Source organism: Lujinxingia vulgaris, assembly GCF_007997005.1.
GTDB lineage: Bacteria > Myxococcota_A > Bradymonadia > Bradymonadales > Bradymonadaceae > Lujinxingia.
The window spans coordinates 1-57,671 of the sequence record NZ_VOSL01000013.1; the positions used below are offsets into that span (position 1 = coordinate 1).

Consider the following 57,671-nt stretch of genomic DNA (forward strand, 5'->3'; position numbering starts at 1 on the left):
GCTCAGCCGCCGCGGTGGCCGCGGGCTGGCTGCCCGCCGCCCTCGGCAGCGACACCGGCGGGAGCCTGCGCCAGCCCGCCAGCACCTGCGGCGTGGTGGGATTTAAGCCCACCTACGGTCGGGTGAGCCGCCACGGGCTGATCGCCTTTGCCTCAAGCCTCGACCACGTCGGCTGGCTCACCCGCAGCGTCGCCGACGCCGCGCTTCTTTTTGATGTGCTGGCCGGCCCCGACCCCCGCGACCCGCGCGCGTTGACCGACGCGCCCCCCCGAGCAAGCACGCCCCCCTTCCCCCGCATCCCCGCGCTCCGACTGGGCCTCCTCCCTGCTCTGATCGAAAATACTTCGATACACCCCGCCATCGCCCGGGCCTTCAGCGCGCTCACCGAGCGCCTGCAATCGGCCGGCGCCACCCTCCTCGATCTCTTCCCCCAGCACCTCGAGCTCGCCGGCCCCACCTACACCGCCATCAGCTCGGCCGAAGCCGCCTCCAACCTTGCCAGATACGAGGGCCTGCGTTTTGGCCAGCGCGCCCCCCTATCTCTCGACGAGGCGCCCACCAGCGTCGAAGCCCTCGCCAGGCACACCCGCAGCGCGCTTCTGGGCCCCGAGGTGCAGCGCCGCCTGCTTCTGGGCCACAGCTTGCTCAGCGGCCAGACCACCCTGGCCAACGCGCAACACGCCCGCGCCCACATCCAGAAAAACCTCGATGAGGCGCTCACCCACGTCGACGCCCTGCTCACCCCCACCACCCCCGACACCGCCCCGCCTCTTCAGGACGCCGACGATCCGGAGCACCACCGCGATCGATTCACCCTGCTGGCCAACCTGGCCGGGCTGCCCGCCATCTCCCTGCCCCTGGGCCACGACGCCGCCGGCCTGCCCTTCGGCCTGCAGCTCATCGGCCGCCGCGGCCACGACGCTCGCCACCTCGCCATCGCCCGCGCCCTGGAAGCCTTCATCACCGCCCCCTGATCCCGCCGGCTCACCATGACGACCACCACCTACGACACCACCCGCTGGCAGGCCGACATCGGCCTGGAGATCCACTGCCAGCTGCGCACCCGCACCCGGCTTTTTAGCCCGGGGCCGCTGCCGGCCACCACCGACGCCGCCCCCAACAGCCTGCTCACCCCTTTTGACCTGGGGCTGCCCGGCACCCTCCCGCGACTCAACACCCGCGCCGTCGATCTGGCCCTCGTCGCCGGCATCGCGCTGGAGTGCGACATCGCCCTCCTCAGCCATTTTGACCGCAAGCATTACCTCTACCCCGACCTCCCAAAGGGCTATCAGCTCACCCAGCAGGAGCGCCCCATCTGCCAGAAGGGGCGCATCCGTTTTGAGCATGAGGGCCAGCCCCACACCCTGCCCTTGCAACGCATCCACCTGGAGGAAGACGCCGGCCGCTCCCTCCACGACGCGCTCCCGGGCCACACGCTCGTGGACCTCAACCGCGCCGGCACCCCGCTTATCGAGATCGTCACCGCCCCGGCCCTGCACTGCCCCCTGGCCACCGAGTCGGCCCTTCGCGCCCTGCACCGCCTGATGGTCTGGCTAAACGTCTGCGACGGAAACCTCCAGGAGGGCTCGATGCGTTTTGACGCCAACATCTCCGTGCGTCCGGCCGGCTCCGAGGAGCCCGGGGTGCGCTGCGAGCTCAAAAACCTCAACTCCTTTCGTTTTGTGCGCGAGGCGTTGACCTTCGAGATCGACCGCCACATCACGCTCCTTCAAAAGGGTCAGACGATCCGCTCCCAGACCCGCGCCTACGACGATCGCGCGCGCCAGACCCTGCTCCTTCGCGAGCGCGACGCCTTGCCCGACTACCGATTTTTGCGCGATCCCGATCTTCCGCCTCTTGTTCTCGACGAGGCCCGCATCGCACGCCTGCGCGCCACCCACCCCGAACACCCCGACGCCCTTGAGCGCCGCCTGGCCACGACCTTCAATCTTCCCCCCACCATCGCCCGCACCCTCGCGGAGTCACTCGCCCGCGCCACCTTCTTCGAAGACGCCACCGCAGAGTTTCCGCCCGACCTTTCCGACGAGGCCCGAAACGCCCGCGCCCAGGCCTGCGCCAATCTCCTCATCAACACGCTCTTAGCCCTGCTCGACGCCGACCACCCCGAGCTCAGCGCGCTCGCCATCACCCCCGCCCAACTCGCCAGCATCGCCACCTTGCTGGCCACCGGCGAGCTCAGCGCCACGGTCGCAAGCACCCTCTGCGAAGAGGTCGCGCGCACGGGTGACGATCCCTTACGCATTGTCGAAGCGCGCGCTTTGCGGCAATGTCGCGACCCCGAGCTCCTCGGCGGCCTGGTCGACGCGGTCATCGCCGACCACCCCGACCAGCGCGACGCCTACCGCCGGGGCAAAACCCAACTCCTGGGCTTTTTCATTGGCCAGGCCATGCGCCGCGCTAAGGTTGAGCCCGACCCTCGACTGCTAACCTCGATCTTTCGCGAGCGACTCTCATGACTGACGCCATCGCCTCCAACGTCGTCCCCTTAAGCTGGGAGGGCGACCGCGCCACCGGCCGCCTCCTGATGCTCGACCAGCGCCTGCTCCCCACCGAGGAGGTCTGGCTGAAGATGCACAGCGCCGAAGACGTCGCCCGCGGCATCCGCGAGATGGTCATCCGCGGCGCCCCGGCCATCGGCATCGCCGCGGCCTTCGGCATGGCCCTGGGCATGCGCGCCTTTGAAGGCCCCCTGCACGAGCGCCCCGCCGAGTTCAGCCGACTGCACACCCTGCTCGCCAGCACTCGCCCCACCGCCGTCAACCTCTTCTGGGCCCTGGAGCGCTGCGCTCGCGTCGCTGAACGCCTGCGCGACGCCGACAACGCCTCGCTCACCGACGCCCTCTTCAACGAGGCCGACCAGATCTTCCAGGACGACCGCGACAACAACCTGCGCCTTGGCAACTACGGCGCCGCCCTCTTTGAGGGCCCCACCCGCATTCTCACCCACTGCAACACCGGCGCGCTGGCCACCGGCGGCTACGGCACCGCCCTGGGCGTCATCCGCGCCCTGCACGCCTCAGACAAGCTCGACCACGTCTGGATCGACGAGACCCGCCCCTACCTCCAGGGCGCCCGCCTCACCGCCTGGGAGTGCGTCAAAGAGGGCATCGACGCCACGCTGATCACCGACTCCATGGCCGCCCACTTCATGAAACTCGGCCAGGTCGACGCCGTCATCCTGGGCACCGACCGCATCGCTCGCAACGGCGACGTCGCCAACAAGATCGGCACCTACGGCCTGGCCGTGCTCTGCAAGCACCACAACATCCCCTTCTACGTCGCCACCCCCCTCTCCACCATCGATCTCAACACCGCCAGCGGCGACGACATCGAGATCGAACAACGCGACCCCACCGAGGTCACCCACATCGGCGGCCGCCAGATGGCCCCCGAAGGCGTCGGCGTCGCCCACCCCGCCTTCGACGTCACCCCCGCCGAGCTCGTCACCGCCATCATCACCGAAGCCGGCGTTGTCTACCCCCCCTACACCGACACCCTCCCCACGTTATTCTAATCAGGGAGAGCGGTGATTTTTTAGTCAGGGAGAACGGCAATGATGGTGGAAATAACGCAACGGCGATAAGGGCTTAGCAAGGCACCCCGTCCCGGACTTTATGGAGCGCGCGATGCACGAGACGCCCAACGCCGAGAACGCCAAATCACCCGACAACGCCGCGAAGGCCGAGAACCCCGACGATCTCATCCTCGGGTTGATCCCCCCGCAGCGTTTCTTGCAGGGCGCAGCCATGCTGCCGGCCATCACCATCGCCGCCTCGCTGGGCGCACCCACCCTGGGCATCGGCTTTGCCTCGGGGGGGCTGGCGATCTTCTTCTTCATCATCCTGCGCGCCCTGCTCGACCGCCGCGCGCTGCCCTCCAAAGTCTGGGCGCTGGCCGCCGCGCAGGCGCTGGCTGCGGGTTATGTCTTCTACGTCCACGGCTTCAACCTGGAGGCGATGCTCGGGGTCTAAAACCACCTCTCCGACCCGCTCAAAGCTCGGCCCCCCACCCTCTCAAAGCTCCTCGCCAGGTGAACGTCGTGTGCCGCCCGGGCTGCTTCTAACTTCAACCTCGAATCTACCCCCTGGTTCGGGTTAGAGTGCGCATCACGAAGCCTGCTGGCGACACGACAGGGATGTCGCCCCATAGAAACGAGCCTGAGGAGCGCAGATGCTCTTTATCGGAGGTGCAGGAGGACTGGCCGACGCGGCGAGGGCGATTCGGCAGCGTCAGCGCGACCTGAATCGACGCATTGAGCTCTCGAACCAGCGCCGAAGGCTGCGAAAGCTCAATCGCGAACCCGTGGGTGACTACGAGCCGGAGCGCGCTGAATTTCACTGTGCCTTTCTCTGCGGAGCCTGCGACTTCTTTCTCCCTCCGCGCGATGACGACAACACGATGCCCGCGTGCGCATGCCCCTCCTGCGGCGAAAGCGAGTGGATCGACCTTGGTCTGGAGCCTGCCGCCGGCCGCATCCGCGATATGGAGGCGGAGGCGCGGATGCAGGCGCCTCCGCATATCAAACGCGCGGTGCTCTTCACCTCGCTGAGCTTCTTCATCCTCGTATTTAGCGTATGCGTTCTCGGCGAATTCTTCGCTCCGGACTACTTCTCACCCTCCCTCGTCGAAGGCGGCATCTTCTTTTCCCTGGTCGGCGGGGTCTTGCTGGTGCCGCTCCTCTATTATGTGGCACCCAGGCCTCTCTCCGTCCTGTGGCTCAAGCGTCAAACGCGCCTCCCTCACAGGTGGCATGTTCCCCTTCCTTTACCTGCGCCCCATGCCGCGCCGGAGAAGACACTTGGCGAGATGTCCGCGCAGCCCCTGGGTGAGACCATCACCGCGCCTGTCAGCGGCCGCGAGTGCATCGCCTACGAGGTCTGCGTGCTCTTCGACACCCCCGGAGATGCCCGGCCCGCAGAGTGGGTGCTCCAGGAGCAGGGCGGCGTCGCCCTGACGCTCAATGGCGAGCTCGAGCTCCAGCCCGGGTCGTATTATCTGGAATCCCCCGTCGAGCCCATCGACACCCCCGGCCTCTCGCTCAACGGCTCGATAAGTGCAGCACCGAGCGCGCGTTATAAGGCGTTTAAACGCTTCCTCCGCCAACGCGCCCTCTTCATCACCGATGGCGATTTCCACGTTTACGAGGCCTGCATCTTGCCGGGCGACTCCGTTGATGTGGAGGCGTTTGAAGGCCCGATGTACGTGCTGCGACACACGAACGCCCCCGAGCGCGGCGACCTGCCGAGACTCCCCCGCCCCCTCTTTCCAGGCCATTGATTCTGCCCCTTCCTTCGACCACGCCGTGAAGCAGTCATGGATGATGATGACTGAGACATTGAACGTGCTTCGGACAAGGCGCCGTACGCAGACGATGCGTTAGCATCGTCGAGGCTTTGCAACGCAGCCCGAGGTGCTCTCCATGTGCGAAAAAATGTTCGGGGTCTAAAACCACCTCTCCGACCCGCTCAAAGCTCGACACACCTGAACAGGCTTTCAAGATTAATGACGAAAAAGTGCTCCCGAGCACTTCCATCGCGATCCGATGAAGCGTTTGAAGGCTCGCGAGCACCTTTCGCCTTCATCGATGAACGATTTTTGGGCTCGCGAGCACCTGCCCCGATCATCAAATCCCGAAAAAAACGCTCGCGATCACCCGACGCCTTCATCGATGAACGATTTTTGGGCTCGCGAGCACCTGCCCCGCTCTTCGAATCCCCAAAAAAAAGCTCGCGAGCACTTTCCTCGCTCATCGAATCCCCAAAAAAAGGCTTTTGAGCCCTCGCTCCTCGCATCGACGAGAAAGACGAACGCCCAAAAGCCTTAAGCACCGTCATGCACTGCGGGGGCAAACCCTCCCGAACGGTGACGAGCCTGTTTCAATGCAACACGATCTCCCGCCTGGCCCGAAACGCCGCCAGCCCCAGCGCGCCGAGCAGGAAAGGAAGGCTCGGGCCGCCGGTCACAGGCGCCTGAGCGCAGCCGCCCTCCTCCGCATCACCGCCTTCGCTATCCTCGTCGACGCGCTCCCCATCGGTGGTGTCACCGCCGTCGGGCGTGCCCGGGTCGGGCGCTTCGCAGTCGAGGACCACGTCTTCGTCGCCGGCGACCTGCTGAAAGTCCTCGCCAGGCAAGAAGGCGGCGACCATCACGTTGACCTCCCCGGCCTCCACGCCGCCAAAGTTTCCGCGGCGTTCGGAGTCGCATTTGGTGTAAACGCGATCAAAGCCGTGCCCCACCCAGCTTGAGCCCGGCACAAGCTCCTCGCCAACGGCGCTCAGCGGCGACCAGCGCTCCCCATCGACGCGGGTCTCGAAGAAAAGCGCGTCGGCCCAGGGCTCGGCCTCGTCGCTAAGCTCGACCTCGACCTCCACCCAGCTCGCGCCGATCTCGGCGCTGCATTCATCATCCACCGAAACCTGCAAATCGCCGGCCTGGGGCTCGGAGAGGCGCAGGGTGCCCAGCGTGGTGGGAAGCGGCGCCTCCTCCACCACATCAAAGACGAACTCGGGGAGCTGCGAGGGACCACACTCCGGGCCGGGCTCCAGGCGGTAGCTCTGCCCGGGCTCCAGCTCCCCGTTAAAGTACACATAGAACCAGCGCTCCGCTCGCCCCGGCAGCTCCACCGACTGCACGGCGATGGGCACCTCTTCGCCGCTGTTGGCGTTAAAGAGCTGCATATTCGTGGGCGCCGTCCCATCGTAACTCGCTGCGTAGATGCCGGCGGTGATGTTGGCGGGCACGGTCGCGCCGGCCAGCGAGAAGCCCTGCTCCCCTCCGAGACAGTCCACATCACAAGCCCAGGCCGCCCCGCCCACAAGCATCATCCCCGTGCCGATCATCGAGGCACACATCACCACGCGTTTGCGCATCGTCATTCTCCTGCTTAAGCCATCTGTCTCGGGTGAGATTTCATCGGCGCCGACGCTACCCGATCTGCCCCCCGGACTTCAACGCAGATGCTTTACGCAGCGCGCGCGCTCCTCAGTTCAGGCCGACGAGGGCCTCGCCATCGAAGCAGCAGAAGTCGCAGTGGGCCGAGAAGGCCTCCCCGCAGCGGGTGCAGATCTTGCGACGCGGCCCAAACCCGGTCGGCGGCAGCGCGGTGAGGCGCACGTTGAGCTCGGGCATCATCAGGGTGCCGTCGACCGGGCAGCGCACCTGCCCCACCGCCCCGTAGCGCCCGCAGCGCCGACAGCGCAGCAGCGGCACGGTGGGCACCACCCCGGCCTTCTCGGCGCTCTCCAGCGGTACCAGCGCCTCGCCATCATGCGGGCACAGCGTCTCGGTGGGCGCCCCCTCATGACCACAGGTGCGGCAGACCCGAAAGCTGGCGCGGGCGGCTTTGCCCACGAGCTCATCGCTGAGCGCCAGCCCATCGTGGGGGCAAAAACGCGCACCGGCCTCATAGCGTCGTCCGCAGCGCGCGCAGCCGCGCTGCGCGCCAGGTGTTGGCGCGCTCTGCGCCGCGCTCACAAGCGCGCTGCCATCGTAGGGGCAGCGCTCCAGCATCTCTGGAAACGTCCGCCCGCAACCGGGGCAGTGGTGCGCCGGCGAGGCCGGCGCCCCGGTGGCCAGGAGCTCCTGAAGGCTCTCTTGAAGCGCGGCGCGGGTGGCCTCGCCAGAGGTCGCCGCGCCCCCGCCCTCCAGCCGCGCCGGCTGCGCCGGCTGCGCCGCCGACGCACCCTCCAGCTGGAGGGTGCGGGCCACCTCCAGCGCCGCAGCCGAAGGCGCCGGGGCGGCCAGCCCGCTGCCCTGGCGGGCGCGCCGACGAAGCCAGACGCCCACCATCACCAGCAGCACCGCCGCGCCGACCAGAAGCCACGCCGACGCCGAGCTCGTGCCAAAACCCGCTGCCGGGAGCGTCGCGACCACCGCGCATTGCCTGGTACGCCCTGCGTTCATCGCTGCATCCGATTGAAAGAAGACCACCCGAGAGAGAGCCTCCCCTCGAATATAACAACGTCGGCAGCGCAGGGAAAAAGCCGCGGTGTAGAGGACCGCCCCGATCAAACAACCGCCGGCGCTCCGATCGGAGCGCCGGCGTTGGGCTTTCTCATTCTGCCCGACCGACTTTCAGCGTCGACCGGGCAACACGCACCACCTCAAAGCTCCGAGAGCACCGACCCGCCCGGCCCCGCAGACTCCAAGCAGCTCTCAAGCGCCTCGGTCTGCTCCCAACCGCACTTGCCGTCGAAGCAGCCGCAGCTGGTGTACTCCTGATCATAGCAGGCGTACTCCGGCAGGTACTCACAGGTGCTGATCAGGTCGTCGTTGATCGAGCCACAGAGCTGACCGGAGCAGCCGCCCACTTTGCAGTCGCGGTCGGTGCGGCACTCCGGCCTCTCATCACGACACTCCCCCTCATAGGCCACCGCAACGCCCGCGCAACGCGCCTCACAGGCGTTACCGTAAGTCTCGCCATCCTCGCCACACACGGGATCCCAGACGCGCGGGCAGGCGCAACCTTCGCGGCACTCACCCTCATACGCCACCTCAACATCCGCGCAGCCCGCTTCGCAGGCGTTACCGTAGGTGTTGCCATCCGCGCCGCAGACCGGGTCATAGACCTGTGGGCAATAGCACCCCTCGGGCTCGCATTCCCCGTCATAAGCGACCGGAACACCGGCGCAGCCGGCCTCACAGCTGTTCCCGTACGTCTGGCCGTCTTTCCCGCAGACCGGGTCATGGACCGCCGGGCAGATGCAGCGCCCCCCGAGATCCATGCCTTCCTTCAACGACTCGCCGGCCAACGCCCCCTGGGAGGCGGCGGGCTCTTCGGTTTCGGTGCTTCCACACCCCATCGCCATCATCGCCAGCAACGCACACATCGCCAGCGGGCCACACCATGACTTCCACATCGATCGCATCGTCTCTCCTTTATCCATTTCATTTCACATGAAAAGACGCCTCCGGGGCAGACGTCTCTCTGCCGAAAGCGAGCTTTCCCCTGCAGCGCACGCCATCGCCAGAGAGGCGCGCCCGAAGACGCGTGCCAACCACGGGCGTGGGGGTGCCCGGGCTGACGTCGGTCGTTGCGCCCTCACTCGCTGCGCCGACGTCGTGATGCCCGGGCCCCGCACGTCCCTGGCGATGGGGTGCCCTGCAAGGGCCCCTGGTCGCTCAAAGTGGGTAGACTATAGCGCCGCCTCGCACCGTTGTGAGGTTTCGCCTTGTTAAACAAGGTGATTAGTTGTTGCGCGCTCGCCAGCATCGCTAATAAGCGCCCTACACCAGGCGCAAAAAAAACGGCGCCCCTCTCGGAGCGCCGCTTTTCGTCATACACGTCGTTCGCAACTTCATGTCGGGCGAAGCGCCCTCAGCGCGACTTACAGGCCGCCGCACGCCCCCTCATGCGCCACCGGCACATCGACGCAGGCCGCCTGGCAGGAGTTACCGTAGGTGTTGCCATCTTCACCGCACACCGGCGCGTGAATCATCGGGCAGATGCAGTCCGCCGGAGGCGTACGCCGGCACTCTCCTTCATAGACCACCTCCACACCGGCGCAGCCAGCGTTACAACGGTTGGAGTAGGTCTGGCCGTCGGCGCCACAGACCGGCGCGTACTCTTCGGTGCAGACACAGTCGCCCGGGCCATCATCGCGACATTCGCCCTCATAGACCACGTCCACATCGACGCAGGCCGCCTGGCAGGAGTTCCCGTAGGTGTTGCCATCGTCGCCGCAGACCGGCGCGTGAACCATCGGGCAGATGCAATCCGCAGGGGGCGGCTCCTCGGCCCCGCATTCCCCCTCGTAGGCGACGTCCATGTTCTCACAATCGGCTTCGCAGGCGTTGTAATAGGTCTGACCATCTTCGCCGCAGACCGGCACGTAACCCTCAGGGCAATAGCAGATCCCGGGGTCGTCTTCGACGCACTCGCCCTCATAGGCCACCGGCACATCGACGCAGGCCGCCTGGCAGGAGTTGCCATAGGTGTTGCCATCGTCGCCGCATACCGGCGCGTGAATCATCGGGCAGATGCAATCCGCCGGAGGCGGCGTCTCCCCGGGCGGCGGTTCCGCCGGATACGCATCCTCATCGATATCTTCGTTCTCGAAATAATCGTCGGGCTGCTCCCCGGGCGGCGGCTCGTCGGCCGGCGACTCCTCGTCCGAGGCGGGGTTGTTGATGTGATCGTTCTCCACCGCCCCCTGGGCGCTGGCCGAATCGTCCGGGACGACCTCGCCACCGCAGCCCATAAGAGCCACCATCAAGAGCGCGCAGAACGCGCCACGCAGTCCATATCCATTCATCATTTTAATCATCATGTTGACCTCCCTGGTCCGTTTTCGGTCAAAGTTGCGAACGTCCCCATTCAAGAGCAAAGCCCGTGCCAGACACACAACACCTGCCGGAGCGCCCGTAAAATCGCCGCCTGAGGCCCATTACACCGATCGCACGCCCCACACCCCCTCAAATTTTCGACATCGGAACACAGCGCGCGCCCAAAGATCTGTGAAACGAAACGAAACGCCGCTCCCGGGGTGTTTGGTCCGAGTCGCGTGCGGCCGCAGCGTTCGCCGCACGACCCCGTTGACCGCACCTAAAACACGCATAAAAAAGGCCCCCCGCTTCGCGGGGGGCCTCCTGATACCATGACGCCGGACTCAGCCCTCCTGGCCCGGCTGCGCTTCGCCACACCCACCTTGATGGGCCACACCTACCTCAGCGCACTCCGCCAGGCAGACGTTGGCATAGGTCTCACCGTCCTCGCCACAGACCGGCCTGTAGATGCGCGGACACGCGCAGACCTTCTCGCTCGGCGCCTCACTCGATTCGTCATCGCCTGGCGCCGCGCATTCGCCTTCATGGGCCACACCTACCTCGGCGCACTCCGCCAGGCAGGCGTTGGCGTAGGTTGCGCCGTCCTCGCCACAGACCGGCGCGAGGATGCGCGGGCACGCGCAGATCTTCTCGCTCGGCTCCTCCGGGGTCGTGTCTTCGCCCGCCGTCTCGCATTCGCCCTCATGAGACACCGCCACATCCACGCAGGCGGCCTGGCAGGCGTTGCCGTAGGTGGTGCCATCCTCGCCACAGACCGGCATATAATGCATCGGGCAGATGCAGTCCGCCGGCGGCGTCTTCGGTGCGGATGCATCGGGCTCCGGCGAGCTGGCCTGCTCGGAGGTGGCGGTGGGCTCGGGCTCGTTTTGATGGGCACATCCCGCCAGCAGCGCGACCAACAGCGCGCACATCGCGAGGTACACTCCGGCGTGGTGCTTGAACGTCTTCATAAGGTCTTCCTGCGTAAAAAAGGTTGGGGCAGGGGAATCACTCCCGAACACGCCAAAGGGAGCAGCATCTCCCGAGAACTACGACGTTGCGCGCAGAAAAAAAGTCATCGCGGATGGACACAAAACGCCAGCACCCACCGCGGCGCGCGCTCCCCGATCGGTGAAACGCAACGTCGCGACCCTGTCTCAGCCGCGAGCTCAGAAGCGGGCCATCACGCCGAAGGTCGGCAGAATCGGCAGGCCCGTCAGCGGCTCAGAGTCGGTGTAGTCGTAGTTGTAGCGCGTCCCCTCCTGGTTCTTCGCGTTGTAGACGTTGGTGATGTCCAGATAGACCGCCAGCGTCCAGGTATCGAAGATAAAGCGACGGTCCAGGCGCAGATCGAGCTGGTGGAAGGTCTTGGAGCGCACCGAGTTCGGCTCCCCGTAGCGGGGTCGATAGCTGTCGCTGTCCGCATCAAACGACGCACCGACCACCGGGGTCTCCGGGTTGCCGGTGACCACCCGGAAGCGCGCCGAAAGATCGAGGTTCCACGGCAGGTTATACCCGGCCACCATCGTCAGAATATGCGTCTGATCATAGCTGTATGGGTCCCACTCCCCGGTGCGCAGGTTGAGCCGCTCGGACTTGGAGAGGGTGTAGCTCAACCACCCGAAGAACTTGTCTTTGGGGTAATGTCGCAGCAAGAGCTCCAGCCCGTAGGAGCGCCCCTGGCCCTCGTTTTCGTAGATCAGCGGCTCCGGCTCCCCGGTCTGCTCGTTGATCGTCTGCGCCGAGGTGTCGTTCACCAGATCGAAGGCGTCGCGGTAGTAGAGCGTCGCGTCCACCTCCAGGTGGGCGCGGGGCTGCCACTCGGCACCCACCGCATAATGCATTGCCTTCTCAAAGGTCAGATCGGGGTTGCCAAAGTCCTCCTCGGTCTGCCCGGGGATCGGCGGCTGCGTAAAGAGCCCGACCCCACCCTTGAGCACGACCGCCTCGTTGATCTCAAATCGCGACGAGAAGCGCGGCGAGATCGAGACCTCGTTGACGGGCCCGAAATAGTCGGCGCGCACGCCGGGGGTCAGCGTCCAGCGATCAAAGGCCTTGTACTGCGCCTCGGCATAGAGCGCCGGCAAAATCTCGGGGGTCGAGCGCGAGCCCACCAGCCCGTCACTTCCAATATTCGGCGCGCCGCCCTGCCCGTCTGGCGAGACGCCGTCGTCGGGTGAGCTCTCAAAGGCCGGCACCGCGTAGGAGTACACGACGTTGGAGAGCTGCGCGTCGACACCGGTGCGCAACCGAAAGTTCTCGGAGAGCTTCCAGCGAAGATCGTTGCGAATCATCGACTGGTAATAATCCAGGTCAAAGAAGATGTCCTCGCCGGCCTCCAGCGCCACGGTGTTCAGACCAAAGGAGGTCATCAGCGTGTTCTCAATCGCGCCGCCCTCGGGCTTCCACTCCCAGCGGACCTGCCCGCGATGAAAGGAGTTTCCAAAGCCCGCGTCGCGAATCTGAACGTTCTGATCCCCCTGAGGCTCGCCATCAGGCAGGATCACGTCGATCTGATCGTCGGAGCCATACACGAAGAACTCGACCTTATGGGCGCCGCTCTCGCTGCGATAGGTCACCCAGCTCTGGTAGTCGAAGTAGCGCGGCGCCACGACCGTATCGATCTCCAGAGTCCGCAACACCGTGGGTAAGAACAGGTCGTAGTAGCTGCGACGCCCCGCCAGCGCGAAGCTCCACCGATCGTTGATCGGCCCCTCCACGATCGCGGAGCTGTCGAGCAGATCGACCTCCACCATCCCGTGAAAACGATCGTTGCGCGGCGAACGCGTGCGCAGGTCGATCACCCCGGCGGTCGCCCGGCCGTAGTAGGTGGAGAAGTTGCCCGGATAGAAGTCGATCGCCTCGACCATCTCGGTGTTGATGACCGCCGGCCCGCCAAAGAAGTGGTACACAATCGGGATGGAGTCACCCTCCAGAAAGATCTTGGTGTCGTTTGGCGAGGAGCCGCGCACGATGATCTGCCCGCTGATGAACTGCGCGCGCGCCACCCCGGGGAGGTTCTGCACCACGCGCACCACATCGCCGCCGGTGCCCGGGATGCGGCGGACCTCATCGAGCTCAATGGTCTGTCGGTTAACCTCCTGGCGCTGCCGTCGCGTCACGGTGCGCCCGCGGAAGGTCCCCTCATCGTCGGCCGGCACGTAGTAGTTGCCCTGGGTCACCTCTCCGGCGGCCACCTCCACGTCGAAGGTCGAGGTGACGTACCCCGAGGAGGCCGCGCGCAGGATGTACTGACCCGGCTCCACGCCCGCAAAACCAAAGCGTCCACCGCCTTCGCTAAAGCCCTGGCGAACCTCCTGCTGGGTCTGCGCATCGAGCAGGCGCAGCTCCACGCCGGCCAGCGGCGCGCGCGAGCCCGCCTCGCGGATCTCTCCAATCACGTTGTCCTGAGCGCGGGGCACCCGGTACTCCACCTCGACGAGCTGACCGGCCAGAAGCTCAATATCCGTCTCAAAGTCGAGGTAGGCGTCGACCTGCAAAAAGACCTGGTACGGGCCCGGGGGGACGTTTCCAAAGTAGAAGCTGCCGTCGGCCTCGCTGATCGCGCTGGCCTCCGGTTTGGGCTCGTACGCATCGCCGGTGTAGACGATGCGCACCTCGGCCCCCTCAATCCCCTCACCCGAGTCCGGGTCGAGCACCACGCCGGTGAACTCCGCCGGCAAGATCGGCAGGCTAAAGCGCACCGTGAAGTTCAAGGAGACCGGGATCGGCTCTCCGTTGAGGCGCGCCGGCTCAAACTTAAACTGGCGCGCCGCCTCGGCGGCCGACTCATCCAGGCCGTAGCCCAACCCCTCGACCACCTCGACCTTCGAGACGTCACCGGCGGTGTTGATCGTCAGCTCCAGAATCACCGCGCCTTCGACCCGCGCGTCCACCGCCTCATCGGTGTAGTCGGCCTCCACGTCGCGCAGGAGCTGCGGAGGCTGAAGCTCACCGCGGGCGGAGCGCTGGGTGGGCGGCGCCTGAGCCGGCGCCTCTTCGGGCGCCTCGCCAGGCTCGCTCTCATCCTCTTGAGGCGCCTCAGCCGGCGCCTCCTCGGCAGGGGGTTGTTGTGCCAGAAGGGTCGCCGGCGTCGTCGCCACCATCGAGAGCGCCAGCACCCACATCATCCATCGCGTCTTCATCAGCATCATCCTTTACTCCACCACCAGCAGGCGCCGCTCCATAAAGTCCACCCCCAGGCGCGCGTCGCGCACCACTGACCACAGGCGCACCCCGCAACCCTCGGCCTCGGGCTCCTGGCACTCCACATCGGCCTGGTTCGACGAGACGACCAGCGTGGTGATCGGCGCCTCCTCCAGCGTGGTATCCGGCAGCACAAAAAGTCGGCGCGAGCCACCGAGGGTGCCGGAGGTCGTAAAGTAGCGGAACACAAAGGCTTCCTGACGCTCCGGCGGCGCCTCCTCGGCGCCCTCCGGGATCGGGGGGCGGTAGGTCTCCACGCTCTCCGGGCTGACCACCGCGCGCAGCTCCAGACTCACACCGCTGGCCACACGCAGATCCGTATCTTCGGGGATGGCCACCCACTGGTCGTCATGCGCCGCGTCGGCCTCCACCTCCCAGCCTGCCCGATCGCGCAGCTCCGAGAGATCGCCCGGATCCTCCGGCCGCACCTCCAGCGCCATCATCACCGGGTTGGTGTTCGGGTTCTCCCCTCCCGTCGAGAGCGTGAGCGACTTCGACGAGACGATCGACGCCTCCCCGGCCGAGACCTCCAGGCGCACCGAGATCTCATAGCCCCGGCTGCAGTCGGTCACCGGCAAGAATCGCGCGAGCTCCGGGTCGTCGAACTGCTCGGCGATCGCCTCCTGAATCGCCTCACAGAACCCCAGCACCTGGGCTTCGGTGAAGGGGTTCTCAAAGACCACCTCCGCCTCCGTGCCCAGCTCAAAATCGATCCCCTGCACCCCGAGCTCGGCCAGCTCCTCATCGCCGAGGGGGCACTCGTAGCCGTCGGCCGCCGAGCTCTCCAGCGGGCACCACGACCAGGCGTAGCTCACCGTCTGACCCTCGGGCGCGTACACCGCCGCCGAGAGCGTGGTCTGCCCCTGGCCGGCCACCACCACCGGATCGGCCTTAATCGCCATCAGTCGCAGCTTGTCGATCTTCCAGTAGGGGGCAAACTCCCGGCCGCAGCCCGTAAGCACCATCGCCCCGAGCAGCACCCCTATCAGGAGCACCCCGCGCCAACTCCGTCCCATCTCAACCTCTCGCAACCAACCCATCCGACGCACCAGACATTTTTGCAGGTTTTTGAATCTGCCCGGGCAAGTGTGTGCGCCCGGCGCCCGAGGTCAAAGCCTCAGAAGTGAAAAGTTCTTCTCCAGCCCCCCATCTATCGCAGCCCGGCGACGATCGTGCAAACCACGCCGCCGAGATCACGCCAGAGCTCTAATGCACCTTCAGCCGAATACGCGCCGCCTCCAGACGCTCGGCCTCCTCGCGCAACACCGCGCGGGTCAGCGGCATGGAGCGCAACCAGCCCTTTGGAAAGCTCAGCGTCAGCTCACGTCCCTGCACCTCGGCCTTAAACTCGGGCACGGCCTGATCGACGCGGTTGCGGTTGAGCAGCACCGCCAGCCGCAGAAGCACCGCCAGCCGCCTTCCAGAGCGCGGAAGCTTGCCGGCCATCCCGTCAAAACGATGCGGCTTAAACTCGCGGCGATGCGTACGCACCAGCGCCCAGAGCATATGCTGATCCTGGCGCGAAAACCCGGGCATGTCGGAGTTTTCCACCAGGTACGAGCCGTGCTTGTGGTAGCGCGCGTGCGCGATCGCCAGGCCGATCTCATGCAACTTCGCCGACCACCCCAGCACCGTGGCAAGGTAGGGGTCCTCGATCTTCCAGCCGGCGGCGACCTGCTCCCACAGGGCCAGCGCGGTGGCCTCGACCCGCGCCGCATGCGGCATGTCCACCCCGTAGCGCGCGCACAGGGTGGCCACAGTCTGCTCGCGGATATCTTCGCGGCTCAAGCGCCCCACAAGATCGACCATCAAGCCCTCGCGCAGCGCGCCGTCGCTGGGGACCATCTGCTCGATCTGCAAGATCTCAAAGGCCGCGCTCAAGATCGCCACCCCGCCGGCAAAGACCGGGGCGCGATCCTCACTGACCCCGGGAAGTTGATCGGGCCGGGCCTCCCCATCTTTGATCAGCCGCCGCCGCAAGCGCTGCAGCCCGCGGGCGGTGATCGCCCCACGGCTCCAGCCCTTCTCATCGAGCACCTGGGCCACCGCTTTGATCGTCCCCGACGAGCCCACCGCCTCGCTCCACCCGACCTGGCGGTAGCGCGTCGCCAGCATCTCCACCTCCTGCTTGGCCGCAAGAATCGCCTCGGCCATGGCCGCCTCGCTGACCTTGCCATCGGGAAAATAACGCCGCGTCCACTCCACACACCCCATATACTTGGACTCGCGCTCCAGAGGCTCAAAGCCCTGGCCGACCACAAACTCGGTGCTGCCCCCGCCAATATCGATGACCAGCCGACGCCCCGGGCCCGGCTCCATCGTGTGGGCGACGCCCTGATAGACGAGACGAGCCTCTTCGAGACCGCTGATGATCTCGACGGGCACCCCGCCCAGGGCTTCCTGAATCTCTTCCATAAAGGCGCGCGGGTCGCGGGTCTTACGCAGCGTGTTCGTGCCCACCGCGCGAATATCACCGGGCGCAATGCCCTGAAGTCGCTCCCCAAAACGGCGCAAACACCCCAGCGCCCGGGCGCGCGCCTCGGTGCTCAGGGTTTTGTCGTCACGCAGACCGGCGGCCAGGCGCACCATCTCTTTAAGACGGTCGACCACCTGAAGCTGGCCATCCTGCTTGCGCGCGATCACCATATGAAAGGAGTTCGACCCCAGGTCGATCGCCGCGATCATCCTCTCTGCCGTCATAGGGCTCCCATCGTTGTTCCACGTTCTCGCAAGGCTCGCTCGCCACACCGCAACCGGTGTTCAGTCTTAACCTAGCGCGACGCTCGCCGAGACGCATCCATGATGCGCGCCCGCTCGCCAACGTTGGCGCCCATAATTACCCCTGGTTATCCCCACTCCCACCTCCATGAGGTCCTGATGTCCCGTCAACTTCTCCCCAACCTGCTGCTCGTGATGGTGCTGCTCGTCGCCGGGCTGACCCTGGGCTGCCAGCCCTCCGAGACCCACCGCAACGGCGACGTGGCGCAGACCGAGCAACCCGGCGCCTCGCCAGAGAGCGAGGCCGCCGATCGCCCGGGCGGCACCGAGCTCTCCACGCCCGATCTGGAGAGCGAAGGGCTGGCCCGCGCCACCTTCGCCGGCGGCTGCTTCTGGTGCATGGAGCCCCCCTTTGAGCGCCTGGAGGGCGTCGTCTCGGTGACCTCCGGCTACACCGACGGCCCCGAAGAAGCCCCCACCTACAGCGAAGTCTCCTCCGGTCAGACCGGCCACACTGAGGCCGTCGAGATCCTCTACAACCCCGATATCGTCAGCTATGAGGAGCTGCTCACCGTCTTCTGGCGCGCCCACGATCCCACCGACCTCGAAGGGCAGTTCGCCGACCGCGGCTCGCAATACCGCCCGGGCATCTACACCCACAATGACCTGCAGCGCGATCAGGCCGAGGCCTCCAAAGCGGCGCTCGAAGCCGAAGGGCCTTTTGATGAGCCCATCGTCACGCCGATCAAGCCCGCCCAGCCCTTCTGGATCGCCGAGGCGTACCACCAGGACTATTATAAAAAGAACCCCACCCCTTATCAGCGCTACTACGAGGGGAGCGGCCGCAAGGGCTTCTTAGAGCGCACCTGGACGGCCGATTGAACGCGCGTGCCTTTGCCCCCGCACCGCCCCTCAACGCGCCACGGGCGGCCTTCAGGAACCTCTGGCGCGCTCAAAACGCCCCAACAGCTCCACATGGGTGGTCTGCGGGAGCATGTCGTGGGCCTGAAGCTCCACGAGCTTCCAGCCGCCCTGCTCAAGCTCGTCGGTGTCACGGGCAAAGCTCGCCACATCGCAGCTCATATAAACGAGCATCTTCGCGCCCAGCGACGCCGGCTTGCTCAACACCTCCCGCATCGGCCGCGAGAGCCCCTTGCGCGGCGGGTTGAGCAGGATCGCCTCCGGCCGGGCCAGCGCCCCCTCATCGGGGCAGGACGCGCGCCAGTCCGCGGCTCCCAGGTCGACCACGCGGTAGCGCGCCTCCACCCCGGCGCGCGCCGCGTTCTGCCGCGCGCTCTCAATGGCCGAGGCCACGCTCTCCGCGCCAAAAAGATGCACATTGCTGCGCCCCACCGCCGCGTTGAGCCCCAGCCCGCCGATGCCACAGTAGAGGTCCCAGATCACCTGCGCGCCCTGCACCCAGCGCGCGGCCTGGCGGTACATCGCCGAGGCCACCTCCACGTTGAGCTGGGCAAAGGCCCCCGGATCGATGGCCAGCGCCACGTCTCCGTAACGCTCCATCAGCCGGCAGTCCCCGGCCAGGGTGCGCGAGGCGTCGACGCGGATGGCGTTGGTGTCGCGATCGTTGACCGTCAGCGCCACGCCCTGCACCCCCTCGATCGCCATGATCGCCTCGGTGGCCGCACCAAGCCAGTGGGCGTCAGGCTCGCGTACCACAAGCTCCACCACCACCGCCTCGCCAGCCCCCGGCTGCCCGGCAGCCCGCACCGAGATGTAGCGCAGCCCCTGCGCTTCATCGCCCACCGGCACATCCAGCGCGCCCAAACGCACTTCCAGCTCCGCCTGCACCCGCGAAAGAATCGGGCGCACCACCTGACAGCCCGACATCGCCGCCACATCCTGGCTTCGCGGGGCATACGAGCCCAGCAAAAGGCGGCCGGCGCGACGCGTGACCACAAAATTGGAGCGGTTGCGGTAGCCGAGCTGGCGCGGCGCCTCGTGCCAGCTCCAGCCGATCTCGCGCTCGCCAAGCAGCTCGGTGACGCGATCTTCTAAGATCTGCGCTCGCAGCGAAGCGCGCACATGCATCCCCGGACATCCCCCGCAGCGCCCCCGCACCGGGCCGGCGTGCGCGCACACCGGCTGCTCAAACCCCTCGCCACGCCCGTGCACCCGGCTCACCCGCGCAAAGTCGCGCGGATGATGCTGGCTCGACGCCACCACCTCCAGATCCACCCGGTCGCCTGGCACCACGCCCGGCGCCAGCACCCGGCGCTGGTTGTGCTCGACCCACCCCTCAAAGTTCGCGTCGATCCCGGCGATCACCACGTCGTCGATCGTCTTGCTCATGCCCGGCTCACTCGTTCGTGCTTCTGCGGGGCCCGCGCACAGGCCGGCCCCTCGACTTCTGCCCTCCGCCTTATCAGCGTCGGCGTTTCGGGGCAAAGCGCAGAGAACTCCGGACGGGTCTCACTCGACTCCCAACGCTCAAAACGTCTGCGCAAGCGACGCGATCGCGGCGTTTCAACTCAAAACGCCTGCGCGAGCGACGCGATCACGCCATCTCGGCTCAAAACGCCTGCCCGAGCGATGCGATCACGACATCTCGGCTCAAAACGCCTGCCCGAGCGATGCGATCACGACATCTCAACTCAAAACGCCTGCCCGAGCGATGCGATCACGACATCTCAGCTCAAAACGCCCGATCGACCCTCGACAACACGTTCTGGATTTCCAAAAGGCGTGATCGGCCCCCGTTCACGTGGTTTAGGCTGGAAAATCGCCCGATCGACCCTCGCGATCGCGTTTTGGGTTTCCAAAACGCGTGCTCGGCCCCCGTTCACGTGTTTTGGGCTGGAAAATCGCCCGATCGACCCTCGCGCTCACGTTTTGAGTTCCCAAAACACCTGCCCGGCGCCCGCGCACCTCAATCTCGCCGCATAAGCCGCATCAACGGCCCCAGGCGCAACTTCTTACCCTTACGGCTCGCCGCCACATGCCAGCCCAGCGACCACCAGAAGAGGGTGGTGGCCGAGAGCGCCGCCAGAATCCCGATGATCAAAAGCACCGAGACCCCGAAGATCTCCCGATCGAAGGGGCGTAAGAGCATCGCCGCCACCACCGCCAGCCCCGAGGCGATCACGCCCAAGAACAGACGCGTGCCCAGGGTGTTGAGCACCTCCCCGAGCTGATCGAGCGACTCATTGCGCACCGTCACCGTGAGGTTTCCGCCCTCCAGGTCCATCAGCACCTGATCGAGCTGCTGGGGCACCTTGGTCACAAAGCTCGAGACGCCCACGGCTGCGCTCAACGCCGACTGCGCCAGCTTTTTGGCCGAATACTTCTTCAGCGCCAGGTCGCGGGCGTAGGGGAGCCCGATGGCCATCACGTCCATATCCGGCTTGAGCCGGCGCATGATGCCCTCGATGGTCGCCGCCGTCTTGACCAGCACCGCGTAGTTGGGGTTGAGACGAATGCGGTGGTACTGCGCCGCGTCCATCACTTCCTGGATGAACTGGCTCACATCAAAGTCGCCCACCGTCGCGCTGATGTACTTGTCGCGCACCCGCTCCACGTCCGAGCGAAACTCCCGCAGGTTCACCCGCCCCACCGGATCGCCCATCTCCAGAAGGGCCCGGGCGATCGCGTCGACATCCCCGGTGAGCACATTGAGGATCAGCCCGATCAGATCGTCCTGCTGGCGCGACGAGAGGCGCCCCACCAGCCCGAAGTCGATAAAGATCAGCGCGCCGTCCTCGCGCACCATGATGTTGCCCGGATGCGGATCGCCGTGAAAAAACCCGTCGTAAAGCACCATCTTGACCATGGCGTCGAGCAGGTTATGCAGCACCGTCTCGGCAAGCTCGCTGCCCCCTTCGATGTCCGCGAGTTTGCCGGCCTGCACAAACTCCATGGTCATGACTTCGGCGCGGGTCAGCTCGTCGTAGACAAAAGGCACGCTGACGGCGTCAACCTCGGCGAAGTTTTTGCCGAACTCCTGCACATGTTTGGCCTCCTGCCGAAAGTCCAGCTCCGCCAGGATCGCCCGCTCAAACTCCTGCACGATGGCCGTGGGCGAATAAAGCTCGATCTCCTCGACGGTCGCCTCCAGAAAGCGGGCCAGATAGTAGAGCAGATCGAGATCGGCGCGGATCTGCTCGCCAATGCCCAGGCGCTGCACCTTGACCACCACCGACGTGCCATCATGCAGCGTCGCACGGTGCACCTGCCCGATGCTCGCGGCGGCCAGGGGCTTTTCCTCAAAGCTCGCGTAGGCCTCCTCCAACGTCTGCCCCAGGCTCGACTCCACCTGCCGGCGGATCGTCTCCATGGGCATTGGGCTGACCGCGTCCTGAAGCTTGCGCAGCTCGTCGAGAAACTCCTTCGGCACCAGATCGGGGCGCGTGGAGAGCACCTGCCCGAGTTTGACAAAGGTCGGCCCCAGATCTTCGAGCACGCGCCGAAAACGCACCGCCGCCTCGGAGCGGTCCGGCCCGATCAGCGCCTCAACGCTCTCATCGCCCTCAAACCCGTCATCCCCCCGCAACGTCGAGCTCTCGCCCAAAAAGCGGCCCAACCCCGCACGCCGCGCCACCGCCGAGAACCCGTGCCGCGTGAGCACACTGGAGATGGTCCGCAGGCGCTTGATGTCCTGAACCGCCGCTCTGACTGGTGATGCCATCGTGCCTACTCCCACACTGACGTTTTCAACCGACAACCTCCCCGGCACCCTAGCAACAACTTCCCACGACGACCACATGGGCAGCGCCACATCAAAACACCAAATGGTCAGACAACGTGCCCCGCCCCACGCCCACACAAACCTCCCCACACCGCGTACCCCCCAACCACAAAGCGAACCCCCGGCCGCCCACACGAACCTCCCCACACCGCGTACCCCCCAACGCCCTCAACCATCCAACCACCTAACCACAAAACACGCCCCACCCCACGCCCACACGAACCTCCCCACACCGCGTACCCCCCAACCACAAAGCGAACCCCCGGCCGCCCACACGAACCTCCCCACACCGCGTACCCCCCAACGCCCTCAACCACCCAACCACCCAACCACCCAACCACAAAACGCACACCCCCGAACCCGACCACCCTTGATTGACATCCCCCCACCGGATGCCGAGAATGCCGAGCCGCTCTGGAGCACCTCGTGAACACGCTCCCGGCAACACCCCTGGCACCCTCTTACGGCCACCGTTTCGCCTATGCGACTCTCACTTGCGCGCCCCGAACAGGCCCCGCGCCTCAGCCAGTTCTACCGCTCGATTCACGGCCCGGAGTTCGCCCACCAGGAGCTCTTCAAAGCCGAGACCCTGGCGCAGCTGCTCACCGATGGCGAAATCGCCATTGTGGTGGCCACCCACGAGCGCGAACTTCTGGGCTGCGGGCTGGCCTTTGTGCGCAGCTGGAACCAGTCGCTGGAGATCAGCACCTTGAGCGTGTCCGCCCACCCCCGGCGCGGCGAGATTGCGAAGGCGCTCTTTGAGGCATTGCGCAGGCTGGGGATCAAGTCGTATGGCATCGCCTTTTTTCGAGCCTCCACCGAGTCGAGCTTTCGCCGCGGCCGCGACATGGGCGCGACCTGCTGGGGCTACCGCCCGGCGCCCGGCTCCCAGGACATCGGTCAGGCTGAACTCCTGATGGGCTTTATCAACCCCGCAGGCCAGCACCGCCGCGCCGAGCCTCCGCATAACGCGCTGACATCGACGCCCTTTGCCATGCGCATCATCGATCTTCTCGAAGAGGCCGAGCGCAACGTGCCCTACCCCAGGAGCTTTCCGGTGGGATGCCCGCGCGGCACTGGCGCCCCGGTGATCTCCGGGCGCATCTGGCCGACCTACCACTCCCGCGGAAACTACATCTACATCGAGAACGCCGCCGGCGCCTTCCCCGTCGAGATCATCAAAGAGTTCACCGAGCGGGTACGCAAAAAAGGCGTGCGCGATGTGCGTCTGACCCTGCCGGTCAACCACGAGCAGGCCTACCACGAGCTCTGCGCCATCGGCTTTCGCACGGTGGCCTACCTGCCGGGGTGGTTTCTGCGCGGCCCCAACCGCTTTGACTGCGTGGAGCTCGTCTTCGGCGCGCCCCCGGTCAACCCCACCCCCACCACCTTTGTGGAGCGTGCGGTGACCAAGATCCACCGCGATCTTCGCGCCTGATCCCCCGCGCCCTCTCCCTGGCGAGCGCTCGCCAGGGCCGGGGCTTATTCGAGCAAAAAGTTCACCGGCACGACGAGCTCAAACTCATCGATCACCGAGTCTTCGGGGAGCCCCGCATAAGGTTCTGCGGCCTCCACCATGCGCAGCACCTCCTTGTCGAGGAGGTTGTTTCCGCTGGAGCGCACAAGCTGCGGCGGCTGCGCCAGCGTGCCGTCCCGGCGGATGATCATCCGCACCACCGCCTCGCCCTCCACCCCCATGCGACGCGCCATGCGCGGGTAGCGCTTCTCGGCCTCCAGCGCGCCGGTGATGCGCGACTCGTAGGCGCCCCAGTCCACCGGGTCTACAAGCGGCGCCGGCGGCTCGGCGGGTGTCGGCTCGGGCGCGGGCTCATCTGCCACGGGCGTCTCTTCCACGGGATCTTCTGCGGCCTCGGGGTCCACTTCGACGGGCGCCTCCAGACTCACTGGCGCCTCCTCGGGGGGCGGCACGATCTCGGGCTCCGGCTCCGGCACCACGACCTCGGAGCTGGCCACCTTTGGCGCTTCCACCTGCTGGCGTGGTGGGGGTTTAACGGGCTCCGGCGGCGGCTCGGGCACCACTTCAGGCTCCGGCGGCGGTTCGGGCTCAGGCGTTGGCTCCACCGGTTCGGCCACCGGCTCGGGCGCCTTTAAGGTGAGCGTGATCGGCTCGGGCTCGACCTCGGCGGAAGAATCAAAGCTCAGCGGCACCGCAAAAAGCCCCAGGTGCAACGCCAGCACCACGCCCAGCGGCTTTCCCCACCCCACCCTTTGCGAAGGTTCGTTCATCGCGCGCTCAGTCGGCCTTGCGCGTGGCGATGGAGACCGACTCAAAGCCGGCCTTCGACGCCTCATCAAAGACAAACACGGCCTCTTCGAGCGCGACCTTGCTGTCGCCCACGAGCACGAGCACTTCAAAGCTCTCGCGGGCCTCCACCAGCGCCTGGCCCAGCCCCTCGCGCGTCACCGGGTCCTCGCCAAGGAGCATCGTGCCATCGGCCTTGAGCGTCAGCGTCTGCGCCTCTGGCGAGACCGCGCTCGTCGACTCGGCCTGGGGCAGCACCACGCCCATCTCGCGCACCCGATCGAAGTTCGCCGCCAGCACCACGAAGATCAGCAGGATGAACACCACATCGATCAGCGCCGAGACATTGATCGTGGGCGACTCCCGCTCAAAACTCTCAAACTGCATCGGCCGCCTCACGCACCAGCGTGGGCACCGGGCGCTTCTCGCCAGGCTCGGTCTGCGGCAACGGCAGCGCGGTGAGCACCTGCGAGATCGCGTCGCTCAAGGTCAGCCGGAAGCCGTCGGTGCGCGCGTTCAAAAAGGTGTAGCCGGCCAGCGAAGGCACCGCCACCATCAGGCCGGCCGCCGTGGTCAAAAGCGCCTTCCAGATGCCCGAGGCCAGAAGCTGGGCGTCGACCATCGCCGCGCCCGCGCCCTGCAGGCCGATGAAAAGCTCGACCATGCCCACCACCGTGCCCAGAAGCCCCAGGAGCGGAGCGACCTGCGCGATGAACGAGAGGGCGCCGACATTCTTTTCCAGACGCTGCAGCTCCAGACTTCCGCAACGCGCCGCCTCGGCCTCCACCCGATCCGGGCGACGCTCAAAGGTCTCCAGCATCGCGTCGATCACGCGCCCCACCGGGTGCACGCTACCCCGGGCACGCTCGCGCGCCCCGGCCACATCACCCTCATCAATCGCCTCAAGCACCTCGCCAAGCCACTGCACCTGGCCTAAGCGCTGCGCCCGAAACTCCAGCGCCTTTTTGACAAAAATGGCCACCATCAACGCCGAACAGGCGTAGATCGGGGCCATCGCCCATCCCCCGTTTGTCATCAATTCGCCAAGCGTCATCACTGCTCTCATCGCTTCGGTGGACGTCAAACCACGCTCCTTCCATAGCGTAATCACTCCACCCTAACAATGAAAATCAGTTTCAATTTCACATCTTTTCGTCTTTTTTCGACGACTTAGCCCCCACCGCAAGCGCGCGCGCCCCCGATCACGCGATCTGCGGTGAATGGACACCCTCTCGGCCTCACCGCGATCGCGTTGCATCCCCGTTTTTGGCTTAAGGCACCCGCACCGGCCGATCGCCCTGCCGCGTCCACTCCCACATCGACGCATCGTAGTTGGCGACCTCCCCGTACCCCAGCGCCCGCAGCACCGAGTACACAAAGCCCGAGCGGATGCCCCCGGTGCAGTACGCGATCACCTCGTCGCCACGCTCGATCTCCCGCGCTTTGAGCATCGCCTCAATCGCCTGGCGAGTCTTCAGCTGCTGGCCCTCAAAGAGATCTTCCCACCACAGATGCTGCGCCCCCGGGATGTGTCCGGCGCGCGACTCCCCGTACTTGACCTTGCCGCCATACTCCTCGGCCTCGCGCGTATCGAGCAGCGCCACATCGTCGCGGGAGAGCGCTGCCTGAACCTCGGCGGTGGTCGCCCGGTGGGCCTCCTGGCGCCGCACCTCAAAATCACCGGCGCTTCGGTCGGCCTGCGCTCCGGATTCAAGCTCGTGTCCAGCCGCCTCCCAGGCCTGAACGCCCCCCCAGAGCACATAGACCTTCCCATGCCCCAGATACTCCAGCGTCCAATGCAAGCGCCCCTCCTCGCCCCAGGTCCCCGGCGCGCGCCAGCCCCCGTAGACCACCACCGACTTATCGTTAAAGACGCCGGCCTCCCTCATGCGCACCTCCAGATGCGCATCGCCCGCCAGCGCCCCCTGCTGCTCCCCGCTCACAAGCGTCGTCCAGGGCAGGTTCGCCGCGTTGGGAAGATGTCCCCGTCGAAAATCCGAGGCCTCCCGCGCATCGAGCACCGCCGCCCCCTCGGCGACAAGCTCCCGGGCGCGTTCCACATCCACAAACACTTCAACGGCCTGCTCCCCGAACGCCACCAGCGACCCGGCGCCGCCGCTGCGCTCCTGCGCCTGCACCGGGCAAAGCACACCGCTGACGCAGAGCAAAAGTGCCACCAACACGCTCCCCACCGCCCCACCTCCCAGAAGGCTCCCTACGCTTCTTTTACGCCCACTCTCTGCTGCCAAATCCGCTCCTGTTCTCTTTCTTTACTCGCACCCAACCCTCACGACGTCCCATCATGCCCCCAACACTCCCAACATCACCTGAACGCCCTGATTAAAATAACCTGATTAAAAAAACCGCCTCGACGTAGAGACGTCTCGGCGGCGTTCTTTATTTGATCACGAGTGGCTGCCCGGCGAGCAACACCCACGCAGCGTGGGCCTCGCCAGGCTTCCTGAATGAAGCATTACTCGCGCTCTTCGACCACCTTCACCGTGTCTTCATCCCGCGACCACTCCCACCACGACCCGTCGTAATTTTTGGGCTCGGGGTAGTCCAGGTACTTGAGCACGGCGTAAAAGAACCCGCTGCGCACGCCGCTCTGGCAGTAGGGAATCGCCAGCGTGCCATCCACAATGCCCAGCGCCTCAAGCTCGGCGCGCAGCTCATCGACCGGGCGCAGCGTGCCATCTTCCGACAACACGTTCTCCCAGTGGTAATGCACGGCTTCAGGGATGTGGCCACCTTCGGGGTTGTCGCGCAGATTCTCGGCAAACCACTCCTCGATGGTGCGCGTATCCACCAGGCGAATCGTGTCATCCTCAATTGCCGCCTCAACCTCCTCGATCGTGGCGCGGCGCTGCGGCTGAAGGTCGACGGTGAAGTCGCCCGCCACGGCCTCATTCACGCCCGCCTCAATCGCCTCAAAACGCGCGCCGGTCCACTGATCGAAGCCCCCGTCGAGCAGGTAGACGTTCTCGTGGCCCAGGTACTCTAGCGTCCAGAAGACGCGGCCCGAAGCCGACTCCGAGCTGCCCCCACCGCCGTAGATCAGCACCGGCTGCTCGTCATTGACGCCGTACTCGCGCGCGATCGTCTGCAGGGTCTCGGCGTCATCATAAAGAATGCCGTTGAAGTCCGGCTTCGCAAAGACGCTCCACTTGATGTTGATCGCCCCGGGAACATGCCCGGTGGCGTAGGTGGCTTCGGCACGCGTGTCGAGCACCAGCGCGCCCTGGCGACGCAAAAACTCAAACTCCTCGGCGTTAACAAAAACCTCCGCCTCACAGGTCCCCGTCTCTTCCGAGCAGCCCTCGGGCGTCTCAAACTGCGCGGCCTCCTGACCACACCCCACCGAGAGCGTCAGCGTCACCGCTGCCGCAGCCCACACCGACCATCGACCAGCTGCCCTCGTCGCTTCGATCATGCTCATCGCTACCCTTCCTGCGTCAAAAAAAGGCCCGACACCTGCCGGGCATCCGTTTTTATATAATCCCTATTCGCAAACTAGGATTTACGAACAAGACAAAACATAGCGACGTGGTAGGAATTATTCAACAGCGAAAAACAGAGTCCATAAACCAAGCAAAATCAACCACTTACAAAGACACACCCCGAGGAGCTTCAAAGTTTTTTCACCCCGGCACGCAACTTTCTCCGCCGCCGCTCGACAATAAGAGGGTGACCCTGACCGACGCGCGAGGTGCGCGTGCTCGTCCCTGCCCTCTCGGAGAACCCATGACCCGCATCGACGGCTCCAACACCCCCGCCCCCCTCCCCACCGACGAGGAGTTTGTCGGGCCCCTTCCGCCCACCTGCACCCCCTCGCCAGCGCAGAGCGCCGGCGCTTCGGGCGCATCGTCGGTGAGCGAAACCTCCCCCCAGACCGACGCCTGGGAGGAGCCCTCAAAACCCTCCCTCTTTGAGCGCGCAAAAAGCGCCGCCACCGGCAGCCTGGAGCGCGCCCGCCAGGCCCTGGGCGACCCCGGCGCACTGACCCGCCAGGCCTTTGAGCCGGTCGTCGACTTCTTTGAGCCCTCCCCCTCCACCACCGAGGCCATCGCCCAGACCCGCCAGAAGATCGAGGAGACCGTCACCCGCGTCACCGACAACCTCGACCCCGAGACGCTTGAGAAGACCGCACAAACCCTGGCCGAGAACCCCGAGCTCTTCGTCCAGGCCATTGAAGTCTCCATCGACCGGGCCCAGGCCACCGTCGACGCCGCCAGAGCTCTGGGCAACGACGCGCTGGCCACCGTCGAGCAGCGTTTTGATCAAAAAGTCGACGAGGCAAAAGACAACATCAACGAGGCAAAAGACAACCTCACCAACGCCGCCAGAACCCTCGGCCAGGCCCACGCCGCCGTCTCCGACGCCATCGACAAAAAGATCGATCAGGAGATCGCCGAGGCCAAAACCGCCATCAAAGAAGGCATCAAAGAAGGCCTGCAAGACGCCGCGACCCTCTACAAAGGCTACGAGCTGGCCGATCGCCTCGTCGACTCCGCCATCGTCGGGGTCGCCTCGATGGCCGGAGACGCGGTGAGCAGCGCCGTCGTCGGTATCGTCACCGGCATTGGCGAGACCATCGTCGAAGAGCGCGAGGCCTATATGAACGCCCTCGGCCACCTGGAAGCTGCCCACGACTGGGCCTCCAGCCCGGTCAACCTCAGCGACGACAGCCTTCCGGAGATCGCCGCAAAGCTCTTCATCGGCGATTCTCGCGTGGCGTTTGCCGCCAGCGTCGCCCTCGAGGCGCTCGAAGTGGTGCCCGACGCCGCAGAGGTCCTCCTTAAAGCCGCCAAAGCGCTCCCCTCGGAAGAAAACTTCAACGCGATGCTCGATGACATTCAACCGGGCGAAACCCGCGAGATCAGCGGTGAGCTTCTCGCCAAGCTCTCCGTCGGCTTCGGGGCCAGCGTCAGCACCTCGGGTTCCGTCGAAATCACCCGCGACGCCAAAAACCCCAATCTCATCGAGATCACCTTCAAAGACGCCGACGCCGGAGCGCTGGTCTTAGGCAAAAGCGTGCAGGGCCAGGGCGCGTCACTCGACCTCGGCCTTAAACGCACCGACAGCGCTACCCTGCGCTTCGACACCCGCGAGCCCGCCCAACTCAACCGCGCGCGCATGGCCACCACCGCCGCCTTCCTTTCGGTCGATCCCGACACCCTCGCCAACGTCTTCAAAGATCACTACGTCGCCACTCGCCAGGAGATCGCCACCTCCATCTCCGCCTCCGCCTCCATGCCTACACTCCCCCTGGGCATCGACATCGGCTCCACCACCACCGTCGCACATGAGCACCGCGTTGATGACCATGCCTCCATCCATCGCTTCGAGATGGGCATCAAGCCGGAGCTCTCCCTGGGCAAAGATCTTGTCCAACTCCCCCCCGAGGTCTTCGCCTCCCTCTCCCGGAATGCCTCCAACGCAGCCTCCGGCACACTCGCCGAAATCTTCGCCTCCCAGACCGGCGGGCAGGTCGGCCTCAAAGCCGGCCTCGCCGCCGAGGCCACGATGGCGGTGGAGTTCCACAACATCACCCCCCAGACCCTGGAGGTGGACCTCAAGCTCACCGGCGATCTGGCCGGCCCCGAACATGAGCTTCACGTCAAGGTCACGCTTCACGATCTGCCCGAGCTCGCAAAAGCCCTCGACCGCACCCCCGACGAGCTGGCCCGCGCCCTCAACGAGGGCTCAATCACCCCGGCCGAGCTCTTCAACATCGTCGGCAAACCCGCCGAACATCTGGAGGTCAAAATCACCCGCTCCAGCACGCAGTTCACAGGCACAAAGCTCGATATGATGGGCCTCAAACTCAACAACGGCACCCGCCAGAAGACCGAAGAGGTCTGGAGCCACTTCGGCGCCCGCGAGCCCGACGCCCAGGCCGAGCTAACTCCCTTTAAGGCCGCGCTGCATCACGACATCTCGATCTAAGCCGATGCATCAAACGCGCGGTGCGGCGTCGCGTCGCACCGCGCCCTCCCCTCTCACTCCAGATCGTCGAGCCCCATCCGAGCCGCGTAGGCTTTGATCGCGGCCACCGGCGCCCGAAAGGTCTCCTCGCTGCCGATGTTGAAGACCACCCCCATGATCTGATCCTGAACTGCGACGATTCGCTCCATCGACTCCCGCGGGTCGAGGACCAATAATTGCACCGAGCCATCGGGCGCCGCTCGCCCCACCTGGCGACTGAACTCCTTGATACGCCGCACGTTGGTGAAGGCCACAAGCCAGGGCTGATCCCCCAGCAGAGTCACCATCGGCGTCGACGGGCCGTCCTGGCGCTCGGTGGGCAAAAAGTACCAGCCCTTGAGCAAAAACACCGCGCGCCAGAGCGCCTCAATGTTCTCTGTGGTAGGTTCGCGGCGTGCGCGGGCGACGTAGTCGCGGATCTCAAGTGCAGACATGGTCTCATTCTCCTGATAGCGATCGCGCCGGGAATCCAACGCGCCCACATGCTCTTTTCCAAGCGCAGCACCCCACGTCAAGCACCACCGCTCCCAAGCCGTATGCCGTAGGTCACTTCCATGCGTCTCCCCTTGTTGCGGCTCGCCAGCCTTCTTCTCATCACGCTCTTCGTAGGCGTTTTTCCACTGGCGTCGTGGGCGCAAACCTCGACCGACGCACACGCCAGCAACGAACACGCCAGCGACGAACACGCCGGCCACGCCCACGAGCACGCATCAGGCGAAGGCTCCGAAGAGGTCCTGGAGTGGATCTGCCCGATGGAGTGCAACGACCTTCGTTTTGAGGAGTTCACCAGCTGCCCGATCTGCGGCATGGACGTGGTCCCCCACCGCGTACGCCGCAGCGCCCCGGCCGATGCCGACCTCTTCGGCGAGCTTGAGGAGGGGGGCTTTTTCGACAGTGAAGCGTTGATGAGCGAGGCCGAGGTCATCGCCGAGCGCCCCGAGCGCGCGTTGATGCCGGGGGTACCGAACTGGATCTTTTACCTGGGCTGCGCTCTGCTCATTGCCCTCTCCTTTGTGCTGCTCCTCGCGCTGGGCAAACCCACGCGCAACATGAAAAAGACCTCCAAACGCTGGGACTACCCCCGCTTTGAGCTCACGCGCCTCTCCTTCTTTAAGACCTTTGTGACCTGGCGGGGCTTCCAACCCCTGGTGCAGCTACCCGTCGTCGCGCTCTTCATCCTTGTGATCGTCGCCGGTCTCATCGGCTCTCAGGATCCCTCCCGCAACATCGCGCCGGTGCTCACCTGGAACATCTGGTGGATGGGCCTGATCTTCTTTGCGTTTTTTGCCGGCGAGATCTGGTGCACGGTCTGCCCCTGGATGGCGGTGCCGGACTGGATCAAGCGGCTGAGCGCCAAACTCCCCGGTCGCGACCGCGCCATCGGCCTGGAGCGCACCTGGCCTAAAGCCCTGCGCAACCTCTACCCGGCCATCGTCATGTTCATGGCGCTGACCTGGCTGGAGCTCGCCTACGAAGCCCCCTACCGCCCCGCGCTCACCTCGATCATGGGGCTGGCGATGGTGGCGATGGCCGCAGCCACCCTCTTTATCTTCGAGCGCAAAGGGTTTTGCCGCTACGTCTGCCCGGTAGGCCGCGTCACCGGGGCCTACGGTACCACCGGCATGCTGGAGATCCGCCGCCGCGACGCCCAGATCTGCAAGTCCTGCCAGACCAAAGACTGCTTCCACGGCAACGAGCGCGGCCTGCCCTGCCCCACCGGCGAATTTATGGGGGCGATGAATGAGAACAGCTACTGCACCATGTGCACCGAGTGTCTGAAGACCTGCCCCCACGACAACATCGGCATCAACATCCGCGCCCCGATCGCCGACCTCTTAGGCCCCCACCGCAAGCGCCTCGATGAGGCATGGCTGCTGCTGGCGATCTTTTTGGTCACGATCTTCCACGGCCTGGCGATGATCCCGGTCTGGACCCGCCAGACCGTCCCGCCGCTGCGCGACGCTCTCGAAGCAACGCTGGGCGTCGACCCGGGCTACCTGACCACCTTCACCCTGGGCATGGTGGGCTTCTTCGGCGCGTCCACGCTCCTCTACCTGGGGGTGTGCTGGCTCTCGAAGTTCGCCAGCGGCAACGTCTTCTACCGCCTGCGCGACTTCTTCATCGCCTACGCCTACCCGCTTCTGCCGGTGGCGCTGGCCTACCACCTGGCGCACAACGCGCTGCACTTCTTCTACGAGGGCAGCAAGCTTTTGCGCCTGATCAGCGACCCCTTCGGCTGGGGCTGGGATCTTTTTGGCACCGCCAAAAGCCCCCTCTCGATGGTCGTGCCTCTGGAGTGGCTCTGGGGCGCCCAGCTCACGCTGGTGCTCCTGGGCAACCTCGCCACGCTGTGGCTGGTCAACCGCGCCACCCACCGCATGTTTGGCAACCGCCGTCAGGCCATCAAAGCGCTGATCCCGGTGGCGATCTTCGCGCTCCTGCTCAGCGTCGCCGCCCTCTGGCTGCTCTCCCAGCCCATGGAGATGCGCACCGCCTGAAATCGCCCCTGTGATTTTGCCCGCTGAGCACGTATTTACTTCGCCACCGGCCCCGCTATGGTAGCCTGCCGGTGGGCCGCGCCGCGGCTCGCACTCTCACGTCGTACCTCTCACACGCATGCTGCCGAGCTCGGCGCATCCCCCTGGCCATGACCCCCGAACCTCCCCAGACCGAGCCCCGCGAGTCGAGCGCCGGCACCGCCGACGCCTCGGCCAGCTCCGATGAGCTGCGCACGGGCACCTTCGCCGCGCTTCACGACGTGCACGTGATGCGCATCGCGCTGGTGCTCATCGCCCTGGCCGCCACCATCGCGGTCTTGAGCTTTGCCAAAACCATCCTCATCCCGGTCGTCCTGGCCTTCTTCTTAAGCTACGTGCTCGCCCCCTTCGTCAACGCCTTGATGCGGGTGCGCCTGCCGGGCACGCGCCTCTTCTTGCCGCGCGGGGCGGCCGCTCTGATCATCGTCGTGCTCGCGGTGGGGCTGACCGGGGTGGTGGGCACCTTCATCGGCGATCAGGTCCGACGCCTGGCGCTGGAGGTGCCCAACTACCAGGATCGCCTGGTCGACAACCTCACCGAGCTGCGCGGCAACGTCACCGAGCTGCAGCTGCGCGTGGAGAGCGCGCTGGAGCCTTTGCGCCGCGAAGACGAGGCCATCTCGCCAGCCGCTGCCCCCGCCGGCGATGAGGAACGCCTCGACACCGCCGAGCGCGTGCAGGTCTTCCTCGACCAGGGCAGCGGCGACTTCTGGGGGACCACCTCCTCCTTTATCGCCGGCGGCATCACCGGCTTTCTGGGCTTTTTGGCCCAGGCGCTGATGTGCATCTTCGTGCTCGTCTTTGTGCTCGCCCAGGGCCCGGGCATGCGTCAGCGCGTGCTGGAGGCGGCCGGAAACGGCCCGCGCAGCCGCCACGCCATCGACGTGATCCTGCGCAACGTCAACGAAGATGTGCAGCGCTACCTCTTTAACCGCTTCGCCACCAACACCTGCGTGGCGATCATCACCGGCGTCTCGCTGTACATCTACGGTCTGGACTTCGCCTTCTTGCTGGGCATCTTCGCCGGCCTCTTTAACTTCATCCCCTACGTCGGCCCGATCATCGGCACGGTCTTCCCGGCGACGGTGGCCTACATGCAGTTTGGCGACCTCACCGACGTGTTCTGGTGCGTGCTCATCTACGGCAGCATCACCGGACTTGAGGGCAACCTGGTCACCCCCTTTACCATCGGCCGACACCTCAAGCTCAACAGCCTGGCGGTGCTGCTCTCGGCGATCTTCTGGGGCTGGATCTGGGGAGCCCCCGGCCTGCTTCTGGCCATCCCCATTGTCGCCACGCTCAAGTCGGTCTCCGAGAACATCGACGATCTTCGCCCGCTGGCCGCATTTCTGCGCGGCTGAGCCGACTCCGCGCGCCGCGACGCCACAGCGCGCCTTGGTTCTTGCCCCGACCCGCAGCCTCCCTCTACAATCGCGCCTCTTCCACCCCACGGTCTGCTTACGGCGGAGTCACGCGCGATGCTCACCCTCAAAGACGGTCGCTACCACTGCAGCGAGATTCTGGGCGAAGGCTCGATGGGCCGCACCTACCTGGCCACCGATCACACAAGCGGCCAGACCGTCGCGCTCAAAGCCCTCTACCCCTCTCGCCTGGCCACCCTCAAAGACTTCGAGCTCTTTGAGCGCGAGGCCCGCATCCTCCAGCAGCTCGACCACCCGCGGGTGCCCGCCTACATCGACGCCTTCTGTGAGGGAGAGGGCGACGCGGTCTGCTACTACATCGTGCAGGCCTACGCCGGCGGGGGCGATCTGCGCGAGCTCCTCGACAGCGACATCCGCTTTGATGAGGAGCGCCTCCTGGATCTGATGATCGCCCTGGCCGAGATCCTCGACTACCTCCACAGCCAGGAGCCGGCGGTGGTCCACCGCGACTTAAAGCCGGCCAACATCATCATGTGCGACGAGGGCCAGACCCCCACGCTGGTGGACTTCGGCGCGGTGCGCGAAGTGGTGCGCCTGACCATGGGAGGCGGCTCCACCATCATCGGAACCTTCGGCTATATGCCGCCGGAGCAGCTGATGGGCCGCGCGCTCCCCGCAAGCGACCTCTACGCGCTGGGCATCACCTCATTGGAGTGTTTGACCCGGCGCACCCCCTCCGATCTGCACGGCGAAGACGCCGCGGCCATGATCGATGAGCTCAACGGCGTCTCCACCGACCTCCAACGCGTCCTGCGTCGGCTCTGCGCCCCGCGCATCGACGAGCGCTACCCCTCGGCCAGAGAGCTCCTCCAGGATCTCAAACAGCTCAAGAGCGCCCAGACCCTCATTCACATCGACCGCATCGAGCGCGAGATCGCCCGCCGACAGCGCGAGCGCGAGCGCGCCCTGGTCAGCGCCACCGGCACCGCCGTGACCTTTCTGGCCGGCCTGATCGGCTTTGTGGTCATCGCCGCCGGATTTGTCGGCGCCATCCTCGTCTTACGCGAGCTGATCACCACCCTGGAGCTGCCCATCATCGCCGCCATGGCGGTGAGCATCGTTGGCCTCCTGGTGCCCCTGGTCATCCTGGGCGCGCGATACATCCGCGACGCCTGGCAGCCCCCCCCGGCCAACTGGCTCAACCTCAAAGCCACGTTTACCGGCATCACCAGCGAACCTTCTGCCGAGGGCAACCAGACCTTCTATTACCTCAATTACGCCTTTGAGCACCGCGGGCAGCCCTTCGAGAACAAGATCACGCTGGCCGCCACCAGCACCAACCCCTTTGTCAAAAATGAAAAAATTCTGGAACGCATGAGCCGACTTCACGACCAGGCCGGCAGCGAGTTCGACGTCTTTGTCGACCCGGCCAACCCGAACAACCACCTCAGCATCGAGATCTACGACGCCGAACAGAACTTCGTGGAGCCGGTCCACCACTTCGATCCGAGCAAAGCTCACCACCCGGCATAAGCCCTCCGGGCGGCCTGCCGGCGGCCTTGTGTGGCAGCGGCGCAGAGTCTAAGATTCCCGCGCTGCCGTGGCACTTTATCGGGCCTGCGGCCTCGCTCAATCTCGATGTTTTAGCTCTGCGGTCTGTCCCCGAGTCGGCACCTTCGATGTGCCGCTTCAGACCCTCTTCTCAGCGCACGGTCAAGGAGTTCGCGTGGCGAACGATACCATCCTCATTGTCGATGCGGACACCAAGTCCCAGAAGGTCCTGGAGGTCAGCTTCAAGAAGGCCGGCTATCGCGTCGTCCTGACCGACGCCATCGCCCGAGCTCATGAGCTCATTGAGGCCGAAGCCCCCGCCCTGATCATCAGCGAGACGACGCTTCCCGATGGCGACGGCCTGGAGTTCTGCGCCGACTTAAAGATCGCCCCGGAGACCGAGCAGATCCCCTTTATCTTTCTGACCGAAGAGCGCTCCATCACCGAGAAGATGCGCTCCTTTGAGCTGGGCGCCGACGACTACCTGACCAAGCCGGTCTACATCAAAGAGATCACCACCCGCGCCGAGCTCCTGATCCAGCGTCGCGCCAAAGAGCAGCTCAGCGGCGCGGAGCGCGATGAGATGCAGGGCAACCTGCGCGACATCACCATGATCGACCTGCTTCAGCTCATCGAGCAGGAGCAGCGCTCGGGCTCGGTGCGCATCCGCCGCGGCTCGCGCCTGGCGGCGGTCTTCTTCCGCGAGGGCAACCTCCTCGACGCCGTCTGCGGCAAGCTCCAGGGCGAAGACGCCATCTACCGCATCATGCTCTGGCCGGAGGGCGACTTCGTGGTCCGCTACCACGACACCGACCTGCGCACCGACCATATCGAAAAAGACGCCTCCGAGCTCTTGCTCGAAGGGCTTCAGCGCGTGGATCGCTTCGGCGAGCTGATGAGCATTATGCCGCCCCTGGAGCGGGTCTATGAGGCGGACTACCAGCGCTTGCCGGCGATGCTCTCGCAGCTCCCCGCCGAGGTCGAGCGCCTGGTGCGCCTCTTCGACGGCTACCGCCGCATGCGCGATGTCATCGATGACAGCCCCCTCGACGACGTCACCACCCTGCAGATCATCTTAAAGCTCGTCGACGAAGACATCCTCCACGAGGTCATCCCGGCGGCCGGCCAACCCACGTCCGAGCCCTCCCCATCCAACCTCGACGACTGGCTGCGCACCCCGTCGGGGCGCGTGGTCGCCCCGTCCGACGATCCTTCCCACAGCGTCGAAGAGGAGCCCTCCGACTCCACCGACCGCATCAGCAAGCCGGCCGTCGGCGACATTGAGCGGGCGATGGCCGCCGCCGGCGATGAGATCGACACCGAGGAGCTCCCCCGCCAGCCCGACGATGGTGAGGAGCCTCGCCAGGGCTCCGGCGGCGGACACTGGAAGTTCCACTGGGACGAGGGCGAAGAGCGCCCCAACACCGAAGAGATCCCGGCCTCGGCGCTCGACGAGTCTGCCTCCACCGACGAGTCCGATGAGGCTCAGGCCGAGGGCCTGCGCGAGCTCGAAGATCAAGAACGGCGCCGTCGCGAGGCCGAAGCCCGCCACCTCGCCGAACAGAAAGAAGCCCTGGAGCGCGCCCAGGCCAGCGAGCCTGTGCCCACCGCCGAATTTGACGCGCCCACCGCCGACGATCTGCCCTCCGAGGAGCTCCCGCCCGAACCTCTCGACGATCGCGACGTCCCGGCCAGCGACGCCACCGGCGAGCTCTACGTGGCCGACCTGCTCGCCCAAAAGCCCTCGGCCGGGCGCCAGCGCATCCCCACCCCCAGCGCCTCGCCGGCCCAGGCGCTGGCGATCGATGATGCTCTGCCCAACGCCTCCGGCGCTGACGCATTTGCCCCCGACACCACCGGCGATCCCTTAAGCGACGACGACCTCTTCGGCGACGACAACGCCTTTGGCGAGTCCGACGACGCCTTCGGCCTCTTCGACGACGAGCCCGAAGGTACCCTGCCCGGCGTCGGCGAGGAACGCGCGCCCACCAACCCCCACGACACCGATCGCAGCGAGCGGGAGACGGCCAAAATCCGCATCCCCGACGCGATCAAGCGCGCCCGCGACGAGGCCCGTCAGGCCGCCGAGGATGACGCCAGCGACGCCCTTCCCGAAGCCGACGCCAGCGACGACGCCCCCGAAACCGGCGCCCTTAATGATACCGACGCCGTCGAAGACGACGCCGCGTCCGAAGACGCCTTCGCCAAACCGGACTTCGCCCCCGAGGTCAACCTCGACGAGATGTCCGAACCCGAGCCCCTCGACGCGCCGCAAAGCGACGATGACGGCGAAGACGAAACCACGCAAGGCATTGAAAACAAAGAAGAATCCGAAACCCTCACCATGCCTGCCGTCGAGCGACACAGCGCAGACAACACCATCGTCTCCACCAAATACACCCTCAAAAAACGTCGCGCCCCCGACGCTGTGACCGGCTCCGCCTTTGAAGACGATGAGCCCACCCCGGCGCCGATGATCGACCCGAGCACCGCCCACACCTCCCTTGAGGAGGGCCCCACCACCGACAGCCCGGACGCCGACGCCCGCGCCAAACAGGTCGACACCGACCCCGGCCTCGACAGCTACCTGGCCGAAAAGGACGCGACCGAACCCGAGTCCGAGCCTGAGAGCGAGCCCCAGGGCGAGAGCGAGCCCCAGGACGAGAGCGAGCCCCAGGACGAGAGCGAGCCCCAGGACGAGAGCGAGCCCCAGGACGAGAGCGAGCCCCAGGACCAGGACCACGACGAGAACCAGGACCACGACGAGAACGAGTCCGAGTCCGAGTCCGAGAACGAATCCGAGTCCGAGTCCGAGTCCGAGAACGAGAACGAGAACGAGAACGAGAACGAGTCCGAGAACGCGTCCGAGTCCAAACCCGTCTCCACGCTCACCGACGCCGACCACACCCCCGACGCGCGTCCCCGGGTGCAGCTGGGCGGCGTGCTCTCGGAGGCCTCCTTCTTCCAGAAGGGCGAGAACCTCCATGAGTACGATGACCTCGGTGAGGAGTTCGCCGGGGAGTCGAAGAGCTGGAAGGTGTGGGTGATCGTGGCCGCCGTCATGGCGCTTGTGGCGATCACGCTGGTGGCGATGCAGATGTCCTCGGGTCCGGAGCCTGCCGACGCGCTCCCCGAAGAGGTCGCCAGCGTCGAGGAGCCCGAACCTGAACCTGAGGAGCCGGCGCTCGAAGCGGAGGAGCCTCAGGCTGGCGAGGAGGTCGCTGAAGACGAAGCACCCACCGGCCTCGACCTCGACCAGGCGCTGGCCCGCGCTCGCCTCGAAGGCATGTCCGCTGAGGCTGCGGCCGTGGAGCTCGCCAGCGAACGCGCCGCCAGCGATGCAGCCGCCCCCTCCGTCGAAGATCAGGCCGCTGAAGAAGCCGCCGCGGCCGAAGCGGCCGCCGCCGAGGAAGCCCCCACCGACGAGGAGGCCGCGCCTGCCAACGACACTGCGGCCCCCGAAGAACAAGAACTTCGCGCCGCGGCCACCACCCCGGCCCCCGATCGCGAGACCACCGTCAATGAAGACATCCAGCGCCTGCGCACCATGGTCCAGCGCGAGCGCATTGATGAGGCGCTCCCCCTGGCCCGCGACTTGAGCAAACGCGCGCCCAACAACCGCCAGGTCGCCTTCCTGCACGGTCAGGCCGCCCTCTACGACGGCAAAAACTCCGAGGCCATCGAAAACCTCACCCGCGCCGAGCGGCTGGGCATGCGCACCGGCGCCTTCTATCTGGAGCTCGCCACCGCCTACCAGCTCGCCGGTCGCCGCGACCAGGCCAAAGGCGCCTACGAGAAGTTTCTGGAGATCGAGCCCACCGGCCAGAGCGCCGACGAGGTCCGCGCGATCCTGGAGTCGCAGTTCTGAGCCGCTGGCCCTCTCGCACCACACGCATCACAGGTTTTCACCATGCTGGTCATGACGATTGAGTCGAGCTGCGACGAGACCTCCGTCGCGCTCATTAAAGACGGCCGCCAGATCCTGGCCAACGCCGTCGCCAGCCAGATCCCCATCCACCGCCGCTACGGCGGGGTGGTCCCGGAGCTGGCCAGCCGCAACCACATCCGCGACATCCACCAGGTCCTCAACGAGGCTCTGGACGACGCCGGGCTCACCCTGAACGAGGTCGATGGCTTTGGCGTGACCTGCGGCCCGGGCCTGGTCGGAAGCCTGCTGGTGGGCATTGAGACCGCCCGCGCCCTGGCCTTCGCGCTCAACAAACCGGTGGTGGGCCTCAACCACCTCGAAGGTCACCTCACCGCGGTGCTGCTCGAAGGCGACACGGTTCAAAACCCGACCTTCCCCTACCTGGGGCTGATCGTCAGCGGCGGCCACACCGACCTCTACATCGTGCGCGGCCTGGGCAACTACGAGCTCCTGGGCCGCACCCGCGATGACGCCGCCGGGGAGGCCTTTGATAAGGTCGCGCGCATGCTCGGCCAGCCTTATCCGGGCGGCGTGGCCATCGACCGCCTCGCACAAGATGGCCGCCCCGACGCCATCGACTTTCCACGCCCGATGTGGACGCGCAAAAACTTCGACTTCTCGTTTTCGGGCCTCAAGACCGCCGTGGCGCAACACATCGACGCCCACGGCATCCCCGAGGGGCAGGCGCTCAACGACCTCTGCGCCTCCTTCCAGGAGGCCGTCGTCGACGTGCTCCTCTTTAAGGCGCTCAACGCCTGTGAGACGCACACACTCAAGCGCCTGGTGCTCTCCGGCGGGGTGGCCTGCAACAGCCGGCTTCGCCAGCGCGCCCGCGACGCCTGCCAGGCTCACGATCTGGAGCTCTTTGTCGCGCCGCCCTCCCTCTGCACCGACAACGCAGCGATGCTCGGCCCCATCGCCGAGCATTACCTGCAGCTTGAGGGCACGACCCATTTCGTCGGCCACACCATCCGCGCCCAGTCCAGCATGCCCCTTGGCCACTCCGAGCGCACCCCGGCCCGCACCCACCGCTAACGCCACACTGGAGTCTTCCGTGACCACCCCTGCTCCCCAGATCCTCGACGCCCTGCTCCGCCACGACCGCGTCAAAGCGCTTGTGCTCATCGACGAAAAAGGCAACCCCCTGGCCACCCGCGGACAGGCCCGCTCGCTGATCGCCGGTGCCCATGAGGCCACCGTCCTCACCGATCTGAGCAAGGTCAGCGCCGACGCCCGCGAGTGCGTCTACATCACCCGCCACGGCCTGAATCATTTTTTGATCGTGATCTTCGATGAGAACGTCGACTTCGACACCCTCAAAAAAGACGTCGACGCCACCATCGCCCAGCATCAGCGCTGAGATCTGTGTTTTGAGCCTGGCCTGAAACCACCCGAGGGCGCGCCGGTTTCGGCGCGCCCTCGGATCGAATCACGTCATCGCGGCAACGCCGCCCCCTTCCCCGGGCGCAAGCTCAGTCGCCCTTGCCTTTGGAGAGGTTGTCGACATCGCTCTCGGTGAAGGGCTCGGCCTCAAGCCCGCCCTTCACAAGCACTTCCGGCATCCCGCCAACCTGCTCCACGCTCAGCCCGTCGGCCTTCGGCACCACATAGCTGGCCATCCCCCAGTAGGTCGCCAGACACAGCATCCAGGCCACCCCGGTGCGGAAGACATCGCCGCGGGCGATGCCCACCAGCAGCCCGAAGAGCGACGCGCCCACAATGAGCACCCCGGCCACCCCGAAATCGCGCGTGAAATACGCCAGCACATTGACCGGCACCACCACCACCAGCGCCCCGGCGAAGGTGTTGTAATCCGGGTTGAGCTGGGTGAAGCGAAAGCTCAGCAAGATCACGATGAGCTGGGCCAGCGCCGCTGCCGCGTAAAAGGTCAGCGGCGTCCACGTAAAGCTCGATACCACCTCGGCCACTATCATCATGACTCTCTCGTCTGCGTCGGCTCCGTCGACTCGCCGGAGGTTTTTTCGGGGTCGAGCTCACCGGAGGGCGAGCTCACTTCGATCACATCCTCGGCCAGCCCCTTCTGAAAGCTCAAACGAAGGCGCGCGGCCGCCGCGCTGATCTGCGGCAACTTCTGCAGGCCCACGATCACAAAGATGATCGCGACGACCACCAGCAGCTCTGCGGCGTTGAGCATCATAACAAAGGTCTCCGGGCATCGCAGCTGGGCCGGGCTCTCACCCGCCTGATGCGAGGATCACCAGCACCAGCACGTCATAGAGTGCATGGGTGTACACCGCGACTGCAAAGCCGCGCAAATAGAAGATCAACGCCAGCAACACCCCGGCGATCGCCCGAAAAAGAAACACCCCCAGCGCAAAGGACTCGCCAAGCGGCCCCATATGATGCACCGCGCTGAAGATCAGGCTGGAGAGCACCACCGCCCACAACGCCGCCCACCACCTGGGCCACCCCAGCACCCTGTGGCCCACCATAAGCATCGTGCCCATCAACCCGAGCCGAAACACGAGCTCCTCATAGAGCCCCGCCCCCGCGCTGAGCACCAGGTTGTCGAGCACCGAGGCTTCTTGCCCCACACTCAGCCCCACACTCAAGAGCGCGCTCAGGCCCAGCGCGTCCATGATCGCCACGATCGCCGCGCCGAAGAAAAACGCATACACCGCGCTCTCCGCCACCACCGCCGGCCACACCCGCAGCCGGAGCCGCTCTTTGTTGCGCAGCATCACCGCCGCGACCACCATCAGCAGCAACACCCCCACATGCACGCCCAGGTAATACGTCAGCTCCCCGCCCACCGCCCACCAGAGCATATCGGTGATGAAGTCGACGCCGTTTCGCACCCCGCCGGTCCACATCACCCCGATCTGGTAGAGCACAAAAAGGGGCATCACCAGCACAAGGCTATGCCAGGTGTCGCGGCTCTGCTGATGGTAGGTGCTTAACTTCATCACTTCTCTCAAGGCGATGCGCCCCGGCCGGCGTAGGCCATCGGGGCCGGGTGCCTAACTTCGATGCAGGGAGGTGTCGCATCCATCGGGCGTCATCGTAACGCGCCTGCCCCTGCTCGTCAGCGCGCCTCGTGTTTCGCCCTCGAAGGGGAGCTCGATGTGACGGTTCAACCCTACCCACCCATCGCGCAGCGCACCACATCTCCGGGGCGGCCCGCCGCAATCTTCGGCCTGATCGCCCTGATCTGCGTGCTGCCGGCGGTGGTCATCGCGCTGGGGTTCAATGTAAGCCTGCCCCTGCCCTCTGCGGCCACCTCCGTCGGTGCGCTGCGCGGAGCCTTCACCCACAGCACCCTCCTGATCCTCGGCGGCATCCTCGCCATCAGCTCGGCCTCCTTAAGCCTGGCCCGTTTTATGGTGCGCCGATCCGCGCTGACCTCGGTCATCAGCATCACCCTCTTCTGGTCGGGCTTTGTGGCCATCATTCAGGCGCTCACCGTCGACGGCGCGATCTACACCGCGCGCGACATCGAGAACTACATCCCCTTTACCTGGACGATCACCCGCCACCTCAACGCCCTGCTCATCTTCGGCGCCGGCGTGCTGCTCCTATGGCCCCGACGCCAGCTCGCGCTTTTGCGCCCGGGCTTTATGCTCGGCGTCTTCGCGCTCTTTGGCACCCTGGCGCTCACCCTGCTCGGGCTGGCCTCCTACCTTGAGCTTCCCCAGACCACCCGGCCCGAAGCCATCATCGTCCGCCCCTGGGATCTTCCCGCCCTTGTCATCTTTGCCATCAGCGCCTTTGGGATCTTCCCCCGCATCCATCGCCGCTACCGCAGCCACTTCTCGTTGGCCCTCTGGCTGAGCATCCTCCCTTTGCTCGCTGCACAGCTCTACCTGATCTTTGGCTCCACCCGAATCTTCGACGCCGCCTTCAACGCCGCCTACGGCTTAAGCGCGCTCTCCTCGGCGGTGATCTTCGGAGGGCTGATCTTCGACTACGTCCGCTCCACCAGCCAGGAGCAACATCTCCTGCACACCATCAGCGAGCGCGAAGTACGCATCCGCACGATGTTTGAAGGTGCCGCCGAAGCCATCATCGCCTTTAACACCGACGGCGTCATTGAGCTGTGGAACCCGGCGGCCACTCTGCTCTTTGGCTGGCGCGAAGACGACATCATCGGGCGCAACGTCACCACCCTGCTCGTCCCCCGGGCCCACCGCCCCTACTTCACCGACCAGCTCGAGCGTCTGGTCACCGACCGCACCTCCCGCAACATCCACAGCTACGCGCTGGGCGGTCCCTTCGACATCGTGCTTTTGCATCAAGAGGGCAAAGAGGTTCACGTTGAGCTCTCGCTCGCGGCCAGCGGTCAGCAAGAAGCCCCGATCTTCACGCTCTTCGCCCGCGACCTCTCCGCGCAAAAGCAGATGCAGCTGCGCATGACCCAGATGGACCGCATGATCACCGTTGGCACCATGGCCGCCGGCGTGGGCCACGAGATCAACAACCCGCTGACCTACCTCATCGCCAACCTCGACCTGATCGAAGAAGCCGAAGACGAGGAGGAGCGCGACCATAGCCTTGCAGCCGCGCGCCAGGGCGCTGAGCGCATCCGCCGCATCGTCGACGATCTGCGCCTCCTCTCGGGCTTTCAGCAACAGCCCCGTCACAAAGTCGCCGTGGCCGACGCGCTGGAGGTCGCCCTGCGCATGACCCGCCAGCTCATCCAGCGCAGCGCCTCGCTCCACCAGACCCTGGCCAAAACCTCCCCCGTGCTCGCCGACGAGCCGCGGCTGACCCAGGTCTTGATCAACCTGCTCACCAACGCTGCCCACGCGCTGAGCGCGCGCCCGCGCCACGAAAACCGCATCGATGTGCATCTCCTGGAGGTCGACGACCAGGTCATCATCGAGATCAGCGACAACGGCCCGGGCATCCCCACCGAGATTCAGGAGGCGATCTTCGAGCCCTTCTTCACCACCAAACCCGCCGGTGAGGGCAGCGGGCTGGGGCTCTCACTCTGCCGCCAGATCGTGGAGTCCTTTGAGGGCAGCCTCACCGTCGAATCGAAGCCCGATGAAGGCGCCACCTTCCGGGTCTCCCTGCCACGCGCCGCCGCCGCGACCTGACGAGGCCGGATCGCAACAATCCAAATCCGCGGGAATGATCCTCTTCGCGCCCTGTTTGAGAGACGTCGCTGGTTTGACAAATGCATATCAGTTGCGCTAACCCGCATCTCTGTCGTCGGCCGCCCCTCACCGGCCGACACACCCTGTCTGGAGCACCCTCGTGAAGCCTGGCCCCGCAAGTGCACAACTCGATGTCGACGCCTCCGCCTCGGTGCACGCGCACCATGAGACGCCGACGGCCATCTGGGATCGCCTGGGGATCATCGGCTCGGTAGCCTGCATCATTCACTGCGCGCTGACCCCGGCGCTGGTCAGCTCTCTGGCCGCCCTGGGCTTTCTGGCCGACGCCCTGGTACACCAGGTGCTCGTGGTGTTGCTCCTGGGCGTGGCGCTCCTGGCGTTCTGGCCGGGCTTTAAAGTCCACCGCGATCTTCGCATCGTGGCCGGCGCTGTGGCCGGCGTCTCGATCTTGATCGCCACCGGCTTTATGCACACCTTTTTGCATGAGTTCATGCACGGGTTCTTTCACGCTGAGCTGGCCGAAGCCGGCCTCACCATGCTCGGCTCGGGCATCCTGGTGGGCACGCATGTGGCCAACCAACGCCTGATGCGCGCCGAAGGCGCGTGCTGCGACGACTGAATCCCCCCCACCTCATCTTCAGCATCGACGCGCTCGCTCGATTTGTGAGCGCGGCTTTGGCGCGCTAAGGTAGGAGCTGTGCCTACAGCTGGCCCCTTCCCTGCACTGGAGCACCTTCTATGTCTTCGGACGACGGCTCGCATCGCCCCCCCGCGCCCGCCCGACCTGGCGCTCAAAAACCGCGCCTCAACGTCGCCGGTGACCTGCCCACGCAGGCCAACCACGACCGCGTCTCCACGGTCATGATCCACGCCGAGGACCCCACCCCGCCTCCCGGTCATAGGCCCAACCTCGCGCAACACGACCCCGAGGAGACTTTTCCTCCCGGCGCCTCCGTTCCCGCGCAGAGCCTCACAGGCCAGCACCGTTCCCCGCACCAGCGACCCGCCCATCAGCCGCAGGGGCCGGCCACCGGCCAGCATAACGCCGCCCATCTCCAGCAGCATCGCTCCGGGCAACAGCATGCTCATCCGCAGCAGGGCTTCACGGGTCAGCATAACGCCGCCCATCTCCAGCAGGGCTCGGCGACCGGCCAACATAACGCCGCCCATCTCCAGCAGGGCTTCACAGGCCGACATAACGCCGCCCATCTCCAGCAGGGCTACGCCTCCCAGAGCGCGCACGACGCCGAGCACCTGACCAACACCGGCTTCATCCCGACCGAAGCCTTTAAAGCCGCCCGGGCGCAGCAGCAGGCCGCAGGAGGCAAGAAGCCCGCACGCGCGCGCCGCATCCAGATCGGCGGACGCACCTTCGAGCTCCCCTCGTTCGGCATGAGCGAGATGTCTGCCGACGCCAAACAACGCGTGATCTACTCGATCTGCGCTACGATGGCCGGCGGCCTCATCGGCTTTGTGCTCGGCGCCTTCAACGCCCGACTCCAGGGCTGGACCGTCTCCGAGGGCACCGCCGAGATGCACCTGCTCGCCATGGTCTGCGCCCTGACCTTCGGCATCATGGCGTACATGCGCCCGCAGCAAGTCGACCAGGTGCTGGTAAAGATCGGCCTGCTCAGCGCCGCCGACGCCGATCCGGATCGCACCGACGAGCTGCGCATCCGATAAATCGCGCGCACCGAACTGGAATGAGGCCCAAAGCGGGCTATGTTCACCCGCCGGTGTCTCTATTTCCCGCGTGCGGTAACGAGTTATGGGTCGTCTTCTACGTGTTCATGAGCGCCGCCCCTCCCGGGCGGTCACTTCCCTCTCCTCATCAGCCTCAACGAGGCTATCGCCCCTGCTGGCGATTCTGGCAGCGCTGGCAGCGCTCACCATTGTGGCCGCGCCGCTACAGATCAGCGCGCAGGAGCTCGACGTCCCCGAAGGCGCCTACGCCGAAGACGCCTTTGATGAGGGCGATCCGCGCGTCGAGAAACGCCTGATTCTCGACCACACGACCGCCTCCCCCGGCCAGACCATCACCGCCGGGGTCCAGTTTAAGATGGACCCCAAATGGCATATCTACTGGCGCAACTCCGGCCAGGGGGGCATGAGCACCGAGGCCAGCCTCACCGCCTCCGCAGGCCAGATCTCCGAGCTCCGCTGGCCCGCCCCCACCGTCTACCATGAGGCCGGCGGCGAGATCATAACTTTTGGTTATGGCGACGATGTGCTCGTGTACTGGGAGGTCGCGCTCCCCGACGATCTTCAGCCCGGCGATGAGGTCGAGCTCAAGGCCAACGTCGACTACCTCGTCTGCAAAGTCGACTGCATCCCCGGCCGCGCTGAGCTCACCCGCACGATCACCCCTGGCGAGGCGCCCGAGCCGGCCGACGCCACCGTCGTCGCCCTCTTTGAGGAGGCCCGCAGCGCCACCCCTCAACCCACCTCCCGGCGTAAACTCAACGCCTCACTCCGATACTCCAAAGCCCCCATCGCCCCCGGCGAAGACTTCCGCGCCGAGCTCGCGATCATCGGCTGCGAGACGCCCGACGCCCCCGACTGTCTCAACCTCGGACCCCCGCCCGAGCGCCCCGCCGACGCCTTTGTCTTCGACACCCTGCCCCAGAGCCGCCTGGAGGTCGCCCGCGTCAGCCCGCACCCCACCGCACACTCCGGCTGGTTCATCGAGCTTCAAGGGCGCACAAGCTCCGACACACCCTCGGGCGACCAGCGCTTAAGCGGCGTGCTCAAGCTCATCGACGCCGCCGGCCAACCCCTGCCCACCTTCGTCGACTTCCTCTTCCCCCGCACCGAGAGCGCTGAAGCGCAGGCAATGCTGCTCGGCGCCGGCGCTCCGACCGACCTCAACCCAGGCCCCACCTCCCCCGCATCACCCACCGACAACGCCCCCTCAATCTTCGCGATCTTACTCCTGGCTTTTGCCGGCGGCGCGCTCCTCAACCTGATGCCCTGCGTCTTCCCGGTGCTCGCCATCAAGGTCTTCTCCTTCGTCAAACTCGCCAACGAAGAGCGCCAGAGCGTCTATGTGCACGGCGCGGCCTACACCGCCGGCATCGTCACCTCCATGATGGCTCTGGCCGGCGTGGTGATCGCCCTGCAGCAGATCGGCACTCAGGTGGGGTGGGGCTTCCAGTTTCAAGAACCGCGCTTCATCGCCGTGGTCGGCGCCGTGCTGGTGATCTTCGCCCTCAACCTCTTCGGCGTCTTCGAGGTCACGCTCAACCCGGGCCGCCTCCAGAACCTGGCCGACGCCCCGGGCGGGGCGCGCCGCAGCTTCGGCGAGGGCGTGCTCGCCGTCGTGCTGGCCACGCCCTGCTCGGCGCCTTTTCTGGGCACCGCCGTGGGCTTTGCCCTGGCGAGCAGCCCCTTTGTGATCGCGCTGATCTTCATGACCCTGGGCCTGGGCCTGGCCGCCCCCTTCGTCGCGCTCACGCTCATCCCCAACACCGCCCGATTCCTGCCGCGCCCCGGCCCCTGGATGCTGGTCTTTAAGCAGTTTCTGGGCTTCGCGCTGCTCGGCACCGTCATCTGGCTGCTCTGGCTCATCGGGCAAATGAGCGGGGCGATGGCCCAGACCGCCCAGCTCATCTTCCTGCTCAGCTGCGCGCTCGCGGCCTGGATCTGGGGTCAGGTGCAGTTTGGCAGCACCACAAAACGCCTCCTCGGCGGCCTGGCTGCCCTGGCGATCATCGCGCTGAGCGCCTGGCAGACCCTCACCCTCACCGCCGACGCGCCTCCCCCCGAATCGACCGCCTCACAGGCCTCCTCCACCAACGCCGAGGGCATCGCCTGGATCCCCTGGAGCGAAGAGGCCGTCCAGGCCGAGCTGGCCGCCGGACGACCGGTGTTTATCGACTTTACAGCCACCTGGTGCATCACCTGCCAGGTCAACAAACGAAACGTCCTGGAGACCCCGGAGGTCATCGCCGCCGTTGAAGAACACAACGTCGCCATGGTCATCGCCGACTGGACCCGGCGCGATGATCGCATCCGCGCCAAACTCGCTGAGTTTGGCAAGGCCGGGGTGCCGATGTACCTTCTCTACCACCCCGACTCACCCGAGGATCCCCGCGTCCTGCCTGAACTTCTCACCCGTCAGATGGTGATCGACGCCTTCGCCGCGCCCTGACGCTCCGGCGCTCGCCACACCTTTGCAGCCCACCCCGACTTCGGCCTTATGATGCGCTGAGGCCCCCACGTTGAACCTTGTTGAGGAGAGACCATGCACCGCTTCAAATGGATGATGATCGTTACGCTTACCCTGGGCGTCGGCGCGCTGAGCGCCTGCGAGAACCCCGAAGCCGAGCCTGGCGAAAGCCCCGCCGAGGCCACCGCCCCCGAGAGCGAGGCCGCGCAGACCGCCGAAGGCACCGCCGTCGGCACCGATGAGGCCGCCCGTCAGGCCGCCGCCGCACAGGGCGAGCAGGAAGGCGCCGCCCCCGAAAAACCCATCGTCGGTGAGCCCGCCCCCGACTTCACGCTCGTCGATGAGGCCGGAAACTCCCACACCCTGAGCCAGTACAAAGGCAAAACCGTGGTGCTGGAGTGGTTCAACATCCCCTGCCCCTACGTCAACCGACACTACGACGCGGGCACCTTTGACACCCTGCTCAAAGAGCATGGCGAGGCCAATGAGATCGTCTGGCTGGCCATCGACTCGACGCACAACAACACCCCCGAAGACTCGCAGGCCTGGAAAGCGAAGACCGACGAGAAGCGCGAGTTTAGCTACCCCATCCTTCAGGATCCCTCCGGGGAGGTCGGCCGCCTCTACCAGGCCAAGACCACCCCGCATATGTTCGTGATCGATTCGGCCGGTATCCTGCGCTACATGGGCGGCATCGACGACGATCCTCGCGGCCAGAAGGAAGAGCCCACCAACTACGTCGACGCCGCGCTCACCGCGATGGCCGCCGGCGAAGACATCGCCACCACCGAAGCCCAGCCCTACGGCTGCACGGTGAAGTACGCCGACGGCAGCTAAGCCTCCGGCAACCGCCGAAGATCACCACGTGATGGGCCCCCGGCGAGCGTTGCTCGCCGGGGGGCTTTTTACAAACTGGCCGCATCGTCAGGTTTTATGCGCCTCATCGGCCTTTCCCCTTCCGGCGGCGCGCACACGATCTTCGCCCTACTGCCCCTCCACACTCAGGCGCACATCCGCAAAACACGCTGCGGAATCAGGCCCCAGCGCCTCATCGGGCACCTCCCGCCCCAGCGCGCTCAGGGCGTGCGCGGTGGTGTAGTGGGCGATCACCTCCCGGGCGCGGGTCGCCTCCAACGTCGCCTCCTCGCAGGAGCGCACCAGGGTGAGCCCCACAATCGGGGGCACCTCCACGCCCTCATCCACCAGGCGCGCGACCATGGCGTGTGGGCCGCCCAGCAGCTCGCAGACCCGGGTGCTGCTCAGATGCCCCATCCCCTCGACCTCCACAAGCGCGCCCTGGCTGGCGCTGGCCTCGCGCCGCTCCCGCACCCGCTCCGGCGTGGCCAGCACATCGGCGTCGCCAGCGATCCACATCACGCGCGCCTGCTCCCGGGCCACCGCCGCTGACGCATTCCAGAACACCGCGCCGCGCACCCCCTCGTCGTCAAGCATCGCCGCAGCGGCTCGCGCCCCGGCTGAATGCCCCACGACCACCACCTGATCATCTGCGATCACCCGTCCCAGCCCGGCGTCCTCCTCCAGGGTCACACGCGCGGCGCGCAACACCTCCCGCGCCCGATCCTCGCCAGGCTCGCCAGTGGCCAGCACGTGGCGTAGCCCCCACTCGCTGATCTGCGGCGCGGCGACCACCAGCCCGTGGCTGGCCATCTGCACCAACACATCGGCCGACTGCCCGGCAAAGCCCCCCGGCCCGTGCGCAAAGAGCACGACCCCGAACCCGCCGTCGCGGTGGTTATACGCATCGTGGCGCGCCTCCAGCATCCAGCGCCACCCGGGGTCGAGCAACCCCGTCCGCAGGGCGTCGGGCATCTGCTCGCGCACATCGACGGCGACCCGCTGCATCGGGCTGTCGTCGATCGCCGGATAATAAACCTCCATCAGGTGGTCCTCATCGATGCGCAACGTGCGCATGCCCACCTCATAGGGCCCCATCGCGTCAAAGAGCTCGCAGAACTCCCCGATCACCTCCGGCGGCACGCCCTGACCACCATCGGGCTGTTGAGGCTCACTGCTGGCCTGACACCCGCTCAAGCTCACCGCCCACAGCCCCAGACACACCCCCACGAGAAGTACGATCCACGCCTCCAGCCCATCGCCCTGCTGCGCTCGCTGTCTCACGGATTCCCCCTGCGCGCTGCCGCGCTTGTAAGCCTTGCCCCCCCGCACTATTCTGCGCCCGCCCGGGGCCCTCAAATTTTGGTCCCACCTCGACATCTCTTCCAGAAAAGCGATCCACCTATGAGCACCGACCTCTCCCCCAAGAAAATCGCCGAGGAGGTCCAACGCCGGCGCACCTTCGCGATCATCTCGCACCCCGACGCCGGTAAGACCACCATGACCGAGAAGCTCCTGCTTTACGGCGGTGCCATCCACCTGGCCGGCAGCGTCAAGAGCCGACGCGCCGCCAAACACGCGGTCAGCGACTGGATGGAGATGGAGCAGCAACGTGGCATCTCCATCACCTCCTCGGTCTTGCAGTTCCCCTATGGCGACTACGCCATCAACCTGCTCGATACCCCCGGCCACGCCGACTTCTCGGAGGACACCTACCGCACGCTCGCTGCGGCAGACAGCGCCGTGATGCTCATGGACGTCGCCAAAGGCGTCGAGCCGCAGACCATCAAGCTCTTCAAGGTCTGCGCGATGCGCAAACTGCCCATCTTCACCTTTGTAAACAAGATGGACCGCTACGGCCGCCCGCCGCTGGAGCTGATGGAGGAGATCGAAGAGATCCTCGGCATCCGCTCCTGCCCCATCAACTGGCCGATTGGTGATGGTAAGGAGTTTAAGGGCGTTTACGACCGGCTCAATGAAAAGATCATCGTCTTCGACTCCCAGGGATCCCACGGGGAGTCGATCGTCGAGGAGGTCACCGTCGATCTCGACGACCCGCAGGCCGAAAAACTCCTGGGCACCGACCGCTACCTCAAGCTCCTCGACGACATTGAACTTCTGGACATCGCCGGCGACCCCTTCGATCTGGAGCGGGTGCGCGCCGGCGAGCTCACCCCGATGTTCTTTGGCTCGGCGATGACCAACTTCGGCGTCGGCCCCTTCCTCAAAGCCTTCGTCGAGATGGCGCCCTCGCCGGCCGAGGCCAGAGACCGCGCCGCGGTCAACCCGACGCGCCCCGACTTCTCGGGCTTTGTCTTTAAGATTCAGGCCAACATGAACCCGGCCCACCGCGACCGCCTGGCCTTTATGCGCATCACCTCCGGCGTGTTCGAAAAAGACATGCAGGCGACCATCAAGCGCGACAACCGCCAGCTCAAGCTGGCCTACCCCCAGACCTTTATGGCGTCGGACCGCGAGGTCGCCCAGCGCGCCTTCGCTGGCGACATCATCGGTCTGTATGACCCGGGGCATTTCCGCATCGGCGACACCCTCTTCACCGGCGACGCCGTCGAAGAGACCGAGATTCCCCGCTTCAGCCCCGAACATTTCGCCGTGGTCGAGATCAAAGAGGCGCTCAAGCGCAAGCAGCTCACCAAGGGCCTCGACCAGCTCTCGGAGGAGGGCACCATCCAGGTCTTCCGCCAGCCCCACCTGGGCGATCTCGACGCGGTGGTGGGCGCCGTCGGTATCCTGCAGTTCGAGGTGCTCCAGCACCGCCTGGAGAACGAGTACAAGGTCAAGGTCAACCTGCGCCAACTCAACTTCAAGCACGCCCGCTGGGTCGATGGTGAGCCCTTTGACGAAGACGCCTTTAACCGCCAGGACTACACCAAGGTGCTGCGCGACCGCGACGATCTGCCGATTGTGCTCTTCCGCAACGACTGGGCGCTCAACTACTGCAGCCAGCAGAACCCGAAGCTGCGTTTTCTGCCCAACCCCCCCGGCACCCCGGGGCTGGAAGAGCTGCACGGGGCGACGGTCTAAGACGCGACATCACGGCCTCCTTCGCGAGGCCAGTGAGACTCCGCGCCACAAAAAAAACGGACGCCTCGCGGCGTCCGTTTTTCTTTTATTATCAACACCTTAGCCCATCATCACATCCAACCACCGAGCTCCGCCTTGAGCGGACGCGACATCAGATCGGTGACGGCCTGGCGGGTGTCTTTGCCCTCGTAAATCACCTGGTAGACCTGCTCGCTGATGGGCATCTCCACGCCGATTTTGGCGGCCAGGTTATGCACGCTGCGCGACGTCTTGATGCCCTCGGCCACCATGTTCATCTCGCTCAAAATCGCGTCGATGGTCATGCCCTGACCGAGCTTAAAGCCCACAGTGCGGTTACGGCTCAAGCCGCCGGTGCAGGTGAGCACCAGGTCGCCCATGCCCGCCAGACCGGTGAGCGTGAGCGGGTTGGCGCCCATGCGCACGCCCAGGCGCGTGATCTCGTTGAGCCCGCGGGTGATCATGCCCGCCGAGGCGTTTAAGCCCAGCTCCATGCCGCTGACCGCGCCGGAGGCAATCGCGATGACGTTTTTGAGCGCCCCGCCGATCTCCACGCCCACCACGTCGTTGGAGGTGTAGGCGCGAAAATAGCCGTTGCTGAAGACCTGCTGCACCTTCACCGCCAGGCGATGGTTGTAGCTGGCGATGGTCACCGCGGTGGGTTTGCAGGTGGCGACCTCCCGGGCAAAGCTCGGCCCGGAGAGGTAGCATAAGAAGGGGTGAAAACGCGGGGCGAGCACATCTTCGAGGATCTCGCTGACGAGCATCAGGGAGTCGTTCTCGATGCCCTTGGTCGCGCTGACGATGGGGACGCCATCGGGCAAAAAGGGCGCGGCCTGGGTCATCACCTCGCGCAACACGTGGCTGGGGGGCACCGAGACGATCATCGCTTTGTCGCGGACCGCCTCCTCCATGTCGTTGGTCGCGCGCAGGTTCTCGGGCAGGTCGATGCCTTCGAGGTAGACCGCGTTCTGGCGCGTGCTGTTGATCGTCTCGACCAGGGTGGGCTCATGGACCCACATCATCACCTGATGGCCCTGGTCGGCCAGAAGCCTTGCGAGCGCTGTTCCCCAGGAACCACCTCCGATCACACCGATCTTCATGCGTACCTCCAGCTCACCACCGAAGCCAATTAAGTGGATGAATTTAAAAGCGTTTCAGGCATTTCTCGTGCGCCTGCGCAAGAGGCGCAGCGTCTCGGCCGGGTTGCCAAAGACCTCGTGCAGGCGCTCGTTGGCGTCGCGCATCTCCTGCACCAGCGCCTCGGCCAGCTCGTCGACCAGACGAAACGCCACGGCGTCGCCGGCCTCAAACATCGCCTCAAAGCGCTCGCGGTCCAGCTTGAGCACCACGCTGCGCTCCAGGGCTACAGCCGAGCTGTGGTGCCGCCAGGGTTTGACCAGGTAGGAGAGCGCCATGAAGGTGCCGGGCCGGTCGATCTGCGTGACCTTGCGCCCGACCGGCTGGCGGGTCAGCGATTGCTCCAGACGCCCGGAGATGAGCACGTAGCAGGACTGCCCCTGGCGGCCCACCGCCCAGAGCACCTCGCGCGGGGCGAGCGTGCGCACGTCGCAGGCGTCGATCAGGCGATCGAACTCCTCGTCGCTCAGCGCATCGAAAAAGGGTCGGGTGCGCAGCGCTTCGCGGGCCAGGCGGTGACGGTCAGTCGGCATAGATGAGTCCGGCGTCAAAAGCTCAGGCCTTCCGAAGGCGACCGAGCATATCGTGAAGTTGGCTCTCAAAGGCGTCGATATGGTCGTCCGGGTCTAAGAAGACCTCCTGAACGCGCTCATCGGTCTGGCGACGTCGTTCCCCGACGGTGCGCGCCAGCCCCAGAATGATCTTGTAGGCGGCCTTGCTGCCGGCGCGGCGCATCGCCTCGAAGGAGGCGCGGGAGAGTTTGAGGACTTCCACCTCATCGACCGCGCTGACGGTGGCCGAGCGGGGACCGCCCTCAATCAGGCTCATCTCCCCCACCACCGTACCCTCGCCAAGGGTGGCCAGGACCACTTTCTCACCAAGGGGGCTGACCGCGGCGACCTCCAGGGTGCCGCTGCGCACGATGTAGAGCGCGTCGGACTCATCGCCCTGCTCAAAGAGGGTCGTCTGAGCCTCCATAGCCTCGACGGTGCAGGCTCCCACCACCTCGCTGACCTCGGCGGCGCTCAGGGTCTGGAAGAGCTCCAGAGACTCAAACACCGCGCGAAGATCGGCGGTGCGGGTGGTGATCGTTGTGCTCATAACGCACTCGTCGCAGAGGGTGCGCCCGCCAAAGCCGGGGCGCGTTCAATCCAAGCGGGCGCAGCGCACATCCGCGCCAGGCTCGCCGCAGTGTATCGGCGCACCTGCGAGGGCGCAACAACTTCGCCCGGCCCGTCGCCGGCGGTCACGCGATGGCCAAACCTCCCTCTGCCCATCATTGACCATCCTCAATCAATGTCGAAATTCACACTATTCGCACTTCAACGCGTCCCCTCGTCGGCCGGATGGACTCCGCCTGGCGATCCGCGTTGATCATCGGCTGCCACAGGGAGCGAGGCCCTCCTTAATTAAGGAGGACCGAGCACCGACGCAGGCCGTACCAACCAAGGAGCAGTACTATGAGAACGATGCGATGGATCAGCATCTCCCTCATCGGCGCGGCGGCGACCCTGCAGTGGGGCTGCGGCACCGAGCTCGATCCCACCGATGACGTCACACTGAGCTACTCCAGCGCGCTGGCCGGCGACTTCATGGAGCCGGTGGTCGCCTCCACCGGCACCGGCGACATCGACGTCGCCCTCGACGACGATGACACCCTGCGCATCGAAGGCGACTTCGACAACCTCGTCGCCGACTTGCGCGAGTTCGGCGGCGGCGCGGTGCATCTTCGGGAAGATACCGATGAGGAGACCGCCCGCAGCCTCTTTACCTTCGATGTGGAGGTTGACGACGACGATCGCGGCGGCAGCTTCTCCGAGAATATCGATCTGACCGAAGACCAGGTCCAGGATTTTCGCGCCGGGCGTTACTACATCACCGTGCACAGCGCGGCCTACCCCGATGGCGAGCTGCGCGCGCAGCTCAATGAGTCGGCTCCTGACGTCTCGATCTTCGACGACTCCTGGGGCTTGATGCTCACCACGGACGCCCAGCCCCACGATGTGGATAGCGACGCCGAAGGCTGGATGTGGGCTATTCTACGCAGTGACAACACGGTGGTGATCAGCGGCGTGGTCGACGATCTCACCAGCGAACTCGTCGAGATCAACGGCGGTGCGGTTAACCTGCACGACACCGACGACGATGAAGACACCGGCCCGCTGCTCTTCAACCTTGACTACGAGATGATCGACGAGGACAGCGTGCGCTTCTGGTATACCGCTACGCTGAGCACCGCGGAGACACTCGAGATGGAGTCGGGTGACTTCTACGTCAATGTCATCACCGAAGATAACCGCGACGGGGAGGTCCGTGCCGACATCAACCACGACGATCGCAACTTCTTTGAAGAGATCTGGGATGATGTGATGGACGACCGCGACCCGACCACCGAAGATCCCCCCTTCTGATCGCGTTGATGCGCGTTAAGGGTTGAGGTTTTGCAAGATCGCCGGGAGCTCTGCTCCCGGCGTTTTCACTCTGCGCATATCCCGGCGCGCCGGCGCATCGGAGGCCGGCACGAGCTCGACGATCGTAAAGCTCAGCGCGTGACGCGCGTCTTTCGGATGATGCTCCACTGATTCCACCACCCACTGATCGCTCTCAAAGGCGGGGAAGAAGGTGTCGCCCTGGTGGCGGTCATGCACCACGGTGAGGATCAAGCGGTCGGCGACGGGCAAGGTCGCCTCATAGAGGGTGGCGCCCCCGCCGATCATCGCCTCATCGGCCTGATGGACCTGGCGCGCCGCGTCGAGCGCCGCGTCGAGATCATGGAAGATCTCGGCGCCTTCGGCCTCATACTCTTCGTTATGGGTGAGCACCAGGTTGGGGCGCTTTTTGAGCGGACCTCCCAGCGATTCAAAGGTCTTTCGGCCCATGATCACCGGGCGGCCCAGCGTGCGTTTTTTGAAATGCGCAAAATCATCGGGCAGCCGCCACAGAAGATCGTTCTGGCCTCCGATGGCCATCCCCTCATCCAGCGCGGCGATCAGCACGATCTCCATGCTCAGACCGCGATCGGGGCGCGGATCGTGGGGTGCGACGCGTACCCCTCGATGCGGATGTCGTCGAAGGTAAACTGGTCGATCTCAGTGATCTCCGGATTGAGCCAGAGGGTGGGGAGCGCCATCGGCTCCCGGCTCAGCTGCAGCTGCGCCTGCTCGATGTGATTGAGGTAGAGGTGCGCGTCGCCCAGGGTGTGCACAAAGTCGCCGGGTTTGAGCCCCACGACCTGCGCCACCATCGAGGTCAGAAGCGCATAGGACGCGATGTTGAAGGGCAGCCCCAGAAAGATGTCGGCGCTGCGCTGGTAGAGCTGGCAGCTCAGCCGGCCCTGGCTCACATAGAACTGAAAGAGGGTGTGACAGGGGGGGAGCGCCATCGACTCCACATCGGCCACATTCCAGGCGCTCACGATATGACGACGCGAGTGGGGGTTGTGGCGCAGCTGCTCGATGACGCGGGCGATCTGGTCAATATGCCCCCCGTCGGGCGTGGGCCAGGAGCGCCACTGCACCCCGTAGACCGGCCCGAGGTTGCCCTCCTCGTCGGCCCACTCATCCCAGATACGCACCTTATTTTCCTTAAGATACGCGATGTTGGAGTCGCCGCGCAGAAACCACAAGAGCTCATGAATGATCGAGCGAAAGTGCAGCTTCTTGGTGGTCACCGCCGGAAAGCCCTTCGAGAGATCGAAGCGCATCTGGTGGCCGAAGATGCCCCGGGTACCGGTGCCGGTGCGATCGTCGCGCACCGTGCCGTGCTCCAGCACGTGAGCCATCAAATCGAGGTAGGCTTGCATGGT

General features: G+C 65.7%; 47 protein-coding genes. 21 read left to right on the forward strand and 26 right to left on the reverse strand.

The genetic code is table 11. From position 1 onward, the window contains the following. The 5 genes from FRC96_RS02355 to FRC96_RS02375 all read left to right on the forward strand — a co-directional run. The coding region (locus FRC96_RS02355) for an amidase family protein (RefSeq protein WP_146972432.1) at positions 1-974 on the forward strand (974 nt) is incomplete at its 5' end. Between the two features lie 15 nt (positions 975-989). Continuing rightward, positions 990-2,477, forward strand: a complete 1,488-nt coding sequence (gatB, locus tag FRC96_RS02360) for an Asp-tRNA(Asn)/Glu-tRNA(Gln) amidotransferase subunit GatB (protein ID WP_146972433.1) — start codon at positions 990-992, stop codon at positions 2,475-2,477. A gap of 8 nt (positions 2,478-2,485) precedes the next feature. Next, positions 2,486-3,535, forward strand: a complete 1,050-nt coding sequence (gene mtnA, locus FRC96_RS02365) for an S-methyl-5-thioribose-1-phosphate isomerase (RefSeq protein WP_434006972.1) — start codon at positions 2,486-2,488, stop codon at positions 3,533-3,535. Positions 3,536-3,647: 112 nt separating this feature from the next. After that, positions 3,648-3,992, forward strand: coding sequence for a hypothetical protein (locus FRC96_RS02370; RefSeq protein WP_146972435.1), 345 nt, complete (start codon positions 3,648-3,650; stop codon positions 3,990-3,992). Between the two features lie 199 nt (positions 3,993-4,191). Then, a complete protein-coding gene (locus FRC96_RS02375; RefSeq protein WP_146972436.1) occupies positions 4,192-5,298 on the forward strand; it encodes a hypothetical protein in 1,107 nt (368 codons plus the stop codon). Positions 5,299-5,486: 188 nt separating this feature from the next. Here FRC96_RS02375 and FRC96_RS02380 read toward each other — a convergent pair whose 3' ends face one another. The 9 genes from FRC96_RS02380 to ppx form a co-directional block, all read right to left on the reverse strand. After that, complete coding sequence (locus FRC96_RS02380; protein WP_146972437.1) at positions 5,487-5,771, reverse strand: hypothetical protein; 285 nt, start codon at positions 5,769-5,771, stop codon at positions 5,487-5,489. 126 nt (positions 5,772-5,897) lie between these two features. Then, on the reverse strand, positions 5,898-6,890 hold the full coding sequence (locus tag FRC96_RS02385) for a hypothetical protein (RefSeq protein WP_146972438.1): 993 nt from the start codon (positions 6,888-6,890) through the stop codon (positions 5,898-5,900). A gap of 112 nt (positions 6,891-7,002) precedes the next feature. After that, positions 7,003-7,923: a hypothetical protein gene (locus tag FRC96_RS02390; protein WP_146972439.1), complete on the reverse strand. Its 921-nt coding sequence runs from the start codon at positions 7,921-7,923 to the stop codon at positions 7,003-7,005. A 200-nt stretch (positions 7,924-8,123) separates the two neighbouring features. Further along, complete coding sequence (locus tag FRC96_RS02395) at positions 8,124-8,879, reverse strand: Kazal-type serine protease inhibitor domain-containing protein (protein WP_230469790.1); 756 nt, start codon at positions 8,877-8,879, stop codon at positions 8,124-8,126. A gap of 468 nt (positions 8,880-9,347) precedes the next feature. Next, positions 9,348-10,289 carry a Kazal-type serine protease inhibitor family protein gene (locus tag FRC96_RS02400; RefSeq protein WP_146972441.1) on the reverse strand — a complete coding sequence of 314 codons (942 nt, stop codon included), beginning with the start codon at positions 10,287-10,289 and terminating at the stop codon, positions 9,348-9,350. A 339-nt stretch (positions 10,290-10,628) separates the two neighbouring features. Next, the gene (locus FRC96_RS21690; RefSeq protein WP_230469791.1) at positions 10,629-11,255 is read right to left on the reverse strand and encodes a Kazal-type serine protease inhibitor family protein; all 627 of its coding nucleotides are present in this window, start codon (positions 11,253-11,255) and stop codon (positions 10,629-10,631) included. 198 nt (positions 11,256-11,453) lie between these two features. After that, positions 11,454-14,429 carry a TonB-dependent receptor domain-containing protein gene (locus FRC96_RS02415; RefSeq protein ID WP_230469792.1) on the reverse strand — a complete coding sequence of 992 codons (2,976 nt, stop codon included), beginning with the start codon at positions 14,427-14,429 and terminating at the stop codon, positions 11,454-11,456. Between the two features lie 12 nt (positions 14,430-14,441). Continuing rightward, the gene (locus FRC96_RS02420; RefSeq protein ID WP_146972443.1) at positions 14,442-15,506 is read right to left on the reverse strand and encodes a hypothetical protein; all 1,065 of its coding nucleotides are present in this window, start codon (positions 15,504-15,506) and stop codon (positions 14,442-14,444) included. A 190-nt stretch (positions 15,507-15,696) separates the two neighbouring features. Then, positions 15,697-17,190 carry an exopolyphosphatase gene (gene ppx / locus FRC96_RS02425; protein ID WP_146972444.1) on the reverse strand — a complete coding sequence of 498 codons (1,494 nt, stop codon included), beginning with the start codon at positions 17,188-17,190 and terminating at the stop codon, positions 15,697-15,699. Positions 17,191-17,367: 177 nt separating this feature from the next. On the opposite strand from ppx, the gene msrA reads away from it, so the two are divergent. Then, positions 17,368-18,090: a peptide-methionine (S)-S-oxide reductase MsrA gene (gene msrA / locus FRC96_RS02430; RefSeq protein WP_230469793.1), complete on the forward strand. Its 723-nt coding sequence runs from the start codon at positions 17,368-17,370 to the stop codon at positions 18,088-18,090. Positions 18,091-18,141: 51 nt separating this feature from the next. Here the strand turns inward: msrA and FRC96_RS02435 are convergent, their stop codons facing one another. Next, the gene (locus FRC96_RS02435) at positions 18,142-19,518 is read right to left on the reverse strand and encodes a class I SAM-dependent RNA methyltransferase (protein ID WP_146972445.1); all 1,377 of its coding nucleotides are present in this window, start codon (positions 19,516-19,518) and stop codon (positions 18,142-18,144) included. A gap of 577 nt (positions 19,519-20,095) precedes the next feature. Continuing rightward, positions 20,096-21,850, reverse strand: a complete 1,755-nt coding sequence (locus FRC96_RS02440) for an ABC1 kinase family protein (RefSeq protein ID WP_230469794.1) — start codon at positions 21,848-21,850, stop codon at positions 20,096-20,098. Between the two features lie 541 nt (positions 21,851-22,391). On the opposite strand from FRC96_RS02440, the gene FRC96_RS02445 reads away from it, so the two are divergent. Continuing rightward, complete coding sequence (locus tag FRC96_RS02445; protein ID WP_146972447.1) at positions 22,392-23,348, forward strand: hypothetical protein; 957 nt, start codon at positions 22,392-22,394, stop codon at positions 23,346-23,348. 44 nt (positions 23,349-23,392) lie between these two features. On the opposite strand, the gene FRC96_RS02450 is transcribed toward FRC96_RS02445, so the two are convergent. From FRC96_RS02450 to FRC96_RS02470, 5 genes are all read right to left on the reverse strand, one after another. Continuing rightward, complete coding sequence (locus FRC96_RS02450; RefSeq protein WP_230469795.1) at positions 23,393-24,157, reverse strand: energy transducer TonB; 765 nt, start codon at positions 24,155-24,157, stop codon at positions 23,393-23,395. A 7-nt stretch (positions 24,158-24,164) separates the two neighbouring features. Beyond that, entirely contained in the window at positions 24,165-24,560 is a 396-nt protein-coding gene (locus FRC96_RS02455) for an ExbD/TolR family protein (protein ID WP_146972449.1), read from the reverse strand. Continuing rightward, positions 24,550-25,227 (reverse strand): MotA/TolQ/ExbB proton channel family protein, encoded by a 678-nt coding sequence (locus tag FRC96_RS02460; protein ID WP_230469796.1) that lies wholly within the window; start codon positions 25,225-25,227, stop codon positions 24,550-24,552. Before FRC96_RS02460 ends, FRC96_RS02455 begins: the two co-directional genes overlap by 11 nt. Before the next feature lie 217 nt (positions 25,228-25,444). Next, positions 25,445-26,422 carry a sulfurtransferase gene (locus tag FRC96_RS02465; protein WP_146972451.1) on the reverse strand — a complete coding sequence of 326 codons (978 nt, stop codon included), beginning with the start codon at positions 26,420-26,422 and terminating at the stop codon, positions 25,445-25,447. 224 nt (positions 26,423-26,646) lie between these two features. Continuing rightward, complete coding sequence (locus tag FRC96_RS02470) at positions 26,647-27,612, reverse strand: sulfurtransferase (protein ID WP_146972452.1); 966 nt, start codon at positions 27,610-27,612, stop codon at positions 26,647-26,649. 305 nt (positions 27,613-27,917) lie between these two features. On the opposite strand from FRC96_RS02470, the gene FRC96_RS02475 reads away from it, so the two are divergent. Next, positions 27,918-30,122: a hypothetical protein gene (locus tag FRC96_RS02475; protein ID WP_146972453.1), complete on the forward strand. Its 2,205-nt coding sequence runs from the start codon at positions 27,918-27,920 to the stop codon at positions 30,120-30,122. 53 nt (positions 30,123-30,175) lie between these two features. Here FRC96_RS02475 and FRC96_RS02480 read toward each other — a convergent pair whose 3' ends face one another. Beyond that, on the reverse strand, positions 30,176-30,595 hold the full coding sequence (locus FRC96_RS02480) for an SseB family protein (RefSeq protein ID WP_146972454.1): 420 nt from the start codon (positions 30,593-30,595) through the stop codon (positions 30,176-30,178). A 120-nt stretch (positions 30,596-30,715) separates the two neighbouring features. Between FRC96_RS02480 and FRC96_RS02485 the strand changes: the two genes are divergently transcribed. The 6 genes from FRC96_RS02485 to FRC96_RS02510 all read left to right on the forward strand — a co-directional run bounded on the left by FRC96_RS02485 (position 30,716) and on the right by FRC96_RS02510 (position 40,919). Further along, entirely contained in the window at positions 30,716-32,659 is a 1,944-nt protein-coding gene (locus tag FRC96_RS02485; protein ID WP_146972455.1) for a 4Fe-4S binding protein, read from the forward strand. Positions 32,660-32,808: 149 nt separating this feature from the next. Further along, positions 32,809-34,059 carry an AI-2E family transporter gene (locus FRC96_RS02490; RefSeq protein WP_146972456.1) on the forward strand — a complete coding sequence of 417 codons (1,251 nt, stop codon included), beginning with the start codon at positions 32,809-32,811 and terminating at the stop codon, positions 34,057-34,059. 117 nt (positions 34,060-34,176) lie between these two features. Further along, entirely contained in the window at positions 34,177-35,613 is a 1,437-nt protein-coding gene (locus tag FRC96_RS02495) for a serine/threonine protein kinase (protein WP_146972457.1), read from the forward strand. A 193-nt stretch (positions 35,614-35,806) separates the two neighbouring features. Beyond that, positions 35,807-39,499 (forward strand): response regulator, encoded by a 3,693-nt coding sequence (locus tag FRC96_RS22595; protein ID WP_283808879.1) that lies wholly within the window; start codon positions 35,807-35,809, stop codon positions 39,497-39,499. A gap of 42 nt (positions 39,500-39,541) precedes the next feature. Then, positions 39,542-40,594: a tRNA (adenosine(37)-N6)-threonylcarbamoyltransferase complex transferase subunit TsaD gene (gene tsaD / locus FRC96_RS02505; protein ID WP_146972459.1), complete on the forward strand. Its 1,053-nt coding sequence runs from the start codon at positions 39,542-39,544 to the stop codon at positions 40,592-40,594. Between the two features lie 19 nt (positions 40,595-40,613). After that, positions 40,614-40,919 carry a hypothetical protein gene (locus tag FRC96_RS02510; protein WP_146972460.1) on the forward strand — a complete coding sequence of 102 codons (306 nt, stop codon included), beginning with the start codon at positions 40,614-40,616 and terminating at the stop codon, positions 40,917-40,919. A gap of 112 nt (positions 40,920-41,031) precedes the next feature. Here the strand turns inward: FRC96_RS02510 and FRC96_RS02515 are convergent, their stop codons facing one another. Genes FRC96_RS02515 through FRC96_RS02525 form a run of 3 tightly spaced genes read right to left on the reverse strand, consistent with a single transcriptional unit; the run spans position 41,032 to position 42,486 of the window. After that, a complete protein-coding gene (locus FRC96_RS02515) occupies positions 41,032-41,496 on the reverse strand; it encodes a hypothetical protein (protein ID WP_146972461.1) in 465 nt (154 codons plus the stop codon). Continuing rightward, entirely contained in the window at positions 41,493-41,717 is a 225-nt protein-coding gene (locus FRC96_RS02520) for a hypothetical protein (RefSeq protein ID WP_146972462.1), read from the reverse strand. Before FRC96_RS02520 ends, FRC96_RS02515 begins: the two co-directional genes overlap by 4 nt. 37 nt (positions 41,718-41,754) lie before the next feature. Beyond that, positions 41,755-42,486, reverse strand: a complete 732-nt coding sequence (locus FRC96_RS02525; RefSeq protein ID WP_146972463.1) for a CPBP family glutamic-type intramembrane protease — start codon at positions 42,484-42,486, stop codon at positions 41,755-41,757. A 159-nt stretch (positions 42,487-42,645) separates the two neighbouring features. On the opposite strand from FRC96_RS02525, the gene FRC96_RS02530 reads away from it, so the two are divergent. The 5 genes from FRC96_RS02530 (at position 42,646) to FRC96_RS02550 (ending at position 49,645) form a co-directional block, all read left to right on the forward strand. Then, positions 42,646-44,619, forward strand: a complete 1,974-nt coding sequence (locus FRC96_RS02530; RefSeq protein WP_230469797.1) for a two-component system sensor histidine kinase NtrB — start codon at positions 42,646-42,648, stop codon at positions 44,617-44,619. A gap of 160 nt (positions 44,620-44,779) precedes the next feature. After that, a complete protein-coding gene (locus tag FRC96_RS02535; protein WP_230469798.1) occupies positions 44,780-45,259 on the forward strand; it encodes a MerC domain-containing protein in 480 nt (159 codons plus the stop codon). 119 nt (positions 45,260-45,378) lie between these two features. Then, a complete protein-coding gene (locus FRC96_RS02540; protein WP_146972466.1) occupies positions 45,379-46,323 on the forward strand; it encodes a hypothetical protein in 945 nt (314 codons plus the stop codon). Between the two features lie 85 nt (positions 46,324-46,408). Next, positions 46,409-48,790, forward strand: coding sequence for a protein-disulfide reductase DsbD family protein (locus FRC96_RS02545; RefSeq protein ID WP_146972467.1), 2,382 nt, complete (start codon positions 46,409-46,411; stop codon positions 48,788-48,790). 93 nt (positions 48,791-48,883) lie between these two features. Continuing rightward, positions 48,884-49,645: a redoxin domain-containing protein gene (locus FRC96_RS02550; RefSeq protein WP_230469799.1), complete on the forward strand. Its 762-nt coding sequence runs from the start codon at positions 48,884-48,886 to the stop codon at positions 49,643-49,645. A gap of 147 nt (positions 49,646-49,792) precedes the next feature. On the opposite strand, the gene FRC96_RS02555 is transcribed toward FRC96_RS02550, so the two are convergent. Further along, a complete protein-coding gene (locus tag FRC96_RS02555) occupies positions 49,793-50,947 on the reverse strand; it encodes a hypothetical protein (RefSeq protein ID WP_146972468.1) in 1,155 nt (384 codons plus the stop codon). Between the two features lie 120 nt (positions 50,948-51,067). Here FRC96_RS02555 and FRC96_RS02560 point away from each other — a divergent pair, with 120 nt between their 5' ends. Next, positions 51,068-52,708, forward strand: a complete 1,641-nt coding sequence (locus FRC96_RS02560; RefSeq protein WP_146972469.1) for a peptide chain release factor 3 — start codon at positions 51,068-51,070, stop codon at positions 52,706-52,708. A gap of 110 nt (positions 52,709-52,818) precedes the next feature. Here the strand turns inward: FRC96_RS02560 and FRC96_RS02565 are convergent, their stop codons facing one another. Genes FRC96_RS02565 through FRC96_RS02575 form a run of 3 tightly spaced genes read right to left on the reverse strand, consistent with a single transcriptional unit; the run spans position 52,819 to position 54,967 of the window. Further along, positions 52,819-53,829 carry an NAD(P)H-dependent glycerol-3-phosphate dehydrogenase gene (locus FRC96_RS02565; RefSeq protein ID WP_146972470.1) on the reverse strand — a complete coding sequence of 337 codons (1,011 nt, stop codon included), beginning with the start codon at positions 53,827-53,829 and terminating at the stop codon, positions 52,819-52,821. Positions 53,830-53,883: 54 nt separating this feature from the next. Then, the gene (locus tag FRC96_RS02570; RefSeq protein WP_146972471.1) at positions 53,884-54,399 is read right to left on the reverse strand and encodes a Crp/Fnr family transcriptional regulator; all 516 of its coding nucleotides are present in this window, start codon (positions 54,397-54,399) and stop codon (positions 53,884-53,886) included. A 22-nt stretch (positions 54,400-54,421) separates the two neighbouring features. Continuing rightward, entirely contained in the window at positions 54,422-54,967 is a 546-nt protein-coding gene (locus FRC96_RS02575) for a cyclic nucleotide-binding domain-containing protein (protein WP_146972472.1), read from the reverse strand. A 359-nt stretch (positions 54,968-55,326) separates the two neighbouring features. Here FRC96_RS02575 and FRC96_RS02580 point away from each other — a divergent pair, with 359 nt between their 5' ends. After that, a complete protein-coding gene (locus FRC96_RS02580; protein ID WP_146972473.1) occupies positions 55,327-56,277 on the forward strand; it encodes a CHRD domain-containing protein in 951 nt (316 codons plus the stop codon). 15 nt (positions 56,278-56,292) lie between these two features. On the opposite strand, the gene FRC96_RS02585 is transcribed toward FRC96_RS02580, so the two are convergent. Then, on the reverse strand, positions 56,293-56,871 hold the full coding sequence (locus tag FRC96_RS02585) for a dihydrofolate reductase (protein WP_146972474.1): 579 nt from the start codon (positions 56,869-56,871) through the stop codon (positions 56,293-56,295). Positions 56,872-56,873: 2 nt separating this feature from the next. Next, positions 56,874-57,668, reverse strand: coding sequence for a thymidylate synthase (locus tag FRC96_RS02590; RefSeq protein ID WP_146972475.1), 795 nt, complete (start codon positions 57,666-57,668; stop codon positions 56,874-56,876). Between the last annotated feature and the right edge of the window lie 3 nt (positions 57,669-57,671).

Excerpts from the sequence above, each read along its gene's own strand:
- gatB (WP_146972433.1), top strand. The coding sequence starts at position 990 with ATGACGACCACCACCTACGACACCACCCGCTGGCAGGCCGACATCGGC.
- FRC96_RS02370 (WP_146972435.1), top strand. The coding sequence starts at position 3,648 with ATGCACGAGACGCCCAACGCCGAGAACGCCAAATCACCCGACAACGCC.
- FRC96_RS02375 (WP_146972436.1), top strand. The coding sequence starts at position 4,192 with ATGCTCTTTATCGGAGGTGCAGGAGGACTGGCCGACGCGGCGAGGGCG.
- FRC96_RS02380 (WP_146972437.1), bottom strand. The coding sequence starts at position 5,771 with ATGAGCGAGGAAAGTGCTCGCGAGCTTTTTTTTGGGGATTCGAAGAGC.
- FRC96_RS02385 (WP_146972438.1), bottom strand. The coding sequence starts at position 6,890 with ATGCGCAAACGCGTGGTGATGTGTGCCTCGATGATCGGCACGGGGATG.
- FRC96_RS02390 (WP_146972439.1), bottom strand. The coding sequence starts at position 7,923 with ATGAACGCAGGGCGTACCAGGCAATGCGCGGTGGTCGCGACGCTCCCG.
- FRC96_RS02395 (WP_230469790.1), bottom strand. The coding sequence starts at position 8,879 with ATGTGGAAGTCATGGTGTGGCCCGCTGGCGATGTGTGCGTTGCTGGCG.
- FRC96_RS02400 (WP_146972441.1), bottom strand. The coding sequence starts at position 10,289 with ATGATGATTAAAATGATGAATGGATATGGACTGCGTGGCGCGTTCTGC.
- FRC96_RS21690 (WP_230469791.1), bottom strand. The coding sequence starts at position 11,255 with ATGAAGACGTTCAAGCACCACGCCGGAGTGTACCTCGCGATGTGCGCG.
- FRC96_RS02415 (WP_230469792.1), bottom strand. The coding sequence starts at position 14,429 with ATGAAGACGCGATGGATGATGTGGGTGCTGGCGCTCTCGATGGTGGCG.
- FRC96_RS02420 (WP_146972443.1), bottom strand. The coding sequence starts at position 15,506 with ATGGGACGGAGTTGGCGCGGGGTGCTCCTGATAGGGGTGCTGCTCGGG.
- ppx (WP_146972444.1), bottom strand. The coding sequence starts at position 17,190 with ATGACGGCAGAGAGGATGATCGCGGCGATCGACCTGGGGTCGAACTCC.
- msrA (WP_230469793.1), top strand. The coding sequence starts at position 17,368 with ATGTCCCGTCAACTTCTCCCCAACCTGCTGCTCGTGATGGTGCTGCTC.
- FRC96_RS02435 (WP_146972445.1), bottom strand. The coding sequence starts at position 19,518 with ATGAGCAAGACGATCGACGACGTGGTGATCGCCGGGATCGACGCGAAC.
- FRC96_RS02440 (WP_230469794.1), bottom strand. The coding sequence starts at position 21,850 with ATGGCATCACCAGTCAGAGCGGCGGTTCAGGACATCAAGCGCCTGCGG.
- FRC96_RS02445 (WP_146972447.1), top strand. The coding sequence starts at position 22,392 with ATGCGACTCTCACTTGCGCGCCCCGAACAGGCCCCGCGCCTCAGCCAG.
- FRC96_RS02450 (WP_230469795.1), bottom strand. The coding sequence starts at position 24,157 with ATGAACGAACCTTCGCAAAGGGTGGGGTGGGGAAAGCCGCTGGGCGTG.
- FRC96_RS02455 (WP_146972449.1), bottom strand. The coding sequence starts at position 24,560 with ATGCAGTTTGAGAGTTTTGAGCGGGAGTCGCCCACGATCAATGTCTCG.
- FRC96_RS02460 (WP_230469796.1), bottom strand. The coding sequence starts at position 25,227 with ATGACGCTTGGCGAATTGATGACAAACGGGGGATGGGCGATGGCCCCG.
- FRC96_RS02470 (WP_146972452.1), bottom strand. The coding sequence starts at position 27,612 with ATGAGCATGATCGAAGCGACGAGGGCAGCTGGTCGATGGTCGGTGTGG.
- FRC96_RS02475 (WP_146972453.1), top strand. The coding sequence starts at position 27,918 with ATGACCCGCATCGACGGCTCCAACACCCCCGCCCCCCTCCCCACCGAC.
- FRC96_RS02480 (WP_146972454.1), bottom strand. The coding sequence starts at position 30,595 with ATGTCTGCACTTGAGATCCGCGACTACGTCGCCCGCGCACGCCGCGAA.
- FRC96_RS02485 (WP_146972455.1), top strand. The coding sequence starts at position 30,716 with ATGCGTCTCCCCTTGTTGCGGCTCGCCAGCCTTCTTCTCATCACGCTC.
- FRC96_RS02490 (WP_146972456.1), top strand. The coding sequence starts at position 32,809 with ATGACCCCCGAACCTCCCCAGACCGAGCCCCGCGAGTCGAGCGCCGGC.
- FRC96_RS02495 (WP_146972457.1), top strand. The coding sequence starts at position 34,177 with ATGCTCACCCTCAAAGACGGTCGCTACCACTGCAGCGAGATTCTGGGC.
- tsaD (WP_146972459.1), top strand. The coding sequence starts at position 39,542 with ATGCTGGTCATGACGATTGAGTCGAGCTGCGACGAGACCTCCGTCGCG.
- FRC96_RS02515 (WP_146972461.1), bottom strand. The coding sequence starts at position 41,496 with ATGATGATAGTGGCCGAGGTGGTATCGAGCTTTACGTGGACGCCGCTG.
- FRC96_RS02520 (WP_146972462.1), bottom strand. The coding sequence starts at position 41,717 with ATGATGCTCAACGCCGCAGAGCTGCTGGTGGTCGTCGCGATCATCTTT.
- FRC96_RS02525 (WP_146972463.1), bottom strand. The coding sequence starts at position 42,486 with ATGAAGTTAAGCACCTACCATCAGCAGAGCCGCGACACCTGGCATAGC.
- FRC96_RS02540 (WP_146972466.1), top strand. The coding sequence starts at position 45,379 with ATGTCTTCGGACGACGGCTCGCATCGCCCCCCCGCGCCCGCCCGACCT.
- FRC96_RS02545 (WP_146972467.1), top strand. The coding sequence starts at position 46,409 with ATGGGTCGTCTTCTACGTGTTCATGAGCGCCGCCCCTCCCGGGCGGTC.
- FRC96_RS02550 (WP_230469799.1), top strand. The coding sequence starts at position 48,884 with ATGCACCGCTTCAAATGGATGATGATCGTTACGCTTACCCTGGGCGTC.
- FRC96_RS02560 (WP_146972469.1), top strand. The coding sequence starts at position 51,068 with ATGAGCACCGACCTCTCCCCCAAGAAAATCGCCGAGGAGGTCCAACGC.
- FRC96_RS02565 (WP_146972470.1), bottom strand. The coding sequence starts at position 53,829 with ATGAAGATCGGTGTGATCGGAGGTGGTTCCTGGGGAACAGCGCTCGCA.
- FRC96_RS02570 (WP_146972471.1), bottom strand. The coding sequence starts at position 54,399 with ATGCCGACTGACCGTCACCGCCTGGCCCGCGAAGCGCTGCGCACCCGA.
- FRC96_RS02575 (WP_146972472.1), bottom strand. The coding sequence starts at position 54,967 with ATGAGCACAACGATCACCACCCGCACCGCCGATCTTCGCGCGGTGTTT.
- FRC96_RS02580 (WP_146972473.1), top strand. The coding sequence starts at position 55,327 with ATGAGAACGATGCGATGGATCAGCATCTCCCTCATCGGCGCGGCGGCG.
- FRC96_RS02585 (WP_146972474.1), bottom strand. The coding sequence starts at position 56,871 with ATGGAGATCGTGCTGATCGCCGCGCTGGATGAGGGGATGGCCATCGGA.
- FRC96_RS02590 (WP_146972475.1), bottom strand. The coding sequence starts at position 57,668 with ATGCAAGCCTACCTCGATTTGATGGCTCACGTGCTGGAGCACGGCACG.